The organism is Streptomyces sp. NPDC048383 (genome assembly GCF_040651775.1).
In the GTDB taxonomy this organism is placed as follows: domain Bacteria; phylum Actinomycetota; class Actinomycetes; order Streptomycetales; family Streptomycetaceae; genus Streptomyces.
In genome coordinates, this window is record NZ_JBEZKS010000041.1 from 1 (window position 1) to 56870 (window position 56870).

Annotated in this window: 50 protein-coding genes and 1 riboswitch (1 of these 51 running past the window's edge); of the genes, 23 read left to right on the forward strand and 27 right to left on the reverse strand. The window is 72.7% G+C overall.

Going from position 1 to position 56870, the window contains the following annotated elements:
* Positions 1-118 precede the first annotated feature (118 nt).
* The 7 genes from fxsT to AB0D46_RS25460 all read right to left on the reverse strand — a co-directional run bounded on the left by fxsT (position 119) and on the right by AB0D46_RS25460 (position 14391).
* Positions 119-3121, reverse strand: a complete 3003-nt coding sequence (gene fxsT, locus AB0D46_RS25430) for an FxSxx-COOH system tetratricopeptide repeat protein (protein WP_362880655.1) — start codon at positions 3119-3121, stop codon at positions 119-121.
* 204 nt (positions 3122-3325) lie between these two features.
* Positions 3326-4867 carry an HEXXH motif-containing putative peptide modification protein gene (locus AB0D46_RS25435; RefSeq protein ID WP_362880656.1) on the reverse strand — a complete coding sequence of 514 codons (1542 nt, stop codon included), beginning with the start codon at positions 4865-4867 and terminating at the stop codon, positions 3326-3328.
* Positions 4864-6129: an FxsB family cyclophane-forming radical SAM/SPASM peptide maturase gene (locus tag AB0D46_RS25440; protein WP_362880657.1), complete on the reverse strand. Its 1266-nt coding sequence runs from the start codon at positions 6127-6129 to the stop codon at positions 4864-4866. Before AB0D46_RS25440 ends, AB0D46_RS25435 begins: the two co-directional genes overlap by 4 nt.
* A gap of 98 nt (positions 6130-6227) precedes the next feature.
* Positions 6228-6497, reverse strand: a complete 270-nt coding sequence (gene fxsA / locus AB0D46_RS25445; protein WP_362880658.1) for an FxSxx-COOH cyclophane-containing RiPP peptide — start codon at positions 6495-6497, stop codon at positions 6228-6230.
* Entirely contained in the window at positions 6494-11002 is a 4509-nt protein-coding gene (locus AB0D46_RS25450) for an SAV_2336 N-terminal domain-related protein (protein ID WP_362880659.1), read from the reverse strand. The genes fxsA and AB0D46_RS25450 overlap by 4 nt, the downstream gene beginning before the upstream one ends.
* A gap of 6 nt (positions 11003-11008) precedes the next feature.
* Entirely contained in the window at positions 11009-12133 is a 1125-nt protein-coding gene (locus tag AB0D46_RS25455) for a MoxR family ATPase (RefSeq protein ID WP_362880660.1), read from the reverse strand.
* Positions 12134-12273: 140 nt separating this feature from the next.
* A complete protein-coding gene (locus AB0D46_RS25460) occupies positions 12274-14391 on the reverse strand; it encodes a trypsin-like peptidase domain-containing protein (RefSeq protein ID WP_362880661.1) in 2118 nt (705 codons plus the stop codon).
* A gap of 137 nt (positions 14392-14528) precedes the next feature.
* On the opposite strand from AB0D46_RS25460, the gene AB0D46_RS25465 reads away from it, so the two are divergent.
* Positions 14529-14714 (forward strand): DUF6104 family protein, encoded by a 186-nt coding sequence (locus tag AB0D46_RS25465; RefSeq protein WP_356415216.1) that lies wholly within the window; start codon positions 14529-14531, stop codon positions 14712-14714.
* Positions 14715-14903: 189 nt separating this feature from the next.
* Here AB0D46_RS25465 and sodN read toward each other — a convergent pair whose 3' ends face one another.
* Positions 14904-15299 carry a superoxide dismutase, Ni gene (sodN, locus tag AB0D46_RS25470; protein WP_030709803.1) on the reverse strand — a complete coding sequence of 132 codons (396 nt, stop codon included), beginning with the start codon at positions 15297-15299 and terminating at the stop codon, positions 14904-14906.
* Positions 15300-15472: 173 nt separating this feature from the next.
* On the opposite strand from sodN, the gene sodX reads away from it, so the two are divergent.
* Entirely contained in the window at positions 15473-15892 is a 420-nt protein-coding gene (gene sodX / locus AB0D46_RS25475) for a nickel-type superoxide dismutase maturation protease (RefSeq protein ID WP_362880662.1), read from the forward strand.
* On the opposite strand, the gene AB0D46_RS25480 is transcribed toward sodX, so the two are convergent.
* The 4 genes from AB0D46_RS25480 to AB0D46_RS25495 form a co-directional block, all read right to left on the reverse strand.
* Entirely contained in the window at positions 15796-16425 is a 630-nt protein-coding gene (locus tag AB0D46_RS25480) for a CGNR zinc finger domain-containing protein (RefSeq protein WP_362880663.1), read from the reverse strand. The two genes, sodX and AB0D46_RS25480, sit on opposite strands and share 97 nt — an antisense overlap.
* Before the next feature lie 423 nt (positions 16426-16848).
* Entirely contained in the window at positions 16849-17601 is a 753-nt protein-coding gene (locus AB0D46_RS25485; RefSeq protein WP_362880734.1) for an amino acid ABC transporter ATP-binding protein, read from the reverse strand.
* Between the two features lie 11 nt (positions 17602-17612).
* Positions 17613-18551 (reverse strand): amino acid ABC transporter permease, encoded by a 939-nt coding sequence (locus AB0D46_RS25490; protein WP_362880736.1) that lies wholly within the window; start codon positions 18549-18551, stop codon positions 17613-17615.
* Positions 18552-18598: 47 nt separating this feature from the next.
* Complete coding sequence (locus AB0D46_RS25495) at positions 18599-19549, reverse strand: ABC transporter substrate-binding protein (RefSeq protein WP_356875721.1); 951 nt, start codon at positions 19547-19549, stop codon at positions 18599-18601.
* Positions 19550-20073: 524 nt separating this feature from the next.
* Here AB0D46_RS25495 and AB0D46_RS25500 point away from each other — a divergent pair.
* The 4 genes from AB0D46_RS25500 (at position 20074) to AB0D46_RS25515 (ending at position 23283) form a co-directional block, all read left to right on the forward strand.
* Positions 20074-21276, forward strand: coding sequence for an NADP-dependent malic enzyme (locus AB0D46_RS25500; RefSeq protein WP_362880664.1), 1203 nt, complete (start codon positions 20074-20076; stop codon positions 21274-21276).
* Positions 21277-21459: 183 nt separating this feature from the next.
* Positions 21460-22422, forward strand: coding sequence for a zinc-binding dehydrogenase (locus AB0D46_RS25505; protein ID WP_362880665.1), 963 nt, complete (start codon positions 21460-21462; stop codon positions 22420-22422).
* An 88-nt stretch (positions 22423-22510) separates the two neighbouring features.
* Complete coding sequence (locus tag AB0D46_RS25510) at positions 22511-22720, forward strand: helix-turn-helix domain-containing protein (protein ID WP_243336126.1); 210 nt, start codon at positions 22511-22513, stop codon at positions 22718-22720.
* The gene (locus AB0D46_RS25515; protein ID WP_362880666.1) at positions 22720-23283 is read left to right on the forward strand and encodes a Clp protease N-terminal domain-containing protein; all 564 of its coding nucleotides are present in this window, start codon (positions 22720-22722) and stop codon (positions 23281-23283) included. The genes AB0D46_RS25510 and AB0D46_RS25515 overlap by 1 nt, the downstream gene beginning before the upstream one ends.
* A gap of 24 nt (positions 23284-23307) precedes the next feature.
* Here AB0D46_RS25515 and AB0D46_RS25520 read toward each other — a convergent pair whose 3' ends face one another.
* From AB0D46_RS25520 to AB0D46_RS25530, 3 genes are all read right to left on the reverse strand, one after another.
* Positions 23308-24237 carry a helix-turn-helix transcriptional regulator gene (locus AB0D46_RS25520; protein ID WP_362880668.1) on the reverse strand — a complete coding sequence of 310 codons (930 nt, stop codon included), beginning with the start codon at positions 24235-24237 and terminating at the stop codon, positions 23308-23310.
* A 1-nt stretch (position 24238) separates the two neighbouring features.
* A complete protein-coding gene (locus tag AB0D46_RS25525) occupies positions 24239-25156 on the reverse strand; it encodes a DUF4097 family beta strand repeat-containing protein (RefSeq protein WP_362880670.1) in 918 nt (305 codons plus the stop codon).
* A gap of 161 nt (positions 25157-25317) precedes the next feature.
* Positions 25318-26250, reverse strand: coding sequence for a LysR family transcriptional regulator (locus tag AB0D46_RS25530; protein WP_362880671.1), 933 nt, complete (start codon positions 26248-26250; stop codon positions 25318-25320).
* Positions 26251-26457: 207 nt separating this feature from the next.
* On the opposite strand from AB0D46_RS25530, the gene snpA reads away from it, so the two are divergent.
* On the forward strand, positions 26458-27114 hold the full coding sequence (gene snpA, locus AB0D46_RS25535) for a snapalysin (RefSeq protein ID WP_362880673.1): 657 nt from the start codon (positions 26458-26460) through the stop codon (positions 27112-27114).
* A 210-nt stretch (positions 27115-27324) separates the two neighbouring features.
* Here the strand turns inward: snpA and AB0D46_RS25540 are convergent, their stop codons facing one another.
* The 4 genes from AB0D46_RS25540 to AB0D46_RS25555 form a co-directional block, all read right to left on the reverse strand.
* Positions 27325-27909 (reverse strand): dihydrofolate reductase family protein, encoded by a 585-nt coding sequence (locus tag AB0D46_RS25540; protein ID WP_362880675.1) that lies wholly within the window; start codon positions 27907-27909, stop codon positions 27325-27327.
* Positions 27910-28021: 112 nt separating this feature from the next.
* Positions 28022-28615 carry a GNAT family N-acetyltransferase gene (locus AB0D46_RS25545; RefSeq protein WP_362880677.1) on the reverse strand — a complete coding sequence of 198 codons (594 nt, stop codon included), beginning with the start codon at positions 28613-28615 and terminating at the stop codon, positions 28022-28024.
* A gap of 293 nt (positions 28616-28908) precedes the next feature.
* Positions 28909-29955: a family 2 encapsulin nanocompartment cargo protein polyprenyl transferase gene (locus tag AB0D46_RS25550; protein ID WP_362880678.1), complete on the reverse strand. Its 1047-nt coding sequence runs from the start codon at positions 29953-29955 to the stop codon at positions 28909-28911.
* Positions 29955-31361 (reverse strand): family 2B encapsulin nanocompartment shell protein, encoded by a 1407-nt coding sequence (locus AB0D46_RS25555; RefSeq protein ID WP_362880680.1) that lies wholly within the window; start codon positions 31359-31361, stop codon positions 29955-29957. Before AB0D46_RS25555 ends, AB0D46_RS25550 begins: the two co-directional genes overlap by 1 nt.
* A gap of 243 nt (positions 31362-31604) precedes the next feature.
* On the opposite strand from AB0D46_RS25555, the gene AB0D46_RS25560 reads away from it, so the two are divergent.
* The 4 genes from AB0D46_RS25560 (at position 31605) to AB0D46_RS25575 (ending at position 35099) form a co-directional block, all read left to right on the forward strand.
* A complete protein-coding gene (locus AB0D46_RS25560) occupies positions 31605-32087 on the forward strand; it encodes an Rrf2 family transcriptional regulator (RefSeq protein WP_362880682.1) in 483 nt (160 codons plus the stop codon).
* 166 nt (positions 32088-32253) lie between these two features.
* Positions 32254-33450: a globin domain-containing protein gene (locus tag AB0D46_RS25565; RefSeq protein ID WP_362880683.1), complete on the forward strand. Its 1197-nt coding sequence runs from the start codon at positions 32254-32256 to the stop codon at positions 33448-33450.
* A gap of 125 nt (positions 33451-33575) precedes the next feature.
* Complete coding sequence (locus AB0D46_RS25570) at positions 33576-34166, forward strand: N-acetylmuramoyl-L-alanine amidase (protein ID WP_362880685.1); 591 nt, start codon at positions 33576-33578, stop codon at positions 34164-34166.
* A gap of 39 nt (positions 34167-34205) precedes the next feature.
* Positions 34206-35099: a pyridoxal-phosphate dependent enzyme gene (locus AB0D46_RS25575; protein ID WP_362880687.1), complete on the forward strand. Its 894-nt coding sequence runs from the start codon at positions 34206-34208 to the stop codon at positions 35097-35099.
* 85 nt (positions 35100-35184) lie between these two features.
* Here the strand turns inward: AB0D46_RS25575 and AB0D46_RS25580 are convergent, their stop codons facing one another.
* On the reverse strand, positions 35185-36768 hold the full coding sequence (locus AB0D46_RS25580) for a Na+/H+ antiporter (protein ID WP_362880689.1): 1584 nt from the start codon (positions 36766-36768) through the stop codon (positions 35185-35187).
* A gap of 55 nt (positions 36769-36823) precedes the next feature.
* Here AB0D46_RS25580 and AB0D46_RS25585 point away from each other — a divergent pair, with 55 nt between their 5' ends.
* The 3 genes from AB0D46_RS25585 (at position 36824) to AB0D46_RS25595 (ending at position 38714) form a co-directional block, all read left to right on the forward strand.
* Positions 36824-37084: a UBP-type zinc finger domain-containing protein gene (locus tag AB0D46_RS25585; RefSeq protein WP_362880690.1), complete on the forward strand. Its 261-nt coding sequence runs from the start codon at positions 36824-36826 to the stop codon at positions 37082-37084.
* A gap of 215 nt (positions 37085-37299) precedes the next feature.
* Positions 37300-37713 (forward strand): anti-sigma regulatory factor, encoded by a 414-nt coding sequence (locus AB0D46_RS25590; protein ID WP_281208104.1) that lies wholly within the window; start codon positions 37300-37302, stop codon positions 37711-37713.
* An 11-nt stretch (positions 37714-37724) separates the two neighbouring features.
* Complete coding sequence (locus AB0D46_RS25595) at positions 37725-38714, forward strand: RNA polymerase sigma factor SigF (protein ID WP_362880738.1); 990 nt, start codon at positions 37725-37727, stop codon at positions 38712-38714.
* Between the two features lie 23 nt (positions 38715-38737).
* On the opposite strand, the gene AB0D46_RS25600 is transcribed toward AB0D46_RS25595, so the two are convergent.
* Entirely contained in the window at positions 38738-39199 is a 462-nt protein-coding gene (locus AB0D46_RS25600) for a hypothetical protein (RefSeq protein WP_362880692.1), read from the reverse strand.
* A gap of 84 nt (positions 39200-39283) precedes the next feature.
* Between AB0D46_RS25600 and AB0D46_RS25605 the strand changes: the two genes are divergently transcribed.
* Complete coding sequence (locus AB0D46_RS25605) at positions 39284-40249, forward strand: diacylglycerol kinase family protein (protein WP_362880693.1); 966 nt, start codon at positions 39284-39286, stop codon at positions 40247-40249.
* A gap of 319 nt (positions 40250-40568) precedes the next feature.
* Positions 40569-40826 (forward strand): WhiB family transcriptional regulator, encoded by a 258-nt coding sequence (locus tag AB0D46_RS25610; protein WP_004937597.1) that lies wholly within the window; start codon positions 40569-40571, stop codon positions 40824-40826.
* 193 nt (positions 40827-41019) lie between these two features.
* On the opposite strand, the gene AB0D46_RS25615 is transcribed toward AB0D46_RS25610, so the two are convergent.
* Together AB0D46_RS25615 and AB0D46_RS25620 are read right to left on the reverse strand one after the other, a co-directional pair.
* Complete coding sequence (locus tag AB0D46_RS25615; protein WP_362880740.1) at positions 41020-42489, reverse strand: PAS domain-containing sensor histidine kinase; 1470 nt, start codon at positions 42487-42489, stop codon at positions 41020-41022.
* 421 nt (positions 42490-42910) lie between these two features.
* Positions 42911-43504: a TetR/AcrR family transcriptional regulator gene (locus AB0D46_RS25620; RefSeq protein WP_362880695.1), complete on the reverse strand. Its 594-nt coding sequence runs from the start codon at positions 43502-43504 to the stop codon at positions 42911-42913.
* Between the two features lie 85 nt (positions 43505-43589).
* Between AB0D46_RS25620 and AB0D46_RS25625 the strand changes: the two genes are divergently transcribed.
* Together AB0D46_RS25625 and nagB are read left to right on the forward strand one after the other, a co-directional pair.
* Positions 43590-44351, forward strand: a complete 762-nt coding sequence (locus AB0D46_RS25625) for an SDR family oxidoreductase (protein ID WP_362880697.1) — start codon at positions 43590-43592, stop codon at positions 44349-44351.
* 184 nt (positions 44352-44535) lie between these two features.
* Positions 44536-45321 carry a glucosamine-6-phosphate deaminase gene (nagB, locus tag AB0D46_RS25630; RefSeq protein ID WP_362880698.1) on the forward strand — a complete coding sequence of 262 codons (786 nt, stop codon included), beginning with the start codon at positions 44536-44538 and terminating at the stop codon, positions 45319-45321.
* 112 nt (positions 45322-45433) lie between these two features.
* Here the strand turns inward: nagB and AB0D46_RS25635 are convergent, their stop codons facing one another.
* The 4 genes from AB0D46_RS25635 to AB0D46_RS25650 form a co-directional block, all read right to left on the reverse strand.
* On the reverse strand, positions 45434-46915 hold the full coding sequence (locus tag AB0D46_RS25635; protein WP_362880700.1) for a glycoside hydrolase family 3 protein: 1482 nt from the start codon (positions 46913-46915) through the stop codon (positions 45434-45436).
* 8 nt (positions 46916-46923) lie between these two features.
* Positions 46924-47760 carry a carbohydrate ABC transporter permease gene (locus AB0D46_RS25640; protein ID WP_362880742.1) on the reverse strand — a complete coding sequence of 279 codons (837 nt, stop codon included), beginning with the start codon at positions 47758-47760 and terminating at the stop codon, positions 46924-46926.
* Between the two features lie 68 nt (positions 47761-47828).
* Entirely contained in the window at positions 47829-48848 is a 1020-nt protein-coding gene (locus tag AB0D46_RS25645) for a sugar ABC transporter permease (protein WP_362880702.1), read from the reverse strand.
* Between the two features lie 171 nt (positions 48849-49019).
* Positions 49020-50309 (reverse strand): extracellular solute-binding protein, encoded by a 1290-nt coding sequence (locus tag AB0D46_RS25650; RefSeq protein WP_362880703.1) that lies wholly within the window; start codon positions 50307-50309, stop codon positions 49020-49022.
* A 289-nt stretch (positions 50310-50598) separates the two neighbouring features.
* Here AB0D46_RS25650 and AB0D46_RS25655 point away from each other — a divergent pair, with 289 nt between their 5' ends.
* The 5 genes from AB0D46_RS25655 to AB0D46_RS25675 all read left to right on the forward strand — a co-directional run.
* Positions 50599-51363 carry a GntR family transcriptional regulator gene (locus AB0D46_RS25655; protein WP_362880744.1) on the forward strand — a complete coding sequence of 255 codons (765 nt, stop codon included), beginning with the start codon at positions 50599-50601 and terminating at the stop codon, positions 51361-51363.
* Positions 51364-51493: 130 nt separating this feature from the next.
* Entirely contained in the window at positions 51494-53746 is a 2253-nt protein-coding gene (locus AB0D46_RS25660) for a carbon starvation CstA family protein (RefSeq protein WP_362880746.1), read from the forward strand.
* Positions 53747-53760: 14 nt separating this feature from the next.
* On the forward strand, positions 53761-53958 hold the full coding sequence (locus AB0D46_RS25665) for a YbdD/YjiX family protein (RefSeq protein WP_362880747.1): 198 nt from the start codon (positions 53761-53763) through the stop codon (positions 53956-53958).
* A gap of 90 nt (positions 53959-54048) precedes the next feature.
* Positions 54049-54561, forward strand: a complete 513-nt coding sequence (locus AB0D46_RS25670; RefSeq protein ID WP_362880705.1) for a GNAT family N-acetyltransferase — start codon at positions 54049-54051, stop codon at positions 54559-54561.
* Between the two features lie 44 nt (positions 54562-54605).
* A riboswitch (cobalamin riboswitch) is annotated at positions 54606-54737 on the forward strand.
* 162 nt (positions 54738-54899) lie between these two features.
* A protein-coding gene (locus AB0D46_RS25675) for a ribonucleoside-diphosphate reductase subunit alpha (protein WP_362880706.1) crosses the window boundary here: on the forward strand, positions 54900-56870 show its 5' portion. Its footprint extends 435 nt past the window's final position; only the first 1971 of its 2406 coding nucleotides appear in the window; its start codon is at positions 54900-54902; the stop codon falls past the right edge of the window.

A 56870-nucleotide genomic window follows, 5' to 3' on the forward strand; every position in this document is an offset into this window, starting at 1 on the left:
CAACGACGGGTGCGCGCACAGGAAGTAGAGCCGGAGCGTGTCGTCCGCCGCGACCGCCGGTCCGGGCGCGGGCTCCCCTCGGGGGCCGGGCCTTCCGGCGTTCCCGGCCGTGGGCCGGTTACGGCTGGGGTTCGAAGTCCCAGTAGGGGCGGCTCTGTTGGCGGGCGGACACGGTGTGGACGTGCTGCGGGCCGAGGGTGCGGGTGAGGGCCTTGATGCCGGCGTCCTCGTGCTTGGACGCCTCGGTGTCCTCCCGTACGGCGCGCAGGTCGGCGGCGAGCGCGATCTGGGCGCTGAGCGTCATCGGGTGGTCGGGGCCGAGGACGTGTTCGGCGCCGCGCAGGGTTTCGCGGCTGAGGTCGAGGGCGTCGTCGAGCCGGCCGGTGATGTTGCGGTGCCCGGTGGCGTTGAGGGCGCAGCCCAGGGTCCAGGGGTGCCGGTCGCCGAGGGCGCCGCGCATGCCGACGAGGGCCTGTTCGGCGAGGCTGAGGGCTTCGGCGCGTTCGCCCTGGGCTCGCAGGACCAGCCCGAGGTTGCCGACGGTGCCGATGCTGTACGGGTGGGCGAGGCCGAGTTGTGACTGGTAGCCGCGTACGACGTCCTCGGAGATCCGCCGGGCCTCCTCGATGTCCCCGTACTCGCGCAGGTAGGTCGCGTAGTCGGAGGCGACCATCAGGGTCCAGGGGAACTCGGCGCCGAAGACGCGGGTGGAGCGTTCCAGGACGCTGCGCAGGCGGGTTCCGGCGCCGGGGATGTCGCCGGAGCGGCGCAGGCACTGGCCGAGGTTGTGTTCGGCGCGCAGGGTCTGCGGGTGGTTGGCGCCGAGGACCTGGATGTGGAGTTTGAGGCCCTGTTCCTGGCGGGCCAGGGCTTCGCGGTAGCGGCCCATCAGGCGCAAGCCCATGGCGCAGCCGACGCCGGAGGAGAGGGTGGCGATGTGCCGTACGCGCAGGACGCGTTCGCGGCGGCGCAGGGTGTCCAGGTCGATGTCGTAGGCCTCCTGGTAGCGGCCGAGGAGGCGCAGGGCGACGGCGACGTTGTTCTGGGCGTTGAGGGTGGTGGAGTCGTCCTCGCCGAGGAGTTCGCGGTAGGTCGCGAAGGCGTGCTCCAGCAGGTGGCGGGCCTCGTCGAACTTGGCGGTGCCGAGGAGGACCCCGGCGTAGGTGCTGGTGGCGCGGAGGGTTTCGAGGTCGCGGTCGCCGCGTTCGGCGACGAGCCGGTCGGCGACGGTGCGGGCGAGGGTTTCGGCGCGGCGGAAGTGGCCGAGCATGCGCAGGGCGCCGCCGTAGTGGTAGCTGAGTTCGCGGACCTGGTCGTGGTCGTCGCCGAGCGTCGACCGCCAGATGCGGTCGGTGGTTTCGGCCAGGCGCAGGCAGGTGCGGTACTCCCCCGCGAGGGTCAGGTAGCGCAGGCAGTGCAGCAGGAAGTTCTGGATGCGCGGGTTGGAGCTGGTCAGGACGCCGGCGGGTTCGAGGTGCGGGATGAGTTCGGCGTAGCGGGGCCAGAGCCGCGAGTCGGTGGGCCGGCCGGGGTCGGCGGCGGCGAGGACCTGGCGGACGGAGCGGGACAGCTGCTCGGCCTCGTCCTCGGCGAGGTTCTCGCGGACGATGTTGTGGACCATGCGGTGGAGTTGGACGGTCTCCAGGCCGCCGCCCTCCTCCACGGAGAGGTCGGAGTACTCCAGGCGGACGACGGAGAACTGGACGAGCTTGTTGAGGGCCGCGTTCCAGCGGATCCGGTCGTTGACGATGCCGGCGAGGTGCTCGGGGACGTCGTCGGCGGGGAACTCGCGCAGCAGCCGCAGCGGGACCCGGCCGGGTGCGAAGAACACGAACAGCCGGAGCAGGGCGAGGGCGTCGGGGAAGTTCTCCCGCACGTTGTTGAGGAGTATGGCCAGCGCGGTCGGGAAGGGCAGCGGGTAGTCGTCGGAGAGGGTGACGGCCTCGTGCGAGTCCAGCCGGTGCTGGAGCAGGGTGAGGTACTCGCCGACGCCGATGGGCGAGTCGGCGAGCCAGCCCGCGGTCTGGTCGAGGGCGAGGGGGTAGTCCTCCAGCGCGTCGGCGAGCTGGTCGGCCTCGTCGCCGGTGAGGCGGGCGGCCCGGCGGCGGATGAAGGTGAGGGACTCGGGCCGGGCGTAGAGGGGGACCTCGACGAGGCTGGTGTGGCGGGCGGCCCACTCGCGGTTCCGGGAGGTGATGATCACGTCGCCGGCGCCGGAGGGCAGCAGGTCGGTGAGGTCGTCGGGGTGGTCGCAGCCGTCGAAGACCATCAGCCAGCGGTGGTACGGGGTGCCGCGCCGCAGCGCCTCCAGTACGGCCCGGATCTGCTCGCCGTAGCTGCCCGCCCCGCGCGGCAGGTCCAGGGCGGGCGCCAGGTCGGCCAGGCGTTCGCGCAGGGTGGGCCGGTCCTCGGCGGGCACCCACCAGACGACGTCGTACTCGGAGGCGAAGCGGTAGGCGTACTCGGTGGCGACCTGCGTCTTGCCGACGCCGGACAGGCCCAGCAGCGTCACGGTGGACGCGCCGGGCGGGGCTTCGGTGAGGGCGGCCCGGAGCCGGCCGATGACGTCGTTGCGGCCGGTGAAGCGCGGGTTGCGGCGCGGTACCCGGCCCCAGACCTCGGGCGGGTCGTTGGGGAAGCGGGGGCCGCGGCGGCCGCTCTCGGTGCCGATCCGGTCGGTGGGGAGGTCCAGCCGGCGCAGCACGCGGTACTCGGCCTCGTAGGAGTCCAGGCCCCACAGGTCGGTCTTCTCCAGCGCGGCGACGGCGCTGGGCAGCGGGGAGTCGGTGAGGCTGACGGCGGCGAACCGGTCGGGGTGGGCGGCGGTGACGGTGCGCAGGGCGGCGTTCCACTCCTCGTCGGTGTGGGCGCCGGCGGAGAAGTAGCGCTCGCTGAGGACGACGACGACCTTGCCGCCGGCCCGGGCGAGGTCGTCGAGGGCTTCGGTGAGGCCGGGGCTGCTCTGCGGGTCCCAGCGCTGGAGGGCGACGCGGTGGCCGTGCTCCTCCAGGCGGTGGGCGATCCACACGGCCCAGGGCCGGTTGAAGCCCGCGAAGCTGATGACGAAGCGCTGGGGTGGGGTGGCTCCGTCGCGGTCGTGACGCGTACCGGTACCGGTCATGCGGCCGTCTCCCTGGGATCCGGGCGGTGGACGGGGTGGGGCGGGTACGGGGTGGGGCGAAGGCGGGGCGGGGTGGGGCGAAGGCGGGGCGGGGTGGGGCGGAGGCGGTACGGGATGGTGCGGGACGGTGCGGGGCGGTGCGGGACTGAAAAGGTACCGCAGCGGACGGGGCGTCAGGCCGCTGCGACGCCTCTCGTCCTCCCGTCATCCTCCCGCGAACGCGGCGAGTTCGGGATGGGCCTCGCACCAGCTGCCGCGTTCGCGTTCCAGGGCCCGTCGGGCGGTGGCGTGCTGGTCCCCGGGGGGCGGGAGTTCGTCCATGGCCCGCTCGGCAATGGTCATCCCCTCGACGAACTCGCTTCCGGTGAGGGTCAGTTGGGGATGCGCCCGGAGAGCCGGCAGGACGGCGGCCACCTGGGCGCGGACCCGGGCGTGCTGGGCCCAGGCGCCGCGCGCCCCGTACAGGGCGGCGCGCTGCCAGTACCCGGCCAGGGCCAGATGGGCGTACGCGCCGTGCAACAACCCCTCCAGCGGCCGGGGGTCACTGCGCCAGGGCGCCCAGTGGCGGGGCGTGCGGTCGGCGGTGTGCAGGGTCAGGACGTCGGCCAGGGCGGCCAGCTTCCCGTGCTGGACCTCGTGGACCAGGGTCGCGGCGAGGGCGGGCGGGGCCTGCGCGCGGGCCAGGATCGAGCCGGCGGCGGCGGGGAGCGTGGCGCCGCTGGAGCGGGATCCGCCGGCCAGCGGGACGACGGAGCGCAGCAGCAGGGCGGTCTCCTCGGCGCGGGTGGAGTCGTAGCGCTCCAGCAGCGTGAGGGCGCCGGACCACTGGGTGTCCCAGCGCTTGTGCCCCTTGGGGGTGAGCCGGCGGGCCGGACGCACCCCGCCGGGGCGGCCGTCGGCGGGGGCCGGGGCCCGGTACGGGTCGAGGTCGTCGAGGGCGGTGCCGCCGCCGGGGAGGGCGTGCAGGGGGAGGGTGTCGGCGCCGTCCCAGGAGCGTTCGGTCAGGGCGAGGGGGCCGGGGCGGTCGGGCCGCAACAGTCCGAGGGTCGGCAGGACGAGACGGCCGTGGGCCGGTCGGAGGGTGACCTTGAAGCTGATCCCGGCGCGCAGGGCGGCGGCGACGGCGAGGGCGCCGAGGTGGCCGAGGTCGGGGGCCGGACCTTGCGGCGCGTGCAGCCGGCGCAGGGTCTCCTCCGCCCAGACCCCGGTGGCGGGGTAGTGCAGGACGTCGCGGACGGCGTCCGGGTCCTGCCGTTCGGCCTCCTCCAGCAGCGCCCAGCGCTCGGCGGCCTCCGCGTCGGGGGCGGCGTCGAGGACGGCGCGCAGCAGGACCAGCCGCTTGGAGCGGCGTACGTCGCGCACCAGGCGGGTCCCCTCGGCGGAGGGTTCGGTGGAGGCGAGGGCGCGCAGGGTGTGGGAGCTGACGGCGAAGCGGGCCAGGTCGGTCGGGGCGGGGGGCCGCGCGGGGGCGGGGGCGGCGGGGTCGGTACGGCTCGCGCGGCGGGCGGGGTCGGTGGGATCCGTGCGGCGGGCGGGGTCGGTGCGGTCGGAGTACTGGGCCGGTACGGCCGCTGCGCGGGGCGTCCGCGCGGGCCGGCCGGCCGGGGCGGGATCGGCGGGGTGACCGGCTTCGGCCGGGTGGTCGGCTGCGGCGGGGTGGCCCTCGGCGCGCGGGCCCTCGGCGCGCGGGTCGGCTTCGGTGCGCGGGCCCTCGGCGCGCGGGTCGGCTTCGGTGCGGTGGTTCATGAGGCGGCCCGTCCGGTGGTGGCGGCCGTGTGCAGGGCGCGGGCGACGTGGCGGATGACGGTCTGGAGGTCGGCGCAGTACACGGACGGCTGACGGAAGCCCTCCCGCTCGCGGTAGCGGTGCGGGTAGTGCCCGCCCCCGCACACCTCGACGAGTTCGCAGGCCCGGCAACCCGGAGCGAGGGCTTCCCGGCCGAGCTGGCGTGCGGCGAACCCGGGGTGGTCGAGCAGTTCGTCGAAGCTGTGGCTGTCGAGGGTCATCCCGGTCGCGGCGGCCCCTTCGTAGGCGGACTTGAGGGAATCGGCCTGCTCGATGCTGCCGTCGGTCTCGACGACGGCGGTCGTCACCGGGGCCAGGCCCAGCGTCTCGGTCGCGGCGGGCAGGCCCAGCAGCAGGGCGATGACCTCCTCGAAGATCCTGATCCGGGTGCGCCGCACGCCGTCGTGCCACCAGCGTTCGAAGACGGCCACCAGCCAGTCCCCGTACGGGCCGGCGTGCCGCGTCCAACCGGGCGGCGGATTGCTCCAGTTGGCCAGGGGGAGCAGCAGTCCGATGACGGGCGGCTGGAAGGCCAGCAGGGACTCGTACGTCTCCACCGGGTCCTGGGTCACGTCCACCACGCACAGCACGCCTGCGTAGCTCTCGGGGTGCCGGGCGAGGAGGCGCAGGCCGCGGGCGGCCGCCCCGAAGCCGGGCCGCCCGGCGTGGTCGACGCGGCGGGCGTTGTGCGCGGGCAGTCCGCCGTCGAGGCTGACGCCGACCCGGATCCCGGCGGCGGACAGCGCGGCGAGCCGGCCGCGGGTGAGCAGGGTGCCGTTGGTCTGGACGGCCGCGGTGACCCGGGTGCGGGGCGAGCGGCGGGCCAGCGCCGCCCGGACCGCTTCGACGGGGCCGGCGAGGGCGGCGGGCGGGCCGAGGAGGGGCTCGCCGCCGTGCAGGACGAGGTCGACGCGGGGCAGGTCGTGGGCGGCGGCGTGCTCGGCGATCCGTTCGGCGGCGCGCAGCGCGGTGGCGGGGGTCATGACGGCGGGGCGGGTGCGCCAGCCCTGGTCGGCCATCTCGTAGACGTAGCAGTAGGTGCAGGCCAGGTTGCACCGGCCCTGCGTCTTGAGGACGAACTGCCTGATCGGCTGCGGGCGGTGGCCGGCGGCGCGCAGGGCCGGCACGTCGAGGCGGGTGTGGGGCCAGGGGGCGTGGCGCGCGTGGCGGGACGCGGTGCGCGGGGCGGGCAGCACGAGATCGCTCGTGATCGCATGGCTCATCGCCTGATACCTCCCGCTGCGGACGGTGCATCCCTGCCCTACGGACCGGCCCGGCTAACGGCGGAAAGTGGTCAACTCCCCCTGGGACCGGAGGTACTTCAGGCTACGCCGGAGTCGAAGGCGTTCAGGATCTCGGCCGGGTGCGTGACCCGTTCGACCATGCCCTCGATCACCTCGGCGAGCACCGGATGGTCGATCCCGCGCAGGGCGGCCAGATCGAGTCCCGAGAGGTCCGGCAGCAGCTGGCCGGGGCACGGCCTGGGCACTGCCGGCACGTTCTGACGTCCGGTCACCATGGGTTGCTGGTCCCCCTGTTGTCGGTCGGTCCACTGCCTCTTCCCGTCGCCCTGCGGGCGGAAACGGCTCACAGTCCCTCCTCCAGGCGCCGTATCCGCGCCCGCAGGGCCCGCCGCCGATCACCGGGCCGGTCCGCTTCCCGCCCACCTCCGGAACCGTCTCCGGACCCCTCGCCCGACCCCTCGTGCGGGTGGGCGTGCGGGCCGTCGCGCCCGGGGTCATGCCGGGTCGTGAGCCCATCGCTGCGGGGGCCGTCCCGGCCGTCCCGGCCGCGGGCGCCCGCTCCGGCCCCCGGCACCGCGTCGGGCACGGCCCCGTGTCCGGAGTCCGGTGCGACGCCGGGCCCGGAGTCGTGGGCGGGCCCGCCCGTACGGGCGGAGCCGGGCAGCCCGCCCGGGCCGCCGCCCGAGCCGGAGTCGTACGCGGTGTCCCGACGCCGCCCCGGGCCGGCGTCCGGCGCCGGGTTGCGGACCCGACCCGGCCCGGAGTCGTGGGCGGGATCGTCCGCGCCGCCCCGGTCGGGGGCGGGTACGAGGTCCTGCCCGGAGTTCCGCCCGCCGCCCGGTCCGACGGTGGCGCCCGGAACGCCGTCCCCGGGACCCGGCGCGGCGCCGTGCCGGGCGTCCTGATCCGCGGCCGGCCCCGTGCCCGGTCCCGTACCCGGGCCGAAGTCGGGTACGGCGCCGTGCCCGGCGTCCCGACCCGCACCCCGCGCGCTCTCCCGCCCGAAGCCGGCCTCCCGCCCGCTGTCGGGTACGGTGCCGTGCCCGGCGTCCTGACCGGGAGCCGGCGCGTCGCCGTGATCGGTGGCGTCCGACCCGGGTGCGGGCGGGGTGTCGGAGGGCGCGGCGCCGGGGTGTCGGGCGTCGACGCGTTGCCAGAGTTCCAGCGCCGCGCGGTAGGCGTCGAGGGCGGCTCGGGGGCGGGCCAGCCGTTCCAGTACCTCGCCCCGGAGCTCCTGGGCCCGGGCGGCGAGTCGTAGCGCCGTCCCCGTACGGTCCTCCCGGTCGGCCTCCAGCGCGGCACGCCAGGCCCTGCGGTAGGAGTCGGCGGCCCGGTCGAGCCGGTCGACGGTACGGGTGTGGGCGTGGATCTCCTGCTGGACGTCCCCGTGTTCGCGCCAGGCGCGGGCCCGCTCCAGCGGCCCGTGACCCTGCCGGGCGGCGAGTTCCAGGAGGTGCTCCGCCTCCCGGAGGTCGACGAGGTCCCCCTCGTGGGCGTGCCGCAGGCGCAGCCCGGCGGCCAGCCGCAGCAGCCGGTACGCGGCTCCCGGGTCGGACTGCGGCACCGCGGCGCGGCTCTCGCGGAGCACCCGTACGGCGGCGGAGACGAACCGCCGCCCGTCCGCCGCCCGCGCCCGTTCCAGGAGTACGTCGCCCCATTCGGGCAGCAGCTCCGCGAAGGCCTCGCCGTCCCGGGGGCTCAGCCGCCGGGCCCGTCCGTACGCGTCGGCCGCCTCCTCCAGCGCCGCCGGATCCGCGTCCCGCGCGTACCGGGCCCGGTGCACCCGGGCGAGGCACAGCAGGCCGGCCAGGCGCAGTTCGGTGTCCCCGACGGCCTCGTCCAGGGCCCGCACCAGGTGACGGGCGGCCTCCTCCAGCCGTCCGGGCAGGTACCGCAATGCGGTGGCCAGTTCCACCCGCACCCGGGCCGGCGGGGCGACAGCGTCGGGAACCCCCGTACCGGCCGGGTCGGCGGGGTCCGGATCGGCGGCCCCGGGGAGCGCCGCCAGGACGGCGGTCAGGACCTCCGTCGCCTCCTCGGCGAGCGCGCTACGGGCGGCGGGTTCCGGGGTGCGCGGCAACAGGGCCAACAACACCCGCCCCAACGCCAGCCGCAACCCGGGATCCGGGTCGCCTACCCCGCCGTCGCCTACCCCGGCGTCCCCGACCCCGCCGTCGCCGGAACCGGCGGGCCCGCCCGACGCGCCGTCAGCACCGTACCCCCCGCCCTCTCCGGCCTCCGCAGCGACGGCGCCGTCGCCCCCGGTCGGGCCGGCCTCTTCGGACTCACGGACGGCGCCGCCGCCCCCGGTCGGGCCGGCCTCTTCGGCCTCACCCGCCCCGCGGCCCTCCGCCGGTCCCTCACGCCCGTCGGTCCTGTCGCCCCGCGCATCGGTGCCGGTGCCGGCCCCGGCCGGATCGTCGGATTCGCTGCCCCGGGGAGCGGTTGCGCCCTCGCCGGGACCGCTGATCGCCCCGCCCTCGGCCGAGCCGCCCGCGCGGGCGGCCCCGCCCGGGCCGCGGCCGTTGCCCGTTCCGCTCCGCTCCCCCACCGGGCCACCGCCGGCCCCGCCCGCCCCGCCCGCCCCGCCCGCCCGGTCGTCCCGACCGGCACCGCGGTCGACGCCGGCCCCGCCGGCCCCGCCCCCGGGCGACGTCAGCGCCTCCAGTACCGCGCGCGCCTCCCGCAGGGGGGCCGGGTCGTCGCTGAGGCCGGCCAGGTGGATCAGGGTGCGGGAGCGGCGGATCGCGCAGTCCCGGCGCAGCACGGGATCCGTCGTGCCGGCGCCCGCCGCCGCGAACTCCCGGTCGGCGGCGGCCAGCGTCTCCGCGTCCCCGCCGCCCGCCAGCGCCCGCTCGTACAGCACCCGCCCCAGCAGGGACCGTGCGGTCGGGGTGTGCAGCCCGGTCACCGCGCGCTGCGCCTCGTCCAGCAGCTCGGGGTCCCGTTGCGCCGCCCACAGCACGAGCAGCGCCGCCGTCAGCGCGGTCTCCGCCTCCTCCGGCGGGTCCTGCGGCCCCGGGGGCAGCGCGACGGCCCGCCGGAGCAGGGCGACGGCCTCGTAGGGGGCGCGGGCGTCGGCGTCCGCGAGCCGGGAGCGGGCGGCCCGTACCGACCGGGCCCGGCCGCCCGGTGCGGGCGCGACGGGCGCGCGCCCGCCCGCCGGGGGTTCGTCCTCGGGCGGCTCGGGCGGGCCCGGCAGGTAGCGGCGTACGACCTTCGCGGAGACGTGCGCGAAGGCCTGCGGGAGCGGCCCGCCGGCCGCCCGCGCCGGGCCGGGGTCGGCGGGCGCCGACGCCACCCCGGTCAGCTGCGAGACGGCGAGCGCGGGGAAGTTGCGCACGTCCCGCCCGAAGTGCGCGAGCACGTACTCGGAGCAGTGCTTGAGCACCAGCGCGGCCTCGTCCCGACCGAGCGGGCCCAGCAGCACGTCCTGTACGCCGGGGACGAACTCGTACCACTGGCCCGGTACGTCCCCGGTGCGCCTCAGCAGCCCGCTCAGCAGCACCTCGGCCAGGTCCGAGGGTTCGGAGTCGGGAAGCATCGTGCGCTGCACCAGCCGCATCACGGGCAGGGTCAGGGGCGCCGCCGACAGGTACACCGCGAGCCGTACGGCGCCGGGCGCGGCCGACGCCCGGAAGCGGGCCACCAGTTCGCGCGGCGGCCGGGCGGCCCGGGGCAGCGGGACGGGCGCGGCCGGATGCCGGGCCAGGACCCGCCCCACCTCGGCCGGTACGGGCCCGGTCCCGAGGCCGGCGACGAGCCGGGCCCAGGCGCCGAGGGCGGTCGCGTTCGGCGGGAGCACGGGTACGGTCAGCCCGCCGGAGGGCCGGCCCGGACGCGGGGCCCGGTCCCGGCGGAACCGCAGCCGGCCGTCGCCCGGGCCGCCCGTCCCGTCCTCGGTCCGCTCCAGCACCCCTCGCTCGGTCGGTAGCCAGCTGCGGCTCCACAGGCGTTGCGGCAGCGGCTGGACGACCACGCAGGGGGTGCACTGGGCCCACCGGTACAGCAGTCGCTGCGCCTCGCCCTCGCGCCACAGCGGCCCGGCGCAGTCGGACACCACCATCGTCAGGGCCCGTCCGGTGGGGTCGCGCAGTTGCTCGCCCGAGCGCAGTCCGACGCCGGGCGCGGGGCCCCGGCCGACGGCGGGGGTGCCGTCCGCGAGGCGGTGGAGCCGGTGCACCTGAACGTCCCGGAAGGCGCCCAGTCGCTCGCACACCGCCCGGAGTTCCTCGAACATCTCCTGCCACACCGCCATGGACGGGGAGGCGTCCATGACCAGGCGCACGGTCGCCTCGCGCCGGCTCTCCGGCCGGAAGACGGGGATGACCAGGCCGAGGGCGCGGGCGCCGGCCTCCGCGGTGGCGCCCTCGTCGAGGACGGTACGGGTGGGCGGGCCGGGCGGTCGGTGGCGTTGCAGGGCGCGCAGGGCCCGCTGGATGTCGAGTATCCGGGGCAGCGCGGCCGCCCCGGGCACCCGTACGGGCACGGCGTCGCCGACCGGGACCTCGGCGTCCGGGGCGTCGTCGGAGGGCGCGCCCGGTCCGTCGGCGTACAGCCTGACCGGTTCCTCGACCGCGGGTTCCGGCGGGACCGGCTCCGGGGTCTCCGGCGGCCCGTCCCCGGCCCCGTCCGGCGCTCCCGGCTCCGGCGCTGCTCCGGGGTGCTCGCCGGGCGCCGGGGCGTCGGGGTCGGGGTCGGCGCCGGCGCGTGCGGGGCGGCGGGTCCGCGCGGCCAGCCACAGAGCGTCGGCCAGCTCCTCGGCGGACGGGTCGAGCCCGGCGGCCCGCAGCAGCCCGGCGAGGTCGCGGACCTCGGGGTCGAAGGGGGGTGGCGGCACGGCTGCGGACACGGGCCCTCACCTCGGGCGATCGAGGCGCTGGATGAGCAGGTCGGCGAGGTCCTCCCGGGTGGGCGGGGCCGCGTAGTGGGTGAGGTAGATGGCGTTGAGCAGTTGGTCGGCGGCGACGAGTTCGGTCCGGGAGCGGCTGAGGAACTCGCGGATCAGTTCGGCGCCCAACTGCGCGGCCTCCTCCCCGAGGTGCGCCCTGACCATGGTGGCGAGGCGTTTCTCGCCGGGCTGGCCGAGCTTGAGCTGGATGCAGCGGCGCAGCAGCGCGGCGGGGAAGTCCCGTTCCCCGTTGCTGGTGAGGATGATGAACGGGAAGGCCCGGCAGCGCACGCGGCCGTTCGTCACGGTCACCCGGGCCCCGTCGTCGGTGAGCACCCGCACCTCGGGTTCGGTGTCGGCGACGCGTTCCAGTTCGGGGAGGGTGAACTCGCCTTCCTCCAGGACGTTCAGCAGGTCGTTCGGCAGGTCGATGTCGCTCTTGTCGAGCTCGTCGATGAGCAGCACGCGGGGTTTCTCGGTGGGCAGCAGGGCCGTTCCCAGCGGGCCGAGCCGGATGTACTTGCCGATCCCGTCGACCGAACCGGCCCCGACGACCGAAGCGCTTCCGTCGACCGAACCGCTCCCGGCGACCGAACCGGCCCCGCCGGCCCCTGCCCCCGCGTCGCCCCGGTCGCCCGGGCCGCCGCCGACGCCCGCGGCCCGGCCGGCGCCCGCGGCGAGTTGGACGTCCTGGAGCCGGGCGAGGGCGTCGTAGCGGTAGAGGCCCTCCTGGAGCACGGTCCGCGACACCACCGGCCAGCGCAGCACCCGGCCCAGTTTCAGCTCGTGCGCGACGGCGTGCGCCAGGGTGGACTTCCCGGTTCCGGGATAGCCGGTGACCAGCAGCGGACGGCGCAGGTAGAGGGCCGCGTTGACGGCTTCCAGTTCCTCCGGTTCGGGCCGGTGCAGTTCGGCGGACTGCCGGTGGGCGCCGAGCCGGCGGGCCACGTTGCCGTCCGGGGCGGCCGCCGCTCCGCAGGGCTCCACGACGGGGCCGCCGTCGAAGTTCCGCCAGGGCGGCGGGTCGGGCAACGCGTCGATCCCGTCGTGGGGTTCACCCACGCCCCGGTAGATGAGCCATTCGTCGTTCACGGCCGTCCCCTCCCTCGAAGCCCCACCGACACCGCACCAGGTGCGCGCCCCCGTCCCCCGGGGCCCCGCGCACGCCGCGCCACGTGCGCGGCCCTTCCCCCGGCTCCTCCCGCGTCGCGCCCCGTCCCGTCGCGGCCGGCTCACAGGTCGCCCTGCAGGGGCTCGTCCGCGGGCAGCGCCCGGGCCGGGTCCTCCCAGACGAGCGCCGCGCCGGCCGCCCAGTACGCGTCCGGGTCGGCCCCGTGGGCCCGGGCCCGCAGGGTCTGGAGCCGTAGCGGGAGCACCGCGCCCCGGCCCGCGTCGACCAGTTCCTCGCGCAGCCCGCGGTGGAACGGCGCGCAGGAGGCCCCGGGGTCGCCGGGGGGCCGACGGCACACCGCCAGCCCGTAGCCCGCGTCCCGTACGAGGTGCAGCGCGCCCAGGGTCGGTTCGGTGCCGGGTGCCCGGCACAGCACCGGGACGGTGTTGTCCACCAGGGCGCGCAGCCACTCCGGGGACGGGCTGCGGGGGCGGCCCCGCGCGCAGTCGGCCCGCTGGTCCAGCACGGGGCCCGCCTGGACCCGCGCCCAGCGCCGCTCGGCGGCGTCGGCCCCGACGGCCCCGCCGTCGTCCGGGCCGTCGTCCGGTCCGGCCGGGTGGCGGAGCACGACCGGGCGTTGCACGCCGACGGGGACGCCGCCCGACAGCGTCCACTGGTCCACGGGCAGTCCGAACAGCTCGGGGTCCACCGCCACTTCCAGCAGGGCGGGGGCCTCGTGCGTGTCGCAGCGCCGGAACCCTTCGGCGAGCGGAGCCCGCAGCGCGTCGGGGAGTCCGGCGGGGGTGGTCCGTACGCCGGTGGCCACCGGGGTGACGCGGCCGGGTCGCGCCGGGCCGGCCAGCACCGAGACCCGCCAGTCGTAGACGTCCTCCCAGCCGTGGGCCCACACCTCCAGCAGCACCGAGGGTCCCGCGGGCAGGCCGCCGCGCCTCCGGGCGGGGCCGTGGACGGCTTGGCCGGCGCGGGCCCGGCGGCGGCGTTCGCGGGCGGCCAGGCCGTGCTCGTGGCGTTCCCCCAGCTCGCGGCGCAGCGGGCGCCAGAGCCGCTCGGCGGTGACCCGTACCCAGTCCCAGAGTTCCTCGTCGGCGCCCGGGGAGGGCGGCTCGCGGTGGTCGGCGACGCTCACGTCCGTCGCGTAGCGGAGCATCGCCGCGGCCTCGCCGCCCGGGCCGGGCGGGTCGTGCAGCAGGCCGAGTCCGTCGCGCCAGCTGAGCGGGGCCGGCAGTCCCGTGTCGGGTTCCTCGCCACGGGCCTGCTCGGCGAGTTCCCGGACGGCCTCCGAGGAGCCGGGCGGCGGGAGTTCGGCGAGGAGCCCGCACAGGGTGGTGCGTTCGCCCGGGGTCAGCCGGCCGCGGCCGCCGCGGCGGTCCGCCGCGGCGTCCGGGTCGGGGAGTTCGTCGTGGACGTCGGTCCAGGTGCGGCGGCTGTCGAGATCGCTGAGGTGGCGGTCGTAGTGGTACAGGTCGTGGGCCTGCATGATCCGGCGGTACAGGCCGGTCTGCCCGTTCGCCGGCATCGGCAGGGTGCGTAACTGGGAGACGGACACGGCCAGTCCGCCCCCGCCGGCGGACCGCCGGGCCTTGACGACGCCGACGACCTCCCCGCGGGTGAGGTCGACGACGGGCCCGCCGGACATGCCGGCCTCGATCTCGTCGTCGTCGCCGAGGCGGATCGCGGCGCCGTTCCCGGCGGTGCCGCGCAGCCGGGTGGTGCGGCCGGTGATCTCGCGGATGCCGAGTTCCTCGGTGCAGCCGAAGTAGGCGGCCTCGTCGAGCCGGGGGCCGGCCCGGTCGGTCAGCCAGACGCAGGCGTGCGAGACGGGCGAGAGCACCCGGACCAGGGCCAGGTCGGGCAGGTCCCACAGGGCCCGCCGCCCGGGCCGGTGTTCCTCCAGCCGTTCCGGCAGGACGCGTTCCACCCGGCCGGTGACCGTGCCCGTGGTCCCGGCGGCTCCGGCGGACGCCCCGGAGAAGAAGGTGAGGCCGACCTCACGCCCGGCCAGACGCATCGCAGCACCCCCTTCGCCGACCACGTGCGCGCACGTCAGGACCCAGCCGGGGGCGATGAAGAACCCGCTGCCCCAGGTGGGTCCCGTCCCGTCGTTGCCGGGGTTGTCATACCCGCCCGGGGGCGCGTGGACGCGTACCGTGGCCGCCCGGACGAGGGGCTCCAGGAGCTCGAAGGCGCGCGCGGAGCCGGCCGTGCGCCCATCCGGCATCCGCAGACCCCCGCTCCCCGCTCACCCCACCGAGAACGTCCAGGCTAGCCCCGGGGCGCGGGACGGCGGGAGGTCTCGCCGTAAGGCGGATTATCCTGGCGGGAAACACCCCATCCCGACACGGCACGGAGCCCGACTTGTACTTCACCGATCGCGGCATCGAGGAGCTGGAGAAGCGGCGCGGCGCGGAGGAGGTCACCTTCGAGTGGCTCGCCGAGCAGCTGCGCACCTTCGTCGACCTCAACCCGGACTTCGAGGTCCCGGTGGAACGACTGGCCACGTGGCTGGCCCGGCTCGACGATGAGGACGAGGACGACGAGTAACCACCCGCCGACCCGGCGGCCGCGGGGACGGGACCGCGCGCGCACCCCCGCGCACCTCGTACGCACTCCCCCGCGCACCTCCCGCGCGCCCCTTGCGGGGAAACGCGCCGACGGCCCGACCGCGTGATGCGGTCGGGCCGTCGCCGTTCGCGCCGCCGGGGCGGCGCGGGGATGCGGGGGCGCCTTGGATCAGGCGGCCTTGGTCTCCCAGAAGATGCGGTCGATCTCGGCGATGAGCTCCAGCGCCTTGGCGCCGGTCGCCGGGTCGTTCGACGCCTTGGCGGCCGAGAGGGCCTTCAGGGTGTCGTTGACCAGGGTGTGGAGCTGGGGGTACTTCTCGAAGTGCGGGGGCTTGAAGTAGTCGCTCCACAGCACCGAGACGTGGTGCTTCGCGAGCTCGGCGCGCTGCTCCTTGATGGTGATGGCGCGCGCGCGGAAGTCGGCGTCGTCGTTGGCCTGGTACTTCTCCTGGACGGCCTTGACGGACTCGGCCTCGATACGGGCCTGGGCCGGGTCGTACACGCCGCAGGGCAGGTCACAGTGGGCGGAGACCTTCGCCTTGGGGGCGAAGAGGCGGGAAAGCATGGAGTTTGTCCTCCTCGTGATCGTCTTCTCAAGAGGGGAGGTTACTCGCTGACAAACCGGAATTCGCGGTCGGCCCCATGGGCTTAGGACAAAAGTCCAGGGTCGTACGAGGAGTGGTGAGCGAACGTACGGGGCCGTGCGGCACCATGCGGGCAGGGAAGAGGAGGGCTCGGATGGTGGAGAACAGGCGCTCGCGGGCGCGTTTCGAGTTGGTGGAGGTGACGGGCCCGTCGATGGTGCCGACCCTCGCGCACGGGGACCGGCTGGTGGTGCGGTACGGGGCGCAGGTCCGGCCGGGTGACGTGGTCGTGTTCCGGCATCCGCTGCAACAGGACCTGCTGGTGGTCAAGCGTGCGGCCGAGCGCCGCCCGGGCGGTTGGTGGATGCTCGGCGACAATCCGTTCAACGAGTCCGGGGACAGCACCGACTACGGGGCCGTCCCGGAGGAGCTGGTGCTGGCGACGGCCGTGCTGCGGCTGCGGCCCCGCGCGAGGGATCAGCGGTCGCTGAGGGCCCGGCTGTCCTGGGCGGCGTCGGCGCTGCGCGTGCTGCGGGCGGACTCCTCGGCCTCCAGTCGCTTGCGGGCGCGGTAGGCGGCGACGTTGGCGCGGGTGGCGCAGCGGTCGGAGCAGTAGCGCCGGGAGCGGTTGGTGGAGGTGTCGAGGTAGGCGTTGCGGCAGGGCGGGGCCTGACACAGGCCGAGGCGGTCGGGGCCGTGCTCGGTGAGGTGGAAGGCCAGGCCCATGGAGGCGATGGCGGCGTAGCCGGCGGAGGCGTTCGACGGGTGGTCGGCGAGGTGGATGTGCCAGTCGGGGCGTCCGTCGGGGCCGACGAGCTCGTGGCCGGAGACCTGCGGGCTGACGGGGAACTCCATCAGCAGCGAGTTGAGGAGGTCCACGGCGAGGACGTGGTCCCCGCCGTCGGCGGCCTCGAAGACGGACCGCAGCCGGCCGCGGACGTTGCGGAACCGGGTGACGTCGGTGTCGGTGACCCGGCGGGCCATCTGCACGCCGGTCCCGAAGAGGGCGCGGACGTCGTCCACCGAGAGGAGCGAGTCCTTGTTGCGGGCCGGCTCCTCGGTGTTGACCAGGCGCACGGCATAGTCCGAGTAATGGGCCAGTTCCACTTGTCGTCCTTATGGCTGCGGTGTCGGGTGATCGCGGGCTGCGGTAACGGCTGATATGTCTTCGAGGGTATTACGTGTGCGGGGTTTGCCCATGCCGCGCGCCGCGAACGGCTCGATCGGCACGGGGACCGGATCGCGCACGGTACGGGAAGTATCACGGCCCCGCCGCCCCACCGGTTCCCCCGGACCCCGAGCGGGGGCCGAATCCCGATCCCGCGCACGCCGACGTCCGCCCGGGCCCGGCGGCCCCGTCGGCATCACCGGCAGCACCGGCAGCACCGGCAGCACCGGTCCTAGGTCCGCAGGAGGAACTTCGACCGGGGCGGCGCCCGCGCTGCCCCGCGCACGCCGCAGGGGCGGTACGGGAGACCCGTACCGCCCCTGTGACGTGGCGTGATGTGCGCGCGTGGCGCGCGGTACCGCTTACAGCACCTTGGACAGGAACGCCTTCGTGCGGTCGTGCTGCGGGTTGCCCAGGACGTCGCGCGGGTTGCCGGACTCGACGACCACACCGCCGTCCATGAAGACGAGGTTGTCGCCGACCTCGCGGGCGAAGCCCATCTCGTGGGTCACCACGATCATGGTCATGCCTGATTCGGCCAGGTCCCGCATGACGTCGAGGACGTCACCGACGAGCTCCGGGTCGAGCGCCGAGGTGGGCTCGTCGAAGAGCATCAGCTTCGGCTCCATGGCCAGCGCGCGGGCGATCGCCACGCGCTGCTGCTGGCCGCCGGAGAGCTGGGTGGGGTAGTTCCCGCCCTTGTCGCCGAGGCCGACGCGGTCCAGGAGCTTGACCGCGCGGGCACGGGCCACCGCCTTGGACTCGCCCTTGACCATGACCGGGGCTTCCATGACGTTCTCGATGGCCGTCATGTGCGGGAAGAGGTTGAAGCGCTGGAAGACCATGCCGATGTCCCGGCGCTGGGCCGCGACCTCGCTGTCCTTCAGTTCGTAGAGCTTGTCGCCCTTCTGCCTGTACCCCACCAGCTGCCCGTCGACCGAGAGCCGGCCGGCGTTGACGCGCTCCAGGTGGTTGATGCACCGCAGGAACGTCGACTTGCCGGAGCCGGACGGACCGACCAGGCAGAAGACCTCCCGGGGCGCGACCTCCAGGTCGATGCCGCGGAGGATGTGGGCGGCGCCGTACGACTTGTGGACGCCTTCTGCCTTGACCATCGGCTGGGCGGTCACTTCGCCACCTCCGTACGGCGGAACATGTTCAGGTTGGCCTTCAGCCGCTCGAACGGCGTGGGCGGCAGGCTGCGCAGCGAACCGCGGGCGTAGCGCCGCTCCAGGTAGTACTGCCCGACGCTGAAGACGCTGGTCAGGGCGAGGTACCAGATGGAGGCGACGAAGTACATCTCGATGACCGCGCCGGCCGTGCTGCCGATGTTGGAGCTGGCCCGCAGGAGTTCGGTGTACTGCACCGCCGAGACCAGGGACGAGGTCTTCAGCATGTTGATGAACTCGTTGCCGGTCGGCGGGATGATCACGCGCATCGCCTGGGGCAGCACGACGCGGCGCATGGTCTGCGTCCGGGTCATGCCGAGGGCGTGCGAGGCCTCGCTCTGGCCCTCGTCGACGGACTGGATGCCCGCACGGACGATCTCCGCCATGTAGGCGCCCTCGTTCAGGCCGAGGCCCAGCAGGGCGACCATGAACGGCGTCATGACGTCGACGGTCTCGTTCTTGTAGATCGGACCGAGGTTGATGTACTGGAAGATCAGCGGGAGGCTGAACCACACGAGGAGCTGTACGTAGACCGGGGTGCCGCGGAAGAACCAGATGTAGAGCCAGGACACGAAGCTCGTGACCGGGTTGTTCGAGAGCCGCATCACCGCGAACAGGATGCCGAGCACGAGGCCCAGCGCCATGGCGGAGATGCTGATGATGATGGTGTTGCCGAGACCGGCCAGCACCGCCGGGTCGAACAGCTTGTCGCCGACCGTCGCCCAGATGATCTTGCCCTGGGAGAAGGCGTAGACGAGCCAGGCGAGCAGGACCGCCACGACCACGGCGCTGATCCAGCGGCCGTAGTGGCGGACGGGGATGGCCTTGATGGCCTCGTAGGTGGTGCCCGAGGCGCCGGGTCCGGCCGGCGGGGTCGCGGCCGGACCCTTGTCGATCTTGTCAGTCACAATGACTGCCCTTCAGTGGTGCGCTCGCTCGGGAGTCACTTGCCTGCGTTGATCGTGGCGGACGGCACGGCGCTGTCCTTCACGTTCCACTTCTCCAGGACCTTGGCGTAGGAGCCGTCCTTGATGATGGCGTCGAGCGCTTCCTTGATGGCGTCGCGGAGCTGGGTGTTCTCCTTGGAGACCGCGATGCCGAAGAGGCCGACGTCGGCCTGCTGGCCGGCGACCTCGAAGTCGTTGCCGCCGCCCGAGGTCTTCGCGGTGTACGCGGTGACCGGGAAGTCGTTCAGGTCGGCCACGGCGCCACCGGCCTTGACGCGGGTCTGCGCCTCGGCGTCGGTGTCGAAGGCCTCGATGGTGAGCTTCTTGTCGCCGCACTTCTCGGCCTGCGCCTTGAAGGTGTCCTCGTACGTGGTGCCGCGCTGGACGGCGACCGTCTTGCCGCAGAGGTCGTCGAGCGACTTGATGTTGTCCGGGTTGCCCTTCTTGACCAGCAGCGAGACGCCGGAGGAGAAGTAGTCGACGAAGTCGACGCCCTTACCGATCTTGGCGCCCTTGTCGTCCAGGCCTTCCTGACGCTTCTTGTTGTCGGTGATCGACGACATGGCGACGTCCTGACGGCCCGTCTCCAGCGAGGTGATCAGACCGTCGAAGGTGCCGGAGGTGAACTGGAACTTCACACCGAGCTGCTTGCCCAGCGCATCGGCGATGTCGGGGTCGACACCGACGATCTTGCCGCCGTCGACGAACTCCATCGGGGCGTAGGCGGTGTCGGAACCGACCTTGACGACACCGGCGTCCTGGATCTTCTTCGGCAGCTTCGAGAACAGCGGGGCGCTGTTGTCGGTCTTGGCCGAGGGGGTGGAGGAGCCAGAGTCGGTCTGGTCGCCACAGCCCGTGAGGATCAGGGCACCGGTGACCGCGATCGCGCCGACCGCGGCGATCCGGGACCGGGCGGCGGTCGTACGTCGGGTGGTGCTTGCGGTCATGAGCTGGTTCCTCCGGCAGGTGGAAAAGCATCCGAGAACGGTCGGGGCACGCACCATCGAGTGTCGCGACCTTGTGTGATTACGGCATCTTGCCATTCGGACTGACGCATTCAGGCTGCCCATAAGGTCAAAATCAGATAACGGGCGACCCCGACTCCCCAACAGGACTGCGGACAACGGCCGTCGCGACCGCACAAAAGCCTGTGACCTGCCAGTTTCACCTCAGTTTTTGCGGCGCGTCTCGGTTGCTGGACATCGAGGTTTGGACTTTTAGCCAAAACCGGGACAAGGGGCCTACGATCGTGCGGGAATCGACTCGTCCGGCCGAGCGTTCTTCGGGTAGAACAGATCCTTACACCCCTCATCCGGGGCTCAGGGCGCGCGTGCGGCGCGCCCGCGCGTACGAACCTCCCCTCCGCGGAGACGGTCAACCGTCGCCGCGGAGTACGGACGCGGTGCCCGCCCACCCCTTAACCAGGAGTGGCCACCCTCAACGATTCAAAGGACTTAAGGGGTCACACACAGTGGCAGCGGAGATCGTCAACCCTCGCAGTGACAGTGCGACGGACAACAACCCCGACGCGGTGTTCGCACTGCACCGGGGCGGCAAGATGGCCATTCAGGCCACCGTGCCCGTCCTCAACAAGGACGACCTGTCCCTCGCGTACACCCCCGGCGTGGCGAAGGTGTGCACCGCCATCGCCGAGCAGCCGGACCTCGTCAACGAGTACACCTGGAAGTCCAACGTGGTCGCCGTCGTCACCGACGGTACGGCCGTGCTCGGACTCGGTGACATCGGCCCGGAAGCCTCCCTCCCCGTGATGGAGGGCAAGGCCATCCTCTTCAAGCAGTTCGGTGGTGTGGACGCGGTTCCGATCGCGCTCGCCACCAAGGACACGGACGAGATCATCGAGACGGTCATCCGTCTCGCCCCGTCCTTCGGCGGGGTGAACCTGGAGGACATCTCCGCTCCCCGCTGCTTCGAGATCGAGCGGCGCCTCCAGGAGGCGCTGGACATCCCGATCTTCCACGACGACCAGCACGGCACGGCCATCGTGACGCTGGCCGCCCTGCGCAACGCCGCCAAGCTCACCGGCCGCACCCTCGGCGACCTGCGGGCCGTCATCTCGGGCGCGGGCGCGGCGGGCATCGCCATCGCCAAGATCCTGGTGGACGCGGGCATCGGCGACGTCTGCGTCACCGACCGCAAGGGCGTCGTCTCGGCGGACCGCTCGGACCTGACGGACGTCAAGGCCGAGATCGCGGGCCTGACGAACAGGACGGGTCGGACCGGCACGCTGGAGCAGGCCCTGGCCGGCGCGGACGTCTTCATCGGCGTCTCCGGCGGCACGGTGCCGGAGGAGGCGGTGGCCTCGATGGCGAAGGACGCGTTCGTCTTCGCCATGGCCAACCCGAACCCGGAGGTCCACCCGGACGTCGCGCACAAGTACGCGGCGGTCGTGGCGACGGGCCGTTCGGACTTCCCGAACCAGATCAACAACGTGCTGGCCTTCCCGGGCATCTTCGCGGGCGCCCTCAAGGTCCGCGCGACCCGGATCACCGAAGGCATGAAGATCGCCGCCGCCGACGCCATCGCCGGCGTCGTGGGTGACGAGCTTGCCGCCGACTACGTGATTCCCTCCCCGTTCGACGCGCGCGTCGCCGAGGCCGTCTCGGCCGCGGTCGCCGCCGCGGCGAAGGCCGACGGAGTGGCGCGCCTCGGCTGATCGGCGCGGTGCACAGCTGTACGGGTGGGGCCCGGCCGGAACGTTCCGGCCGGGCCCCACCCTTTTCGACCCCCCGGAGCGGGCGACTCCGTACGGCCCCGCCCCGGTCGGTGCGACGAAGGCCTCACGACCCGGCCGCGACAGCTCTGGAATCCCGACCCTACCGAGCGGTAGCGTCGCGGCATGTTCGCTGCCTACGCCGCCCGAATCGACCGTGACCAGCCGCTGAGCGGCCTCGTACTGGGCGAACGCCCGGCTCCCGAGGCACGCCCGGGCTGGGTGACCGTCAACGTCCGCGCCGCCTCCCTCAACCACCACGACCTGTGGTCGCTGCGCGGGGTGGGGCTCTCCGGGGACAAGCTCCCGATGATCCTCGGCTGCGACGCGGCCGGGACCGACCAGGACGGCAACGAGGTCGTCCTGCACTCCGTGATCGGCCAGAGCGGCCACGGAGTGGGCCCGGACGAGCCGCGCACGATCCTGACCGAGCACTACCAGGGCACCTTCGCCGAGCAGGTGACCGTCCCCGCCTGGAACGTCCTGCGCAAGCCCGCCGAGCTGTCCTTCGCGGAGGCCGCCTGCCTGCCCACGGCCTGGCTGACGGCCTACCGGATGCTCTTCACCAACGCCGGGGTCCGCCCCGGCGACTCCGTACTCGTCCAGGGCGCGGGCGGCGGGGTCGCCACCGCCGCGATCGTGCTGGGCCGGGCGGCCGGCCTGCGGGTCTTCGCGACCAGCCGGGACGCCGCCAAGCGCCGGCGGGCCGTGGAGCTGGGCGCGGCGGAGGCTTTCGAGCCCGGCGCGCGGCTCCCGCAGCGGGTGGACGCGGTCATCGAGACCGTGGGCGCCGCCACCTGGTCGCACTCGATCAAGTGCCTGCGGCCGGGCGGAACCCTGGTCATCTCCGGCGCCACCAGCGGCGACCGGCCCGCGAACGCCGAGCTGACGCGCATCTTCTTCCTGGAGCTGAAGGTCGTCGGCTCGACCATGGGCACCAAGGACGAGTTGGAGGACCTGCTGTCCTTCTGCGCCGCCACCGGGGTGCGGCCCGTCATCGACGAGGTGCTGCCCCTGGACCGGGCGCGCGAGGGCTTCGAGAAGCTGGAGTCGGGCGACCTGTTCGGGAAGGTCGTGCTCACGGTCTGATTCCTCCCGGGCCGCCCCACCACCGCACCCACCCGCCGTCCGTCAATGTGGGTTGACAACCCTCCCTTGTCAACCTACATTGACAGGCATGACGGAAGCCACCGATCTCGCCGAACGAGCCGGAGACCGGGACCCCCGTGTGGGCCTGCGTGCCGTGGCCGCCCTGCGCCGCCTGCTGGAGCAGTTGGAGGCCGTACAGGTACGCGGTGCCCGCGCGCAGGGCTGGTCCTGGCAGGAGATCGCGGCCGAGCTGGGCGTCAGCCGGCAGGCCGTGCACAAGAAACACGGGAGGCTGTGATGTTCGAACGCTTCACCCGGGACGCCCGCGACGCGGTGTCGGGAGCGGTGACCGAGGCCCGGCACGCGGGCGCGTCCACCGTGGCCGAGGAGCACCTGTTGCTCTCGCTGCTGACCCTGGGCGCCCTGGATCCGCTGGGGGTGGACCGCGCGTCGGTGGCGGCGGCCCTGGCCGACGTCCGGCGGCGCGGGGGCATGTCCCGGGCCGACGAGGAGGCCCTGGCCGGGTTGGGCATCGACCTCGGGGAGATCGTCGCCCGGTTCGAGGAGACCCACGGCACGGGCGCCCTGTCCTCACCGGCCCCGCGCCGGCGGACCCTGGGGTCCTCGCTGCGCTCCGCGCTCGGGCGCCCCGACGACCCCGAGCGGCGCCACGTCCCCTTCACCGGGGGCGCCAAGAAGGCGCTGGAGCAGTCGCTGCGGATCGCCCTGGGCCGCAAGGACCGTCACATCGGCACCCTGCACCTGCTGTTGGCCCTGCTCTCACGACCCGGCACGGTCGCCGAGGTCCTCGCGGACCACGGCGTCACGTACGCGACGGCGGAGCGGGGCCTGGCCGCCTGACCGGCGCCCGCCCGCCGGCGGGGCCTACGCCCCCGGGCGCAGCCCCGCCGCGATGCGGCCGGCGGCCGCCGCGAGGTGGGCGCGGGCCTCGGCCAGCTGGGCCGGGGTCACGCCGTGATCCCGGGCCGCGTCGCGCACGTCGTCGCGGAAGCGGTCCAGCAGCCGGTCCAGGTCCCGCGCCGGGTCGGAGCCGGCCGTCAGGTCCTCGGCCCACCCGTGGTCGGGGGTCGTCGCCCCGGCGGCCCGGTCCGCGCCGGCGGCTCCCGTACCGCCGTCGGCGGCCCCGTGACCACCGTTGCCACCGCCGCCCAGCCAGGCTCCGGCCAGGTTGCCCAGGACCCCGCCCGGCTTCATGAACTGCTCCTGGAGCTGCGCCGCGATCCGCTGGACCTCCTCGCGGGCCCGCTCCTGCGCCTCCTTGGCCTGGCGGCGGGCCTGCTGGGCCTCTTCGCGGGCCCGGCGGCTCTCGTCCTTCGCCCGGCGGGCCTGCTCCTTCCACTCGGCCTTGGCCTTGCGGAGCTCCTCCTTGGCCGCCTTCCAGGACTCGTCCTCGACGTGGGTCGCCGTCGCGGAAGCCGCGGCCGCCGCCCGCATCTCGCGGCGCAGGTCACCGGCGGCCCCCCGGACGTCGTCGCGGATCTCGGCGGCGAGCTCGGACACGGAGTCGCGGATCTCCAGCTCCAGGTCGGCCAGTTCGCCGCCCCGGTCGGCGAGTTCGGCGCGGCCCGCCTCGGTGATCGAGTACACCTTGCGCCCGCCCTCGGTCGCGTGGGTGACGAGCCCCTCAACCTCCAGCTTGGCCAGCCGCGGGTACACGGTGCCGGCGGACGGCGCGTACAGGCCCTGGAAGCGCTCCTCCAGCAGCCGGATCACCTCGTACCCGTGGCGCGGGGCCTCGTCGAGCAACTTGAGGAGGTAGAGGCGGAGGCGGCCGTGGGCGAAGACGGGCGGCATGTCAGAGCACCTTCTTGTCGAGCTGGAGGGGGGCGTCGGCCTCGGCCGGCGGGCGGCGCAGGAGCGCGATGGCACCGGAGACCGTGGTGGCCCGCAGGGTGCCCGCGCCCGTGCCCAGGGTGCCGGTGATGCGCTTGGCGCCGAGCTGACCGGAGACCCGGAGGTCCTCGAAGGCGTTGGAGACGCCGCCGGTGGCGGTGTTGGCCTCCACCTTGGCGTCGGCGGGGTGCGGGAGGCGGATGGCGACCTCGCCGGAGACCGAGTTCAGGAAGATCTCCACCGGCTTCGGCGCGGCCGTGTCCGGGGCCAGGTCGATGAGCATGTCCCCGCTGACCGAGTCGGCCCGTACGCTGCCGCCGCAGCCGTCTACCACCGTCAGCCCGCCGGAGACCGAGTGGAAGCCGAGGTCACCGGTGACGGACTGCGCCTCGACGCTGCCCGAGACCGTGTGCGCCTTGACCCGCCCGGAGAGCCCGACGAGCGTCGTGTCGCCCGAGACCCCGTTGACGTCGACCGGACCGGCGATGCCGGAGACGAAGGTCGCGGCGCTGACGGCGGCCACCTGGACGCGGGTGCCGGCGGGCACGGCGACGGTGACGGAGACGCTGCGCTCCCAGGCCTTGCGCCCGTCCTCCGAGGAACCGGACCAGGCCTTCCACGGCTTGCCCTCGAACCACTTCTTGAGGCCCTGCGAGCCGTTCCAGGGGAGGTCCTCGTAGGACAGGGTGAGCGTGCCGCCCTCCTGCACCACGTGCAGCGGCGGGCCCTCGACCTCGGCCACCTCCAGTCGGGCGGAACCCTCGTCCGCGGCGACCACGTTGACCGTGCCGCCGACGACGCGGACCCGCAGCTCCGTCACCGGCTGCTCGAAGGCCAGCTTCTGGGGCGCGGCGACGGACCACGTCATCTGCTCTGTCATGGTGCTGCTCCTCCTCGTGGACGGCACGCAACATATCGCGTCTCCTAGGACACGATATATCGCGGCTCGGGGAAGTCAAGCAGCATGTCGCGATACAACGGAACCCGCCCCGGAGCCCGTGGGTCGGCCGGCAGGGCACGGGGCGCCGCGCGCGGGGCGGCTCAGGCCACCAGCAGCCGGTTCCCGTGGTGCCGCAGCCACGCCCGGTACGGCGGGGTGTCGAGCGCCACCTCCCGGTAGGCGGCGCGCAGGTCCTCGAAGACCTCCGCGTGCGCGCCCGGCCGCGTCGCGAGCAGCAGCCGCACCGCGAGGGGGTCCCCCGACAGCGGCCGGATGGCCATGTCCTGCCGCGGCCCGGACGTGGGCTGGCAGGGCGCCACGGCCTCGCCGGAGATGATCAGCGAAGTCGCCGTGTGGTAGTCGGCGTGCAGGACGGGCGGGTCGAGGCCGGCCCCGGCGAACACCCGCCGCAGCCCGTCCCATTCACCGTCGACGGAGGGGTCGACCGTCCACCGGTCGCGCGCCAGGTCCGCCAGCTTCACGATGGGCGAGCTCGCCGCCGGATGGTCCCGGGACATGGAGACGAACTGCGGCTCGCGCTCCATCAGTACGTGCAGTTGGAGGCCCGCGGGCACCCGCAGCGGACTGCCCTCGACCTCGTGGACGAACGCCACGTCCAGCTGACCGGCGTCCACCATCCGCAGCAGCACGTTGGCCGAGACGTCGACGACCAGCGAGGTCTCGGCGTCGGGGTGTCTTCGGTGGAGCCTGCGCAACCATCCCGGCAGGGCCCGGCTCGCGGTCGAGCCGATCCGCAGCCGCGGTCCGTGCGCGGCGGCCCGCGCCTCGGCGACCAGCGCCGCCATCTCGGCCAATAACGGCCGCGCCCGGCCGAGTACCGTGCGCCCGAAGGGCGTTGGCCGGCATCCGGTCCGCTCGCGCAGGAACAGTTCGCCGTCCAGGGCCCGTTCGATGCGCCGCAGCTGGGTGGTCAGTGAGGGCTGGCTCACGCCGAGCTGCCGCGCGGCCTTGTGCAGACTGCCGGCGTCGGCGATGGCGCACAGCGCGCGCAGGTGCCTCACCTCAAGCTCCATGACCCGAGAGTAGGGCGGCGCCGGTGGACCGCACCAGCCACCGATAGCCCCCCGAATCCCGCCATTCTCACGCCAGTTGGCCTACCGAAAACTTCCCGATAGGCCCGCGTTATCGGGCGCTGACATCATCCGCCGGCCCCTGGTGCTCCCGCAGACTCCGGTACCGAACGACCACCCCCCACACCGGATGAGTAGGAGCTCCCCCACATGCGCCACTCCCGCAAGGCCACGCTGGCCGCCACCGTCGGTCTCGGCGTCGCCGCCGCGCTCGGCGGCATCGTCCCCACCGCCAGCGCCGCCGCCCCCGCCGGCAGCGCCTCCTCCTACGCGGCGTACGAGCGCTCGCAGGAGAACGAGAGCGCCAACCGCGCCTTCTTCGACGCCGTGCAGCGCTCGATCGCCGAGCAGCGCGCGGCGAACCCGGGCGCCCTCGCGGTCACCGTCACCTACAACACCCGCAGCGCGCCCAGCTTCCGCACCCAGATAGCCAACTCCACGCGGATCTGGAACAGCTCGGTGACCAACGTGAAGCTCCAGGAGGTGGCCTCCGGCGGGAACTTCTCGTACCGCGAGGGCAACGACTCCCGGGGCTCGTACGCCAGCACCGACGGGCACGGCCGGGGCTACATCTTCCTCGACTACCGGCAGAACCAGCAGTACAACTCCACCCGGGTGACCTCGCACGAGACCGGCCACGTGCTGGGGCTGCCGGACCACTACTCGGGTCCGTGCAGCGAGCTGATGTCGGGCGGCGGACCGGGGACCTCGTGCCAGAACGCCACCCCGAACAGCACCGAGCGGGCGCGCGTGAACCAGCTCTGGGCGAACGGCCTGGCCGCCTCGGGCCTCGGCTCGAAGGGCTGATCACCGGCGCGCAGGGCTGACCCCTCGCCTCGTGGGGCCGGCCGTCGGCCCCCAGGGCCGGTCGGCCTCCCCGCAGGACCTCCGGAGGCGCCCCAGGGGCCTCCGGGGGTGCCCGGCCGACCCGGCCGACCACCGTCTCGGCGGGCTCCCGCAGCCCGGGCACGTCTGCTGCTCGTGCCCGGCCTGCGGGGCGACCGCCGCCCATGCGGGTCAGCGCTTGACGGTGTAGCTCGTCACCGTCTGGCCGCCGCCGAGGACCGTGCAGCCGGTCAACTCCAGCGGGCGCACGCCGAATCCGGCCCGGGACATCGGCATACCGGTCCCCACGACGACCGGGTAGGTCTTCACCACGTACGCGTCGATCTCGTCGGCGAGCTGCCCCGCGAGGTCGGCGCCGCCGCACAACCAGATGCCGAGCCCGTCACGGGCCTTGAGCTCGCGGACCTTCGCCGCCACGTCGCCGGAGATCACCGTCACCCGCGGGTCGGGCGCCACGCCCAGGGAGCGCGAGACGACGTACTGCTCGCGCAGGTGGCCGTAGGGGCTGGTCATGCCCACCTTCAGGCCGGGCTCGTAGGTGCGGCGGCCCATCAGGACCGCGTCGAACCGCTTCGGGGCGGCGTCCTCGATGCCGAGCTGGGCTCGGCCCCCCGCGGAGATCGTCTCCGGGTACTCGGCCGCCAGATGGCCGACGAACTCGGCGTCGAGGTGGCCGTGGAGGAAATCGGCATCGCCGTCCGGGGCCCCGATGAAGCCGTCGACCGTGGTGGCGATGAAGTACGTGAGCGTGCGCAAGCGATTCTCTTCCCCTGGACAGCGCCACCGCACCGGGGCGCGTCGAACAAAGTACTTCACCTGAAGTACTTTGCCCAGACCCTTTTCCCGGGAGCCCGCGCGCGCAGGTCCGTCAGCCCTGCGGCTTGCGCCACATCGGCCACATCGGCGGCCCCCCGGGCAGCCGCACCGTCCGACCCGTGAACTCCCAACCCAGCCGTTCGTACAGGCGCATGCTGCGCTCGCTGCTCGCCTCCAGGTAGGCGGGCACCCCGTCACGGTCGCAGCGCTCCAGCACCGGGCGGATCAGCTCGGTGCCCAGCCCCTCGCCCTGCCGGTCCGGCGCGACGGCGATCATCAGCAGGTACTCGTGCTCCTCGGCGGTCGGATGGACCTCCCCGGTGAGCCGGCCGACCAGCTCGCAGCGCTCGTTGTCCGGATCGGCCACCGCGCGCATCCGCGCCGGGACCTCGTCCTCGCCCTCCGGCTCGCCCGCCGGCACCCGCAGCCACAGCGCGGCCGCGGCGCCGTCGGCCGTACGGTCGATCCGACCCTCCTCCAAGGCGACGTCGACGAAGACGCCGAGGAACTTCCCGTGGACGGCGGCACGGTGTCGCGGATCGGGGAAGACCCAGCTGCTGACCGGGTCGTCCCGGAAGGCCTCGTCGAGCAGCCGCGCCACCGCGTCCCGCTCGGAATGATCCGCCTGACGTATCTCCAGCACCACAGGTCACACCCTTCACTCACGTGTCAACAACCGCGAATGATCCTAGAGTTGGCGCTCCGACGCGGAAAGGCCCGTTCCGGCACCGTGGTGGTGCCGGAACAGGCCTCGGACCCGTACGTGTTCATCGCGAGGGGCGCGTCACTGCGCGTCCGGCGCGCCACTCCGTCCGAAGGATCACCCCGTCCGAAGGATCACCCCGTCCGAAGGATCACCCCGTCCGGAGGGTCACTCCGTCCGACGCGTCGCTCCACCCGCTGCGTCGTTCCGTCCGCCGCGTCACCTCACCCGCCGCGTCACTTCGTCCGGCGCGTGACGAACTCCGCCAGCGCCAGCAGGCCGCCCGCCGCCGCGAGGTCCGGGACGGCCCGGGACAGCTCCTGCACCGCCCGACCCATCCGGTCGGCCGCGTGGGCCTGCGCCCAGTCGCGGCCGCCCGCCCGGTCCACGGCCCGGGCCGCCCGCCGCACGTCGTCCTCGGTCATCGGCCCCGCGTACAGCGCCGCCAGCTCCAGGCCCGCCTCGGTGCCCGAGGTGAGGGCGGCCACGACCGGGAGGGACTTCTTGCGCGCGACCAGGTCGGCCCCCGCAGGTTTGCCGGTGTGCCCGGGGTCGCCCCAGATGCCGATCAGGTCGTCGATCAGCTGGAAGGCCAGCCCGGCCTCCCGGCCGAAGGCGTCCATCGCGTCGACCTCCTCCGGCCCTGCGCCCGCGTACAGCGCGCCGAGCGCGCACGCGCAGCCGAGCAGGGCGCCGGTCTTGGCCGTCGCCATCGTCAGGCACTCGTCCAGGGAGACGTCCGGCCGGCGCTCGAAGGCGCAGTCCGCCTGCTGTCCCGCGCAGAGCTCGATGACGCAGGCCGCGAGCCGGGCCGAGGCCGCCGACGAGGCCGGGTGGGGGTCCTCGGCGAGCTGCCCCAGCGCGAGCGCCATCATCGCGTCGCCCGTGATGACCGCGTCCGGGATGCCGAACACGGTCCACGCCGTGGCCCGGCCGCGCCGTTGGACGTCCTTGTCGATGACGTCGTCGTGCAGCAGCGTGAAGTTGTGCGCCAACTCCACGGCGACCGCCGCCCGTACGGCGTCCTCGGCGACTCCGGGCGGCCCGCCCACGGCCTGCGCCGAGGCCAGTACGAGTGCCGGCCGGATGGCCTTGCCCGCGTTGCCCGCGGCCGGGCTGCCGTCCGCCTCCTGCCAGCCGAAGTGATACATGGCCACGTCCCGCATGGAGCCCGGCAGGCTCTCGACCGTCCGGCGCAGCCGCGGGTTGACCGTTTCCCTCGTGCGCTGCAGCAGGACCGCCGCTTCCTGCCCCTCGCCCGTGGCGACGGCGTTGGGGGTCATCAGCGCCAGCGGCCGATCTCGACGTTCTCCAGGACACCGAGCGCGTCCGGCACCAGTACCGCGGCGGAGAAGTAGGCGGTGACCAGGTAGGAGATGATCGCCTGCTCGCTGATGCCCATGAAGCGCACCGACAGGCTCGGCTCGATCTCGTCGGGGATCCCGGGCTGGTGCAGGCCGATCACGCCCTGCTCCTCCTCGCCGGTGCGCATGCACAGGATGGAGGTCGTACGGGCGTCACTGATCGGGATCTTGTTGGACGGGAAGATCGGCACTCCGCGCCAGGACGGCACCCGGTTCCCGCCGATGTCGATGGTCTCGGGGTACAGGCCGCGCTTGTTGCACTCGCGGCCGAAGGCGGCGATCGCCTTGGGGTGCGCGAGGAACATCTTGGAGCCGCGTCGCATGCTCAGCAGCTGGTCCATGTCGTCGGGCGTGGGCGCGCCGTCGTGGGGCTGGATGCGCTGGTCGTACTCGGCGTTGTGCAGCAGACCGAACTCGCGGTTGTTGAGCATCTCGTGCTCCTGGCGCTCGCGCAGCGCCTCGACCGTGAGCCGCAACTGCTGCTCGGTCTGGTTCATCGGCTGGTTGTACAGGTCGGCCACGCGGGTGTGCACGCGCAGGACCGTCTGCGCGATGGAGAGCTCGTACTCGCGCGGCGAGCCCTCGTAGTCGACGAAGGTGCCGGGCAGTACGGCCTCGCCCTGGTGGCCGGCGGAGAGGTCGATCGCGGCCTCGCCGTACTTGTTGGTGCGCCGGGCGGGCGCGGTCCGCACGTCCTCGACGTGCTCGCGCAGGGAGTCGACCCGGTCGGCGAGGAGCTGGAAGTCCTGGCGGGAGAGGACGAGGGCGGTACCGGGGGTGGCGGCGCGGGCCGTGTACTCCCAGATGGCCTCGTCGTCGGTGAGGGCGTCCTCCCCGAAGTAGGCGCCGTCGGCGACGGTCCGCAGGACGGCGTCCTCGCCGTAGGGGCCCGGGCCGACGTGGTCGACGCGGCCGTGGGCGAGGAGGAAGACCTTGTCGGAGGCGTTGCCGAAGGAGGTGAGTTCCTGACCGGTCTCGAAGTCGACCTGCTGGCAGCGGGCGGCGAGTTCGGTGAGGACGGCCTCGTCTTCGTAGTCGCGCAGCAAGGGCAGTTCGCCCAGCTCGGCGGGGATGACCTGGACCTGGGTCCCGGTCTTGATGAACTCCACGCGTCCGTCGCCGACCGAGTAGCTCAGCCTGCGGTTGACGCGGTACGTACCGCCCTGCACGGGGACCCACGGGAGCATCTTCAGCAGCCACCGCGAGGTGATCTCCTGCATCTGCGGCGCGGACTTGGTCGTGGTTGCCAAGTTCCGTGCGGCCGAGGTGCCGAGACTGCGCTGCGGTGTCTGGGCTTCGGTTTCGGAACCTGCCTGGACCGACATGTCTATCCCTTTCGATCACTCCATGGGTATGCGGTACGAAAGCCTTCCAGTACGCAACGCAGCCGGACCATTACACAAAAGGGTGGGACTACTCCGTGTGGGTGTGGGCATCCTCAGCGGTCACACCGGTCCGCCCCGCCGGCGACGAACCGCTCTTTTCGGCCATTCAGCGCTCGCCACCCGGGCCCGACGGTCGCGGCCCCCGCTTTAACTTGCATCGGAGCTGCAATTTAAGCTGCGGCCATGCGGCTGACCCGATTCACCGACCTGGCACTGCGCGTGCTCATGCGCCTGGCCGTCCAGGAGGCGGACCTCCCCACGACCCGGGAAGTGGCCGCCGGCATGCAGGTTCCGTACACCCACACCGCCAAGGTGGTCGCCCGACTCCAGCACCTGGGGCTGATCGAGGCGCGCCGGGGCCGGGGCGGCGGGCTCGCGCTCGCCGCCTCCGGACGGGCCGCCTCGATCGGCGGCGTGGTGCGCGAACTGGAGGGCGCCGGCGATGTCGTGGACTGCGACGGCGCCACCCCCTGCCCGCTGCGCGGCGCCTGCGTCCTGCGCGGCGCGCTGCGCCGGGCCCAGGAGGCGTTCTTCGCCGCGCTGGACCCGCTCACGGTGAACGACCTGGTGGCGAGCCCGACGGGCCCGCTGCTGCTGAGCCTCTCGGGCGGATCCGGCGCCGGGACCAGCGGCCCGACCGGGGGGCCGACCCGAGGCCCGACCTGAGGCGGCCGCAGGGCCCGCCGACTCGGGCCGGATGGCTGATTCGGCCCGCCGTTCAGCCCGTCCGGGGTGCGGGCGTAGAGCTGCACGAACAAATGTCCGTACCGTCACGGGCCTTTTTTCCGTCCTTGAATACGCATCACATATACCAATTAAGCGAGGAGCCCCCATGCTGTCCGAGAAGTCGACCGCGACCGTACGTGCCACCCTGCCCGCCGTCAGGGCGGCGATCGGCGACATCACGGACCTCTTCTACCGCGAGCTGTTCGCGGCTCACCCGGAGCTGCTGCGCGACCTGTTCAACCGCGGCAACCAGAACGCCGGGCTCCAGAAGCAGGCCCTCGCCGGCTCCATCGCCGCCTTCGCGACCCACTTGGTCGAGAACCCCGGCACCCGTCCCGACGTGATGCTCGGCCGCATCGCCCACAAGCACGCCTCGCTCGGCGTCACCCGCGAGCAGTACGCGGTCGTCCACACGCACCTGTTCGCCGCGATCGTCGAGATCCTCGGCGAGGCCGTCACCCCCGAGGTCGCCGAGGCCTGGGACGAGGTCTACTGGCTGATGGCCAACGCCCTCGCCGCCATCGAGGAGCGCCTGTACGCCGAGCAGCGGGTCCTCGCCGGGGACGTGTGGCGGGAGTGGACGGTGGCCGCGCGGGTCGAGGAGACGGCGGACTGCACCTCGTTCCACCTGGCCCCGGCCGACGGCGCCCCCGCCCCCGACTTCCGGCCGGGCCAGTACGTCTCCGTCCAGGTCGAACTCGCCGACGGGGCCCGCCAGATCCGCCAGTACAGCCTCTCCCGGGCCCCCGGCTCCCCGATCCGCGCGATCACCGTCAAGCGCGTCCACGGCCCGACCGCCGGCGGCCCCGACGGCGAGGTCTCGAACCACCTGCACGCCCGGGTCCGCACCGGGGACCGGCTGCGCGTCTCCGCCCCGTACGGGGACCTGGTCCTGCGCGGCGGCTCCGCGCCGGTGCTGCTCGCGTCGGCCGGCATCGGCTGCACCCCGATGCTGTCGATGTTGGAACACCTGGCCGAGACCGGGCACGCGGCCCCCGTCACCGTCCTGCACGCCGACCGCTCACCCGCCGACCACGCCCTGCGCGCCGACCACCGCGCCCTCACCCACAAGCTCGCCGACGCCTCGGCCCGCTTCTGGTACGAGGAGTCTGCGGAGCCCGGCGACGCCACCGGCCTGGTCGACCTGACGGACGTCCCGGTCGCCCCCGGCACCACCGCCTACCTGTGCGGACCGCTGCCGTTCATGCGGGCGGTGCGCGCGCAGCTGATCGCCAAGGGGGTGCCGGCGTCGGACATCCACTACGAGGTGTTCGGCCCGGACCTGTGGCTGGCATCGGCCTGACGGCCGGCCGGATCCGCTCGCTCGCCGTACGAACGCCCTAGCCCCGGAAGGGTCGCCTCCACTACACCGGAACGTGACGAGACGCACACGGAGTGTGTCTCCCACGCACCGCAAAGGAGGCGGCCATGGCCGCACCCATGTCCGCGGACCGTTTCATCACAGCACTCCGGAACGAGGGCCTGACCGTGGTCGAGGTCGGGGCCTGGCGCACCCACAACCGCAACCACAAGGGCCCCTGGGGCCCCGTCCACGGCGTGATGATCCACCACACCGTCACCCGCGGCACCCCCTACACCGTCGCCCTCTGCCGCGACGGACACGCGGACCTGCCCGGCCCGCTCTGCCACGGCGTCATCGCCAAGGACGGCCGGGTCCACCTGGTCGGCCACGGCCGGACCAACCACGCCGGCTCCGGCGACTCCGACGTCCTGGCCGCCGTCATCGCCGAGAAGCGCCTGCCCGCCGACCACGAGGCGAACACCGACGGCAACCGCCACTTCTACGGCTTCGAGTGCGAGAACCTCGGCGATGGCAAGGACCCCTGGCCCGCCGTCCAACTCGACGCCATCGCCCGCGCGGCGGCCGCGGTCTGCCGCTTCCACCGCTGGAGCGCCCCGTCGGTCATCGGCCACCTCGAATGGCAACCCGGCAAGGTCGACCCCAGGGGCTTCACGATGGCCTCGATGCGGGCCCGCGTGGCGGAACGCCTCAAGTGACGGGCCGCCCCACCCGCCACCGGGGCCGACAATGAAGCGGTGAGCCACCCCGAACTGCGTCCCCGTCCGCCCTCCCCGTTGGTCGAGGTGGTCGACGAGCGGTTCGCCGCGCGCGGGGTCCGGCTGTTGCTCAAGCGGGACGACCTCGTGCATCCGGAGCTGCCCGGCAACAAGTGGCGCAAGCTCGCGCCCAATCTCCGGGCCGCTCTGGAGGCGGGTCACGGGGAGGTCGTCACCTTCGGCGGGGCCTACTCCAACCACCTGCGGGCCACCGCGGCCGCCGGTCGGCTGCTCGGGCTGCGCACCACCGGCATCGTGCGCGGGGACGAACTCGCCGACCGCCCCCTCAACGACTCCCTCGCCCGGTGCGCGGCGGACGGCATGCGGCTGCGCTTCGTGACCCGCTCCGACTACCGCCGCAAGGCGGAGCCCCGTACGCGCGACCGGCTGCTGGCCGAGGCGGGCGCCGCCGGCGCGTACGTCGTCCCCGAGGGCGGCAGCAACGCCCTCGCCCTGCGGGGCTGCGCCGGGCTCGGCCACGAACTGCGCGGCGCGGCCGACGTGGTCGCGGTGGCCTGCGGCACCGGCGGCACCCTCGCCGGCTTGGCGGCCGGCCTCGACCCCGGCCAGCGGGCGCTCGGCGTCCCGGTCCTCGCGGGCGGCTTCCTGAGGGCGGAGATACGTTCCCTCCAGGAGGCCGCCTTCGGCGGGCCGGCCGGTGACTGGAGCCTGGCCGAGGGCTTCGACCACGGCGGCTACGCCCGCGTCCCGGACGCCCTGGAGGTCTTCGCCGCGGACTTCGGGGCCCGCCACGGCTTCCCCGTCGAGCGGATCTACGTCGCGAAGCTGCTGTGGGCCCTGGTCGCCCTCACCGCGTCGGGGACCTTCCCCGACGGCACCACCCTGGCCGCCGTCGTCACGGGCCGACCGTGATCCGCCGGTGGGCCCGCGCCCCCCACCGACCCGACCGACACCACCGACAGCGCCGACAGCACCGGACCGCACCCGCCGGAGGCGGTCAGGCGGACTCCTCCCGGTAGGCCGCCGCCTCCTCCAGGTCCAGCCGGCGCAGCAGCGCGCGCAACATCTCGTCGTCGATGCGGCGGGCGTCGCGCAGGGCGACGAACACCTCCCGCTCGGCGGCGATCATCTCCCGCGCCAGCCTGCGGTAGACGTCGTCGGCCGACTCCCCCGTCTGCGCGTTGACCTCTCCCAACCGCTCCCACACCGCGTTGCGGCGGCGTTCCAGCACCGTGCGCAGCCGTTCCACCAGCGGCGGCGGCAGCGCGTTGTGCTCCGCGTCCTCCAGCAGTTCCGCCAGCCGGTCCTCGGCCGCCCGCGAGGCCTCGCTCTGCGCCTGCGCCTCGGCGAGCGTCTCGGCCCGCACGTCGCGGGCCGGCAGCTTCAGCAGCTTGATCAGCGGCGGCAGCGTCAGGCCCTGGACGACCAGGGTCCCGATGACGGTCGTGAAGGTGAGGAACAGGATCAGGTTCCGGTGCGGGACCTCCAGCGGTACGGAGAAGGCGATCGCCAGCGATACGACGCCCCGCATGCCGGCCCAGCCGACGATCACCGGGGCCTTCCAGTTGGTCTCCGGTTCCCGGCGCCGGATCCGTTCGGAGAGCCAACGCGGCAGGAACGTCGCGGGGAACACCCACAGGAACCGCGCGGCGACCACCGCGAGGAAGACCAGGACCGCGTACCGGGCCACGGACGAGGGCTCGTACTCCTCCAAACCCTTGAGGACCACCGGCAGCTGGAGTCCGATCAGCGCGAAGACCACCGACTCCAGGACGAACGCGACCACCTTCCACACCGCCTCCTCCTGGAGCCGGGTGGCGAAGTCGACCTGCCAGTTCCGGTGCCCGAGGTACAGGGCGACGACGACGACGGCCAGCACGCCCGAGGCGTGCACCCGTTCGGCCGCCGCGTACGCCACGAACGGGATCAGCAGCGACAGGGTGTTCTGCAGCAGGGGTTCCTTCAGCCGCTTGCGCAGCTGGTGGATCGGCACCATCAGCAGCAGCCCCACGCCGACCCCGCCGACCGAGGCCAGCAGGAACTCCGCGATCCCGCCGGCCCAGCCCGCGCTCACCCCGACGGCCGCGGCGAGCGCCACCTTGTACGCGGTGATGGCCGTGGCGTCGTTGACCAGGGACTCGCCCTGCAGGATGGTCGTGATCCGGTTCGGCAGCCCCAACTTGCGGGCGATCGCGGTCGCCGCGACCGCGTCCGGCGGGGCGATCACCGCGCCGAGCACCAGCGCCACGGGCAGCGACAGACCCGGCACGAGCAGGTACGTCGCGTATCCGACGGCCAGCGTCGCGAAGAGCACGTACCCCACCGACAGCAGCGCGACCGGGCGGATGTTGGCGCGCAGGTCGAGGTACGAACTGTCCACCGCGGCCGTGTGCAGCAACGGCGGCAGCAGCAACGGCAGCACGATGTGCGGGTCCAGGACGTACGACGGCACGCCCGGGACGTACGCCGCGATCAGTCCGACCGCGACGAGCAGCAGTGGCGCGGGCACCGGTGTGCGGCGGGCCGCGCCCGCCACCGCGGCACTCCCCGCCACCAGCGCCACCAGCGGCAATACCTCCATGACGATCCATCCTCATCGCGTCGTGCACCCGCACCCTGGTCGTACGCTGGCCATCATGAGCGAGTGCACCCACGTTGCAGAACTGCCGCGCCCCGAGCCCGTCCCTCATGGGATGACCTGCCCCGAATGTCTGGTGCTCGGGAGCCATCCGGTGCAGTTGCGGATGTGCCTCGGGTGCGGATACGTCGCGTGCTGCGACTCCTCCCCCCACCGGCACGCCACCGCGCACCACCAGGAGACCGGCCATCCGATGATGCGGAGCTTCGAGCCGGGTGAGACCTGGCGATGGTGCTTTGTCGACGGTTCGATCGTCTGAACCGGGGTAGGTCAACCCCCCGCCGGTTCCCCCGAATTGGGCCCGCAGACCTCTAGCCACTGTGCGTACCCATGGGCTTACCATCAGTCACTGGACGCACGGCCGGTCGGCCCGGGCGCCCCCGAAAGGGGCGCTGTGAGGGGTGCCGCGACACGATCACCCGGATCGCGATAGCGTCACCGGCGAACAGAGCTCGTACCACCTTGGAGGTGAGGGTGTCCCAGATCGCAGGCGAGCCCGGGACCCAGGACTTCGTGGAAGTCCGGCTGCCCGCTGCGGGTGCCTACCTGTCCGTGTTGCGAACGGCCACGGCCGGCCTCGCAGCCCGTTTGGACTTCACTCTCGACGAGATCGAGGACCTCCGCATCGCGGTGGACGAGGCCTGCGCGATCCTGCTCCAGCAGGCCGTGCCCGGCTCCGTCCTCAGCTGCGTCTTCCGCTTGGTGGACGATTCGCTGGAGGTGACCGTCTCGGCGCCGACCACCGACGGCCGCGCGCCCGAACGCGACACCTTCGCGTGGACGGTCCTGTCGGCGCTGGCCGGCAAGGTCGAGGCGACGGTCGAGGAGAACCGGACGGTGAGCATCAGTCTCTACAAACAGCGCGGCGCGGGGCCAGGCCCGGTGTGAGCGGCGGGGAGATCCCGGTGCGGGGCGGGGATCGGCCCCGGGTACGGCACGAGGTCGACGGCGGCATTCCGGAACAGCAGCACGCCCGGCCGCACCCGGCTGACGCGGATGCGGAAGACGGCTTTTTGGACTCGGCGGAGCGACGGGCGGGCCCTGTGAGCGAGAACCAGCACGACCAACCACAACCACCGGAGGCCGCTGCCACGGCCCCGGCGGTGCCGGCCGCGCCCGTGGCGCTGCCGGATCCGCGGGACCGCAGCGGTGCGCGGGCCCTGTTCTTCGAGCTGCGCGAGCTGCCCGAGGGCTCACCCGAGCGCGCGGAACTGCGCAACCGGCTGGTCCGGATGCACCTGCCGCTGGTCGAGCACCTGGCACGGCGGTTCCGCAACCGCGGGGAGCCGCTGGACGACCTGACGCAGGTCGCGACGATCGGCCTGATCAAGTCGGTGGACCGGTTCGACCCGGACCGCGGCGTCGAGTTCTCGACGTACGCCACCCCGACCGTGGTCGGCGAGATCAAGCGGCACTTCCGCGACAAGGGCTGGGCGGTACGGGTCCCCCGCCGCCTCCAGGAGCTGCGGCTGTCGCTGACCACGGCCACGGCCGAGCTCTCGCAGCAGCACGGTCGTTCGCCGACGGTGCACGAGCTGGCGGAACGCCTCGGGATCTCCGAGGAGGAGGTCTTGGAGGGGCTGGAGTCGGCCAACGCCTACAGCACGCTGTCCCTGGACGTGCCGGACACGGACGACGAATCCCCGGCCGTCGCGGACACCCTGGGCTCGGAGGACGAGGCACTGGAGGGCGTCGAGTACCGCGAGTCCCTCAAACCGCTGCTGGAGGGACTGCCGCCGCGGGAGAAGCGGATCCTGTTGCTGCGGTTCTTCGGCAACATGACCCAGTCGCAGATCGCGCAGGAGGTCGGCATCTCCCAGATGCACGTGTCCCGGTTGCTGGCCCGCACCCTGGCCCAGCTCCGGGAGAAGCTCCTCGTCGAGGAGTAGCCCGCGGTACGGGAGGAGCGGGGTTATCGGGCCTGTTCGCCGGGCCCGATCCCGAGCGCCTCGGTGGCCGTCGGGTTCACCAGCAGGGCGGCCACGGCGACGGCGGCCAGGGCCAGTGCCACGGCGGCGGCCGTCATCGCGCCGCCGGTGGTCCACAGGGTCCACGCCACCGGCATCGCCATGAGCTGCGTGATCAGTGCCGGGCCGCGGCTCCAGCGGCGGCCCAGCCGCAGCCCCCGCGCGGCGACGAGCGGCAGCGCGGCGAGCGCGAGCAGCGTCACCCCGCCGGTCTCCGCCTGCTGCGGGGAGTCGGGGTCGCCCGCGATGCCGACGAACAGCATGTAGACGCCCAGCCCGGCCAGGGCCAGGCCCTCCAGCGCCGTGAGCACGGCTGCCGCCGTGAGCCGTCGGGGCGGCGCCGCGGGAGCGGTGACCGCGGCGGCGGGGACGTTCGGGGTCTGCTGACGGCTCTGCTTCTTGCTCACCCCAGCAGGGTAGCCGCGCGCCGGCGGCGCGGTACGGGACGGTCGGTAGGCAATGCCCGAGGCGGGGTGGGTACTCTGGCCGTCATGCGTGCACTCCTCGTGGCCAACCCAGCAGCGACGACGACCAGTGCGCGCACGCGCGACGTCCTGACCCACGCGCTGGCCAGCGAGATGAAGCTGGAGGCGGTCACGACGGAGTACCGGGGACACGCCCGTGACCTGGGCCGCAGGGCCGCGCACGAGGGTTTCGACCTGGTGGTGGCCCTCGGCGGCGACGGCACGGTCAACGAGGTGGTCAACGGTCTCCTGCACGACGGGCCCGACCCGGACCGACTGCCGAGGCTGGCGGTGGTCCCCGGCGGATCGACGAACGTCTTCGCCCGGGCGCTCGGCCTGCCGAACGACGCGGTCGAGGCGACCGGGGCCCTCCTGGACGCCCTGCGCGAGGAGCGCGAGCGGACGGTGGGCCTGGGCCTGGCCGCCGGCTCACCCGGCACCGAGGACGAATCGGTCCCGGCGCGCTGGTTCACGTTCTGCGCGGGCTTCGGCTTCGACGCGGGTGTCGTGGGCCGGGTGGAGCAGCAGCGCGAACGCGGCAAGCGTTCGACGCACGCCCTGTACGTGCGGCAGCTCATGCGTCAGTTCTGGGAGGAGCCGAACCGCAGGAACGGCACGGTGACGCTGGAGCGCCCCGGCCATGATCCGGTGACGGACCTGGTGCTCTCGATAGTCTGCAACACGTCCCCCTGGACGTACCTGGGGAACCGGCCCCTCTATGCCTCTCCGGAGGCCTCGTTCGATACCGCGCTTGACGTATTGGCGCTCAATCGTTTGTCAACTCCGGCGGTCGCCCGGTACGCCACGCAGCTCCTGACCTCGACTCCTGAACGCGGTCCGCACGGCAAGCACGCGGTGTCTCTGCACGATCTGACCGACTTCACCTTGCATTCGAAGGTTCCGCTCCCCTTCCAGATGGACGGCGATCACCTCGGACTGCGCACCAGCGTTCGGTTCACAGGCGTACGCCGGGCACTGCGTGTGATTGTGTGAGTGGAAGGGCCAAAAGTCCTTTCACTCGAACGTTTACACGCTGGTCCACCCCTAGGAACTAGGGCTGTGACCTAGTAGACACCGACGAATCCAAAAAAACTTTCCGGAAGGGGTTGTATCCCCGTCCGAGGTTTGCGAATCTCTACATGGCGATCGGGACAGCCCGCAGCACCCGGCACCCACACAGAGCGCCAGAACCCCTCCACGCATCTCGGACCGCACCAGGCAACTGGGCGTCGGCCCTTCCCTCACGGGGGGATTCGTGAAAGCGTTCACATTCACAAGCAACCTGCCCGCAATACAAGGAGATGGAGCAGCCATGGACTGGCGTCACAACGCCGTTTGTCGTGAGGAAGACCCGGAACTCTTCTTCCCCATCGGCAACACCGGTCCTGCGCTGCTGCAGATCGAGGAAGCCAAGGCCGTCTGCCGCCGCTGCCCCGTCATGGAGCAGTGCCTGCAGTGGGCGCTCGAGTCCGGTCAGGACTCCGGCGTCTGGGGCGGTCTCAGCGAGGACGAGCGCCGCGCGATGAAGCGCCGCGCCGCTCGCAATCGGGCGCGCAACGCCACCGCCTGACATCGACTTTCGAGCCTCGAGCCGCAGCGCGTAGTACCCATAGCAGCGCTCAGCAACGTGCTCTTGAGCCCCGTACCGGGACTCCCCCAGCTACCGCTGGTGGGGCCCCGGTACGGGGCTCAGTGCTTTGCCCGAACCCCGCCCGAAGCCGGTACGGCTTCCGGTCCGTCACGGTGAGTGACGGACCGGGGGGCTACTTCTGGGAGCTGGCCGGCACGTCGAGGACCACCTTGGTGCCGCGCGGTTGGGCCCGCAGCATGTCGAAGGTGCCGCCGAGCTCCCCCTCCACGAGGGTCCGGACGATCTGCAGCCCGAGGTTGCCGGCGCGCTGGGGGTCGAAGCCCTCGGGCAGGCCGCAGCCGTCGTCGAGCACGGTGATCAGGAGCCGGCCGTCGGCCCGGCCGCTGCCCGAGCGGATCGCGGCCACCTCGACCGTGCCGCCCTCCCCCTGGGTGAAGGCGTGTTCCAGCGCGTTCTGGAGCACCTCCGTCAGCACCATCGACAGCGGAGTGGCGACCTCCGCGTCCAGGATCCCGAAGCGGCCGGTGCGCCGGCAGGCCACCTTGCCCGGGGAGATCTCGGCGACCATCGCGATGACGCGGTCGGCGATCTCGTCGAACTCCACCCGCTCGTCCAGGTTCTGAGACAGCGTCTCGTGCACGATCGCGATCGAACCGACGCGGCGCACGGCCTCGTTCAGCGCCTCGCGGGCGTTCTCCGAATCCATCCGCCGGGCTTGGAGCCGCAGGAGGGCGGCCACCGTCTGGAGGTTGTTCTTCACCCGGTGGTGGATCTCCCGGATGGTCGCGTCCTTGGTGATCAGTTCGCGTTCGCGACGGCGCAGTTCGGTGACGTCGCGACACAGCACGAGGGAACCGATGCGGGTCCCCTTGGGCTTGAGGGGGATCGCCCGCAACTGGATGACCCCGCTGGTGCCCTCGACCTCGGTCTCCCGGGGGGCCCAGCCGCTGGCCAGCTTCACCAGCGCCTCGTCCACCGGGCCGCGGGACGGGGCCAGTTCGGCGGTGGTGGTCCCCAGGTGCTGGCCCACCAGGTCGGCGGCGAGGCCGAGCCGGTGGTAGGCGGAGAGGGCGTTCGGGGACGCGTACGTCACCACGCCCTCGGCGTCGAGTCGGATGAGGCCGTCCCCGACGCGCGGGGAGGCGTCCATGTCGACCTGCTGGCCCGGGTACGGGAAGGAGCCCGCCGCGATCATCTGGGCCAGGTCGGAGGCGGACTGGAGGTAGGTCAGCTCCAGCCGGCTCGGTGTACGCACAGTGAGCAGGTTGGTGTTGCGGGCGATGACGCCCAGCACCCGGCCCTCGCGGCGCACGGGGATCGACTCGACCCGCACGGGCACCTCCTCGCGCCACTCCGGGTCCCCCTCGCGCACGATCCGGCCCTCGTCGAGGGCGGCGTCCAGGAGCGGGCGGCGACCGCGCGGCACCAGGTGGCCGACCATGTCGTCCTGGTAGGAGGTGGGGCCGGTGTTCGGGCGCATCTGCGCGACCGATACGTACCGGGTGCCGTCGAGGGTGGGCACCCACAGCACGAGGTCGGCGAAGGACAGGTCGGAGAGCAGCTGCCACTCCGAGACCAGCAGATGGAGCCACTCCAGTTCGGCTTCACTGAGAGCGGTGTGCTGGCGTACGAGGTCGTTCATGGAGGGCACCTGGCGAGCGTACCCCGGGTACGGCCATGACTTTCCCCACGCGAATACGCAGGAGTACCCACGAGGGGCCGGGTCCGCGTACTGTTGGAGGAAGTGACGGGATGAAGACGCCCGCCATTGGATGGACAGAGCAGAATGGTCTAGTCCACAATTGAGGCAAGCTTCCGCCCTCCCCGCACAGGAGGACGGATAGAGGTAACCGCGCGCTCTGCCCTGACCGCGCAGGCACCTCCCAACCGGCCGCCGGGAACCGCACACCCGACGGCCGTAAGTACTCCGGGCTACGGTGCCGGGCGGGTCGAGGGTCCCTCCCCGCACCGTGGCCCAGAGGAACTTCCGGGCCGAATTCCGGGCCCCCTTCAGGAATTCCCGCAGTGGATCCTTCCCGGTGGATCTTTCCCGGCGGATCAGGTCACGCCGGCCAGGCCAGCATCGCCCGCGCCGCGACCGCTTCCAGTTCTTCCCTGCTCGCCCCGTCGCGCGACTGCACGGACATTCCCTGGATCACGGCTCCGGCGTAGCGGGCCAGCGCCCCGGCGTCGGTGTCGACGGGGAGCACCCCGGCGGCGACGTCCGCGCGGATCCGGCTCTCGAACATCAGCAGGTTGGCGTTGCGCCGCTGACGCAGGGCCTCCGCCACCTCTTCGCTGGTGGTGTTCACAGCCGCGCTGATCACCATGCAGCCCGGCGGGTGGGCCGGGTCCGTGTAGACCTCGGCGGCCTCGAACAGGATGCGCCGTACGGCGTCCCGGGCGGTGGGCTCCTCGGCCATGGCCACGCTCGCGAAGTCGCCGTAGCGGCCCCCGTACACCACGACGACCTCGTCGAAGAGCTTGCGCTTGTCGCCGAAGGCCGCATAGAGGCTGGGCGCGCTGATGCCCAGGGAGGCGGTCAGGTCGGAGATGGACGTCGCCTCGTACCCGCGCTCCCAGAAGGCGAGCATGGCCTTGTCCAGGGCGGCGTCGCGGTCGAAGGAGCGGGGCCTGCCGCGCTGTCCGGTCACCATGCGCGCATTCTATAGCGGTCGCTAGTGAATCTGGTACGGTCCTTTTCTGTAGCGACCACTAGAGAATGCTGAAGGGGGGCGCGTCATGGGCGTGCTCAAGGGGAAGACGGCACTGGTCACGGGCGGCAGCAGGGGGATCGGACGGGCGGTCGCGCAGCGGCTGGCCCGCGACGGAGCCCTGGTGGCGGTGCACTACGGACACGACGAGGCGGCGGCGGAGGAGACCGTCGCCACGATCGGGGCCGCGGGGGGAACCGCCTTCCCGGTCCGCGCGGAGCTCGGGGTGCCGGGAGACGCGCAGGCGCTCTGGGCGGCGTACGAGGCCCATCCACTGGCCACGGAGCACGTGGACGTACTGGTGAACAACGCCGGCACGGCGACCTTCGCCGGCATCGCGGACACGGACGAGGAGACCTTCCGGCAGGTCCAGGCCCTCAACGCCCAGGCGCCGTTCTTCGTGATCAAGCACGGGCTGGCGCGACTGCGCGACGGGGGCCGGATCGTGAACGTCACCGGCACCCCCCACCTCGCGCTGCCCGCGATCCTCGCCACCGTCATGGCCAAGGGCGCGGTGAACGCCCTGACCGTGTCCCTGGCCGCCGAACTCGCCCCGCGCGGGATCACCGTGAACTCGGTCGGCCCCGGCATCACCGAGACCGACCTGAACGCCGCGCTGCTCTCCGATCCCGGGACCCGGGAACACCTGGCCGCCCGGTCCGTCTTCCGCCGGGTGGGCACCGCCGACGAGGTGGCGGACGTGGTCGCCTTCCTCGCCTCGCCGGACTCCCGCTGGGTCACCGGCCAGCACCTGGACGCCACGGGCGGGCTCCAGCTCTCGCTGCTCTGAGGACGGCCGGGCCGGCGGTCCCCGTCGGCCCGGCCGGGGCGCGGGGGCAGCCGTCCGGGAGGCCCGTGCGGGCGGACGGGATCACCATGGATGGGGGGCGAAGGCCCGCCACGGAGGGTCCTGCTCTGCTAGATTGGTCTATACCACAATCCGACCGCACCCCTCTCAGATCGGCAGGCCCCGCGTGGAAGTTGTCATCGTCCCGGACGCCAAGGCAGGCGGCGAACTCATCGCGGAGGCCATGGCCGCCCTGGTCCGCCGCAAGCCCGACGCCCTGCTCGGCGTGGCGACCGGCTCTACCCCGCTGCCCATCTACGAAGCCCTCGCGGCCAAGGTCAAGGCCGGTCAGGTCGACGCCTCCAAGGCCCGCGTCTGCCAGCTCGACGAGTACGTCGGCCTGCCGGCCGGGCACCCGGAGTCCTACCGCGCCGTCGTGCTGCGCGAGGTCGTGGAGCCCCTCGGCCTGTCCGAGGCCTCCTTCATGGGCCCCGACGGCTCCGCCGAGGACATCGTCGGCGCCTGCGACGCCTACGACCTCGCGCTCGCCGAGGCCGGCGGCGTGGACCTCCAGCTGCTGGGCATCGGGACCGACGGCCACATCGGCTTCAACGAGCCGTGCTCCTCGCTGGCCTCCCGGACCCGGATCAAGACGCTGACGCAGCAGACCCGCGTGGACAACGCGCGCTTCTTCGACAACGACATCGACCAGGTGCCGCACCACGTCATCACGCAGGGCATCGGCACCATCCTCGACGCCCGTCACCTGGTCCTGCTGGCCACCGGCGAGGGCAAGGCCGAGGCTGTCGCGCAGACCGTGGAGGGCCCGCTCTCCGCCCTCGTACCGGCCTCCGCGCTCCAGCTGCACCGGCACGCCACGGTCGTCGTGGACGAGGCCGCGGCCTCGAAGCTGAAGCTGGCCGACTACTTCCGCCAGACCTGGGCCGACAAGCCCGCCTGGCAGGGTCTGTAGCCCCGACGGGGCCCGGACCGGCCACCGTGCACGGCGAAAGGGCCGGGCCCCCCTCCTCGGGGGCCCGGCCCTTTCGCACGTCCGGCTCCGGCCCGCGCGGGGCCGGCGGTTCCTACACGCCCGCGATGATCTCGGCGGCCGCCCGGCCGCAGACGCGGGAGGCGCCGTGCGTGGCGAGGTACAGGGCCCCGCGCGGCGCGGCGAGCGGTACGCCCATCTCGACGACCACGGTGTCCGGGCGGGCCGCCACCAGCGCGTTCAGGACCTCGCTCATCCACGGGTGCCGGTGCGCGTCGCGGACCACGGCGACGACGGTGCGGCCGCCCGCTGCCGCCAGCACGTCCCCGGCGGTGGAGCCCTTCGGGTAGACGCCCGCCTCGGTGTCCGGGACCAGCGCGGCCAGCTCGGCGGCCACCCCCCACGGGGTCTCGTCGCCCACGGCGATGTTCGGGACGGGGCTGAGCGTGGCCACGTACGGGGCGGCGACCGGGGTCGGGGCGCCCGTGACGACCACGGCCCGGCGGGCCGCCGTCAGGCCGATGCCGGACGCGCCGCTCCCCTCCGCCGCCGCGTCCGGCAGGGCCCGACGGGACCATCGCGCGAGGGCGCGCACCCGGGTGGCGGCGTCGGCGAGCCGCTCCTCCGGCAGCGCGCCCTCGCGGACGGCGGCCACGAGCGCGTCGCGCAGGCGCAGCACGGTGGCCTCGTCGGCGAGCCCGCCGCCGACGCAGATGGCATCGGCGCCGGCCGCGATGGCCAGCACCGAGCCGCGTTCGATGCCGTACGTTCCGGCGATGGCGTTCATCTCCATGCCGTCGGTGACGATGAGGCCCTCGTAGCCGAGTTCCTTGCGCAGCAGGCCGGTCAGGATCTGCGGGCTGAGGGTGGCCGGGCGGGTCGGGTCGAGGGCGGGCACGAGGATGTGCGCGCTCATGATCGCCTTGGTGCCGGCCGCGACGGCCGCCTTGAAGGGGACCAGCTCGCGGGCCTGGAGGGTGTCCAGGCCGACGTCGATGCGGGGCAGCGCGTGGTGCGAGTCGACGCTGGTGTCACCGTGGCCCGGGAAGTGCTTGGTGCAGGCGGCCACGCCGGCGGCCTGGAGGCCCTCGACGTACGCGGCGGTGTGCCGGGCGACGAGGGCGGTGTCCGCGCCGAAGGAACGGACCCCGATGACGGGGTTGTTCGGGTCGGAGTTGACGTCGGCGGACGGCGCCCAGTTGAGGTTGACCCCGCACTCGGCGAGCCGGCGGCCCAGCTCGCGGGCCACGTCACGGGTCAGGTCGGTGTCGTCGACGGCGCCCAGCGCGAGGTTGCCGGGAAAGGACGAGCCGTCGCGCACTTCCAGGCGGGTGACGTCGCCGCCCTCCTCGTCGATCGCGACGAGTACGTCGTCGCGCTCGGCGCGCAGCTGCGCGGTGAGGGCGCGGAGCTGCGCGGCGGAGGTGATGTTGCGGCCGAAGAGGCCCACGGCGGTGAGGCCTTCGGCGACCTGGCGCAGCAGCCAGGCGGGGGCGGTGGTGCCCTCGAAGCCGGGCTGGAGGACCGCGAGGGCGTCGCGGGTCACCGTATCCGTGCGGTGCGCAAGGACAGTCATCTCGGCCGTTATCCCTTCACGGCGCCGGCGGTCATGCCGCCGACGGCCTTGCGCTGGAGGAAGATGAAGATCAGCAGGACCGGGACCGCGAACAGCGAGGAAGCGGCCATGGTGGCGCCCCAGTCACTGCCGAAGGCGGTCTGGAACTCGGTCAGCCACAGCGGGAGGGTCTGCGAGGTCTTGTCCTTGTTCAGGATCAGGACCATCGCGAACTCGTTCCAGGCGGTGATGAAGCCGAAGAGCGAGGTGGACATCAGACCGGGGGCCAGCAGCGGGAAGATCACCTTGCGGAAGGCCTGGCCGCGGGTGCAGCCGTCGATCTGGGCCGCCTCCTCCAGGGTCACCGGGACGGCGGCGATGAAGCCGCGCAGGGTCCAGATGGTGAAGGGGAGGACCATCACGAAGTAGATGGCGGTCAGCACGCCGATGCTGTTCAGCATCTCGGCGTCGCGGACGATCATGTACATCGCGATGACCATGACCTCCCAGGGGGCCATCTGGGCCATCATCACGGCGAGCACGAGGCCCTTGCGGCCCTTGAACTTCATGCGGGCGATGGCGAAGCTCGCGGCGAGGGCGACGAGCAGGGCCAGCACCACCGCGCAGATGGTGACGATGAGGCTGTTGGTGACGTACGACCAGAAGTTGTCGACGCCGGTGGCCTTGTCGAAGTTCTTCAGCGTCGGCGTGAAGACGAAGACGGGGTCCTTGCTGAGCATCTCGCTCTGCGGCTTGAGCGCCGAGGAGAACATCCAGTAGACGGGGAAGACGAAGACGAGGGCCAGCAGGAGGGCGCCGACGTTCTTGGCGACGGTGCCGGGGCGCAGCGGCCGGCGGGTGCGCAGTCGCTGGGCGGACTTCGTCGCCGGGGCGGACGGTGCGGCCGGCGCGGGCTTCGGGGCGGTGGTCGTGCTCACTGCTCCTCCTCCTGCTTCAGGATCAGGCGGAAGTAGAAGGACATGACGATGATGAGGATCAGGATCGTCAGGACGGAGATCGCGGCGGCCAGGCCGTAGTGGAACTGGCTCTGGCCCTCGACGTAGGCGAAGACCGGGAGGATCTCGGAGGCGCGGTCGGGGCCGCCCTTGTTCATCGCGTAGACCTGGGTGAAGGCCTTGAAGACCCAGATCACCTCAAGGAAGGTGGTGATCAGGAAGAAGGGCTTCAGCTGGGGGAAGACGACCTTCCAGAAGGTCTGCCAGCCGTTGGCGCCGTCCATCCGCGCGGCCTCGTACAGTTCGGCCCCGACCGTGGTCAGGCCGGCGTACATGTTGAGGGCGACGAAGGGGACCGATCCCCAGACCACCAGGATCGTGATGATCACCAGGGTGGAGAAGCCGGTCTCGAACCAGTTGTGCTGGTCGTACCCGGCGAAGCCGGCGGAGCGCATGACCCAGTTCATGACGCCGAACTGCTCGTCGAAGAGCCACTTGAAGACCTGGACCGAGGCGACGATCGGCATGGCCCAGGCCATCACCAGTGCCATCGACAGGACCAGGCGCATCCACGTGCCGAGGCGGTTCAGCAGGATGCCGATGAGGCAGCCCACGCCCATGATGAGCGCGACGTTGGCGAGGGTGAAGCCGAAGCTGCGCAGGACGACGGTCCAGAAGTCGGAGTCGCCGAGCAGCTGCGTGTAGTTGGCCAGTCCCGCGAACGGGTACTTCCGCTGGATGAACTCGATCTTGTTGATGTCCTGGAAGGACAGGATCACGTTCTTGATCAGCGGATAGAGCAGCAGTGTCGCGAGGCTGAGCACCGCGGGCAGGACGAGCAGATACGGCGCCCACCCCGAGGGGAGCGACCTTCTGCCCCCGCGAGGCGACGGATGGCTGGGGCCGGTACCGGTGCCGGGCACCTTCGGCCGTCCGGCGGACTTCTGTGGTGCGTCCTGTGGAGCGCTGGTGGTCGCTCCCTGGGAGTGCACGGTCATGTCTGGGCTTCCTCGCGGTTGACTGTGGAGTCAAATGCGCGACCGGGGGTGCGGCAGGCGCTGCGGGGCGCCTGCCGCACCCCCCGGTGCGTTCACACTGCTGGTGGCTGCGGGTGTTGCGGTGTGTCAGGTGGTGCAGGCGGTACGGGTGGTGCGGTGCTGCGGGGGGGACTACCGGTTGATGCGGCTCGCGATTTCCTTGTCCGCGTCCGCGCCCGCCTTGGCGGCGTCCTCACCCTTCAGGACCTTGGTCATGAACTCCTTGATGGGGTTCGGCTCGGTCTCGACGTTCGCCCAGCCCGCGGTGACCGGGGTGATCTTGCCGGAGGCGGCGGCCTTGGCCATCGTCTCGGCGAAGGAGCCCGGAGCGGCGGCGAAGTTCGCGGCCGCCTGGTTCGGGAGCAGCGCGCCCTCGGTGACGGTGGCGTACTTGGTCATCTGGTCCTTGCCTGCGGCGAGGGCCAGCCACTCCTTGGCGAGCTCCTTGTTCTTGGAGCGCTCGGCGACGGCGAGGTTCGAGCCACCGAGGAAGACGGAGCCCGGCTTGTCGGCGGTCTTGCCCGGGATCGGGAAGTAACCGAAGTCGCCTTCCTTGCCCGCTTCCTTCAGGGCCTTCAGCGCGCCCTGGGCTTCCCAGCCGAGACCGATCCAGGACGAGACGCCGCCCTTGGGGATGATGTCGGTGGACTGCTGCGGGGTGGCCTCGTCCTTGTCCTTGGGGGCCGTGGAGAAGGACTGGAGCTTCTTGTAGAAGTCCATCGCGGACGCGGCCTGCGGGGTGGCCAGCTGGCCCTTCCACTTGCCGCCGTCCTTGACGGCGAGGTCGCCGCCCTCGTCCCAGACGAAGCCGGCGAGGACGTACCAGCTCTGGCCGGGCAGATAGATCGGCTGCGAGGCCGGGTCCGCCGCCTTCAGCTTCTCCAGGCCGGCCACCCACTCGTCGCGGGTCTTCGGGACGGTGACGCCGGCCTTCTCGTAGGCCTTCTTGTCGTAGACGACGACGCGGTTGGCGGCGTACCACGGGGCGGCGTAGAGCTTGCCGTCGACCTCGGCGGAGGACGTCATGCCCTTCGACCAGGCGTCGGCGCCGAGCTTGGACTTGTCGCCCGACAGGTCGGCGAGGCCACCGGTGACGGCGTAGCCGACGGTCTGGGTGTTGCCGAGCTCAATGACGTCCGGCGGGGTGTTCTCGGAAAGGGCCGTGGTGACCTTCTCCTGGATGCCGGTCCACTTCTGCTCCTCGACCTTGACCGTGACACCGGGGTGCTTGGCCGAGAACTCCTTGTTGACCTCGTCGATCCAGGCCTTCGGTGCGGAACCGTCCATCACCCAGACGGTGATCTCCTTGGCCGCGCCACCCGATGCTTCGGTCTTCGCCTTGTCGTCGGCACCGTCGCCACACGCCGCGAGGCCGATAACCATGCCCGCGACTCCGACCGCCGCGATGAGCTTGCGCTTCACGCCACCCTCCTCAGGGATGCTGCCTGCAACTTCCCTCGCCCACCGCGGTGACGTACCAAGTACTGCCCGTGGGGCCGGGATCCGATCCAGATTGGTTTAGACCAGTAGCTGGAGCTTGGCCTAGACCTTTAGGGGTGTCAAGGGTCTAATGAGCGGGTGCTCGGTCCGTTATCGGACCGACACCTGGGGGAGGGAGGAGGCCTGTCCTCCCTCCCGTGTCACGATGTGACCGCACATATCGGAGGAGCCGGTGACGGCAGCGAAACTGGAGTCGGGAAGGCGGGCGGCGATGGCCACCGAAGGGGCGACCACGGAGCCGGAAGGCGGGGCAGTCACTCGGACGGCACGCGTGCCCAAGTACTACCGGCTCAAGCGGCACTTGCTCGACATGACCGAAACGCTCCCCCCCGGCACGCCGGTCCCGCCGGAGCGCACGCTCGCGGCCGAGTTCGACACCTCCCGGACCACCGTCCGGCAGGCCCTTCAGGAGCTCGTCGTCGAGGGCCGGCTGGAGAGGATCCAGGGCAAGGGCACCTTCGTCGCCAAGCCCAAGGTCTCCCAGCCGCTCCAACTCTCCTCGTACACGGAGGACATGCGGGCCCAGGGCCTGGAGCCGACGTCCCAGCTGCTCGACATCGGGTACGTGACGGCCGACGACACCCTCGCCGGCCTGCTCAAGATCTCCACCGGTGGACGGGTCCTGCGCATCGAGCGGCTGCGGCTCGCGAGCGGCGAGCCCATGGCCATCGAGACCACGCACCTGTCGGCCAAGCGCTTCCCCGCGCTGCGCCGTTCGCTCGTCAAGTACACCTCTCTCTACACGGCCCTCGCCGAGGTGTACGACGTCCGCCTCGCGGAGGCGGAGGAGACCATCGAGACCTCCCTGGCGACCCCTCGGGAGGCCGGACTGCTCGGCACGGACGTCGGACTGCCGATGCTGATGCTCTCGCGGCACTCGCTCGACGCCGACGGGGAACCGGTCGAATGGGTACGTTCGGTATATCGCGGCGACCGTTACAAGTTCGTTGCCCGTCTTCAGAGGCCCGCTTCGTGATCACCGGTTGACTCCCGTTCGATCCTCGGTGGACGCTCGTACCGCTATGCGGACGGGGGCTTACGTCCAGCGGTCAAGCCCCCGTAGATTCCCTGCGCTTCAGCAGATGATCGACGAGGGGACGAGGATCATGCCGGAACCGGACGCAACAGGAACAGACCGGACTCCACCACCGAGGGGTGCGGCGAGCCCGGGCGGCAGGCCCGACTCGCCCTCTCCGTCGGGCCGCCTCTCCCCTCAGCAGATCGCCGTGTGGGCGCTCGTGGCCCTGATCGGAGCCATCGGCTGGGGCGTGCTGGCCCTCTCGCGGGGCGAGGAGATCTCGGCCGCCTGGCTGCTCGCGGCCGCGCTGGGCTCGTACGCCATCGGCTACCGCTTCTACGCGCGCTTCATCTCGCGGCGCGTCCTGAGGGTCGACAAGACCCGGGCCACCCCCGCCGAACGCCTCGACAACGGTGTCGACTTCCATCCCACCGACCGTCGGGTGCTCTTCGGCCACCACTTCGCGGCCGTCGCCGGCGCGGGTCCGCTCGTCGGTCCCGTGCTCGCCGCGCAGATGGGCTACCTGCCGGGCACCATCTGGATCGTCGTCGGCGTCATCTTCGCCGGCGCCGTCCAGGACATGGTGACGCTGTTCTTCTCCACTCGCCGCGACGGCCGTTCGCTCGGCCAGATGGCCCGGGACGAGATAGGGCCGGTGGGCGGAGCCGCCGCCCTGGTCGCCGTGTTCGCCATCATGATCATCCTGCTGGCGGTGCTGGCCCTCGTCATCGTCAACGCCCTGGCGCACTCCCCCTGGGGCGTCTTCTCCATCGGCATGACCATCCCGATCGCCCTCTTCATGGGCGTGTACCTGCGCGTGCTGCGGCCGGGCCGGGTCACCGAGGTCTCCGCCATCGGCGTCGCGCTGCTGCTGCTCGCCATCGTCGCGGGCGGTTGGGTCGCCGAGTCCTCCTGGGCGGACACCTTCACCCTGGAGAAGGAGACGCTGGTCGTCTGGATGATCGCGTACGGCTTCGTCGCCTCGGTGCTGCCGGTGTGGTTGCTGCTCGCGCCCCGCGACTACCTGTCCACCTTCATGAAGGTCGGCACGATCGCGCTGATGGCGCTGGGCGTGGTCATCGCGATGCCGACGCTGCAGATGCCCTCGGTCACCGACTTCGCGGCACGGGGTGACGGACCGGTGTTCGCCGGCTCGATGTTCCCCTTCGTCTTCATCACCATCGCGTGCGGGGCCCTGTCCGGCTTCCACTCCCTGGTCGCCTCCGGCACCACCCCGAAGATGATCCAGAAGGAGACCCAGGTCCGGGTCATCGGCTACGGCGCCATGCTCACCGAGTCGTTCGTCGCCATCATGGCCGTCATCGCCGCCTGCATCATCGAGCCCGGCCTCTTCTTCGCCGTGAACTCGCCCCCCGGCGTCATCGGCACCACGGTCGAGACCGCCTCCGCGGCCGTCTCCAACTTCGGCTTCGCCATCAGCCCGGACGCCCTCGCGCAGGCCGCGAAGGACGTGGAGGAGAGCAGCCTGCTCTCCCGTACGGGTGGCGCGCCGACCTTCGCACTCGGAATGTCGGAGATCTTCTCGGCCGTCATAGGCGGCGCCGGCATGAAGGCGTTCTGGTACCACTTCGCCATCATGTTCGAGGCCCTGTTCATCCTGACCACGGTCGACGCGGGCACCCGCGTGGGCCGGTTCATGCTCCAGGACACCCTCGGCAACGTGAACAAGTCCTTCAAGGACGTCAGCTGGAAGCCGGGCGTGTGGCTCGCGAGCGCCGTCGTCGTCGGCGGCTGGGGCTACTTCCTGTGGGTCGGCGTCAAGGACCCGCTGGGCGGCATCAACCAGCTGTTCCCGCTGTTCGGCATCGCGAACCAGCTGCTCGCGGCGGTCGCGCTGGCCGTCTGCACGACCCTGCTGGTGAAGTCCGGGCGACTGAAGTGGGCCTGGGTCACCGGGGTCCCGCTGGCGTGGGACGTGGCCGTCACCCTCACCGCCAGCTACCAGAAGATCTTCTCCGAGGACGTCAAGGTCGGCTTCTTCGCCCAGCGCGACAAGTACCAGACGGGCATCGACGCCGACAAGGTGCTGCCGCCCGCCAAGACCATGGACGAGATGCACACCGTGGTCACCAACGCCACGGTCGACGGCGTCCTGTCGGTGCTGTTCGCGGTCCTCATCATCATCGTGCTGGTGGACGCGGGCCGGACCTGCTTCAGGGCGATCGCCCACCCCGAGTCGGTCCGCCTCTCCGAGGTCCCGTGGTCCGAGTCGAAGATCGTCGCCCCGGCCGGGCTCATCGCCACGGCCGAGGAGAAGGCCGAACTGGCGGCGGCCGGCCTCGACAGCGGCGGCGGCAAGGTCAAGGAGCCCGTCGCGTGAACACCGCGCGCGCGGTGGGCGGACTGCGGGAGGCGCTGGCGAAGGCCCGGTACTACGTACGGGAGTTCTCCGGCGAGGCGGCGTACGACCGCTACGTCGCCCACGCCCGGGCCCACGACCCGCAGGCCGGGGTCATGACCCGCCGCGCCTTCGAACGGGCCCGCACCGACGCCCGCGAGGCGGACCCCCGCGAGGGCTTCCGCTGCTGCTGAGCACCCCTGGGAAGGGCCCCGCCACCCCCGGCGGGCCCTTCCGCGTGAGCGGGTCGCCCGGGCCCCGCGTCCGTCCCGCACACTCGACGCATGGACATGACGATCAGGGCGGCGCTCCCCGCCGAGTACGAAGAGTTGGGCGACATCACCGCGCTGGCCTACCTCGGGGACGGTCTGCTCGACGGCAACCCCGACGGCTCCTACGAGCGCGCGCTGCGCGACGTCGCCGGCCGCGCCGGGGAGGGCGAGGTGCTCGTCGCCGTGCTCGACGGGCGCCTGCTGGGCGGTGTGACGTTCGCCCCGCCGGGCAGCCCGCTCGCCGACATAGCCGGCCCCGGCGAGGCCGAGTTCCGGATGCTCGCGGTGGCCGCCGCCGGTCGGGGCAAGGGCGCCGGCGAGGCCCTCGTACGGGCCTGCGCCGAGCGGGCCAGGTCCCTTCCCGGAGTGACCCGGCTGGTGCTGTCCACCCAGCCGCAGATGCCGGCCGCGCACCGGCTGTACGGCCGGCTGGGCTTCGTCCGCACCCCCACCCGGGACTGGTCCCCGATGCCCACGGTGCCGCTGATCACCTACGCCCTGGAGCTGTACGCACCCGAGCAGTAGCCACCCCGACACAACATGTGGGGGCTACCGCAACGGGCCGCCCCCACATGTATGCTCATGCCTGCTGTCGCCGCAGGGGAATCCGGTGCGAATCCGGAACTGTCCCGCAACGGTATGAAGTGCACCCATTGGTGCGTCCGCAAGTCCGAGGACCTGCCGACAGCGCGCCCGGCTCGACCGAACCGGGTGCCGACACGTCCGGGCCTCGCGGTTGGGCCGGTGGACGCCACGCGGTGCACGTACCGCCTGCCCTGTCCGGGCCGGTGCGTGGCCTTCCCGCGTGCGCCCGCTCTCCCCGCCCCGTCGAAGACCGGGCCGAGTGAGGGAGAGCTCCCCCCGTGACCATCGCGCCCGCCGCACCGCGCGCCGAGTCCGCCCAGTCCGCCAACGAGGCCGCGCTCGCGCCCGAGGGCCCGGGGACCGCACTGCTGCGCACCCTCACCGAACTCACCGCCGACCTGCCCGACACGGACCCCGGCCGGGTCGCCGCCGCCGCCCTGCGCGGCCGCAGCTCCGTCGCCGACGAGGCCGAACTGCGCGGGCTGGCCACCGAGGCCGCGGCCGGTCTGATCTCCGAGGACCCGGCGTACTCCCGCCTCGCCGCCCGGCTGTTGACCCTCGCCGTCGCCGACGAGGCCGCGGGCCAGGGCTCCTCCTCGTTCGCCGGGTCCGTCGCCGTCGGCCACCGCGAGGGCCTGATCGCCGACCGCACGGCCGCGTTCGTCGCGGCCCACGCCGCCCGGCTGAACTCGCTGGTCGAACACGCCCTCGCCGAAGGCGCCGACGACCGCTTCGGCTTCTTCGGCCTGCGCACCCTGCACAGCCGCTACCTGCTGCGCCACCCGATCACCCGCCAGGTCATCGAGACCCCGCAGTACTTCATGCTGCGCGTCGCCTGCGGCCTCGCCGCGGACGACAGCGTCCAGGCCGTCGAGGAAGTGGCCTCGCTCTACCGGCTGATGAGCCGCCTCGACTACCTGCCGTCCTCCCCCACGCTCTTCAACTCCGGCACCCGGCACCCGCAGATGTCCTCCTGCTACCTGCTGGACTCCCCGCTGGACGAGCTGGACTCGATCTACGACCGCTACCACCAGGTCGCCCGCCTGTCCAAGCACGCCGGCGGCATCGGCCTGTCGTACTCCCGCATCCGCGCCCGCGGTTCCCTGATCCGCGGCACCAACGGCCACTCCAACGGCATCGTCCCGTTCCTGAAGACCCTCGACGCCTCCGTCGCCGCGGTGAACCAGGGCGGCCGGCGCAAGGGCGCCGCCGCCGTCTACCTGGAGACCTGGCACGCGGACATCGAGGAGTTCCTGGAGCTGCGCGACAACACCGGTGAGGACCAGCGCCGCACGCACAACCTGAACCTCGCGCACTGGGTGCCGGACGAGTTCATGCGCCGGGTGAACTCCGACGGCCAGTGGTCGCTGTTCTCCCCCGCCGACGTCCCCGAACTCGTGGACCTGTGGGGCGACGCCTTCGACGCCGCCTACCGCAAGGCCGAGGCGGACGGCCTGGCCCGCAAGACCATGCCCGCCCGCGACCTGTACGGCCGGATGATGCGCACCCTCGCGCAGACCGGCCAGGGCTGGATGACCTTCAAGGACGCCTCCAACCGCACGGCGAACCAGACCGCCGAGCCGGGCTCGGTCGTCCACTCCTCGAACCTGTGCACCGAGATCATCGAGGTCACCGACGACAGCGAGACGGCCGTCTGCAACCTCGGCTCGATCAACATGGGCGCCTTCGTCGTGCGGGGGGCCGACGGCGGGGAGATCGACTGGGAGCGCCTGGACGAGACCGTCCGCACGGCCGTGACCTTCCTCGACCGCGTGGTGGACATCAACTTCTACCCGACCGAGCAGGCCGGGCGCTCCAACGCCCGCTGGCGTCCGGTGGGTCTGGGCGCGATGGGCCTCCAGGACGTCTTCTTCCAGCTGAAGCTGCCCTTCGACTCCCCCGAGGCGAAGGCGCTGTCCACGAAGCTCTCCGAGCGCATCATGCTCGCCGCGTACGAGGCCTCCTGCGACCTCGCCGAGCGCAGCGGCCCGCTCCCGGCCTGGGAGAAGACCCGTACCGCCCGCGGTGTCCTGCACCCGGACCACTACGACGTCGAGCTGAACTGGCCCGAGCGCTGGGACGCCCTGCGCGCCCGCGTCGCGAAGACCGGCATGCGCAACTCGCTGCTCCTGGCCATCGCGCCCACGGCGACGATCGCCTCGATCGCGGGCGTGTACGAATGCATCGAGCCGCAGGTCTCCAACCTGTTCAAGCGCGAGACCCTCAGCGGTGAGTTCCTCCAGGTCAAC

Excerpts from the sequence above, each read along its gene's own strand:
- AB0D46_RS25510 (WP_243336126.1), top strand. The coding sequence starts at position 22,511 with ATGACGGAAGCCACCGATCTCGCCGAACGAGCCGGAGACCGGGACCCC.
- AB0D46_RS25495 (WP_356875721.1), bottom strand. The coding sequence starts at position 19,549 with ATGACCGCAAGCACCACCCGACGTACGACCGCCGCCCGGTCCCGGATC.
- sodX (WP_362880662.1), top strand. The coding sequence starts at position 15,473 with ATGGTGGAGAACAGGCGCTCGCGGGCGCGTTTCGAGTTGGTGGAGGTG.
- snpA (WP_362880673.1), top strand. The coding sequence starts at position 26,458 with ATGCGCCACTCCCGCAAGGCCACGCTGGCCGCCACCGTCGGTCTCGGC.
- AB0D46_RS25565 (WP_362880683.1), top strand. The coding sequence starts at position 32,254 with ATGCTGTCCGAGAAGTCGACCGCGACCGTACGTGCCACCCTGCCCGCC.
- AB0D46_RS25485 (WP_362880734.1), bottom strand. The coding sequence starts at position 17,601 with ATGGTCAAGGCAGAAGGCGTCCACAAGTCGTACGGCGCCGCCCACATC.
- AB0D46_RS25625 (WP_362880697.1), top strand. The coding sequence starts at position 43,590 with ATGGGCGTGCTCAAGGGGAAGACGGCACTGGTCACGGGCGGCAGCAGG.
- AB0D46_RS25670 (WP_362880705.1), top strand. The coding sequence starts at position 54,049 with ATGGACATGACGATCAGGGCGGCGCTCCCCGCCGAGTACGAAGAGTTG.
- AB0D46_RS25580 (WP_362880689.1), bottom strand. The coding sequence starts at position 36,768 with ATGGAGGTATTGCCGCTGGTGGCGCTGGTGGCGGGGAGTGCCGCGGTG.
- AB0D46_RS25440 (WP_362880657.1), bottom strand. The coding sequence starts at position 6,129 with ATGAGCCATGCGATCACGAGCGATCTCGTGCTGCCCGCCCCGCGCACC.
- AB0D46_RS25515 (WP_362880666.1), top strand. The coding sequence starts at position 22,720 with ATGTTCGAACGCTTCACCCGGGACGCCCGCGACGCGGTGTCGGGAGCG.
- AB0D46_RS25460 (WP_362880661.1), bottom strand. The coding sequence starts at position 14,391 with ATGCCGGATGGGCGCACGGCCGGCTCCGCGCGCGCCTTCGAGCTCCTG.
- AB0D46_RS25660 (WP_362880746.1), top strand. The coding sequence starts at position 51,494 with ATGCCGGAACCGGACGCAACAGGAACAGACCGGACTCCACCACCGAGG.
- AB0D46_RS25555 (WP_362880680.1), bottom strand. The coding sequence starts at position 31,361 with ATGTCGGTCCAGGCAGGTTCCGAAACCGAAGCCCAGACACCGCAGCGC.
- AB0D46_RS25655 (WP_362880744.1), top strand. The coding sequence starts at position 50,599 with ATGGCCACCGAAGGGGCGACCACGGAGCCGGAAGGCGGGGCAGTCACT.
- AB0D46_RS25620 (WP_362880695.1), bottom strand. The coding sequence starts at position 43,504 with ATGGTGACCGGACAGCGCGGCAGGCCCCGCTCCTTCGACCGCGACGCC.
- AB0D46_RS25550 (WP_362880678.1), bottom strand. The coding sequence starts at position 29,955 with ATGACCCCCAACGCCGTCGCCACGGGCGAGGGGCAGGAAGCGGCGGTC.
- AB0D46_RS25615 (WP_362880740.1), bottom strand. The coding sequence starts at position 42,489 with ATGAACGACCTCGTACGCCAGCACACCGCTCTCAGTGAAGCCGAACTG.
- AB0D46_RS25585 (WP_362880690.1), top strand. The coding sequence starts at position 36,824 with ATGAGCGAGTGCACCCACGTTGCAGAACTGCCGCGCCCCGAGCCCGTC.
- AB0D46_RS25610 (WP_004937597.1), top strand. The coding sequence starts at position 40,569 with ATGGACTGGCGTCACAACGCCGTTTGTCGTGAGGAAGACCCGGAACTC.
- AB0D46_RS25435 (WP_362880656.1), bottom strand. The coding sequence starts at position 4,867 with ATGAACCACCGCACCGAAGCCGACCCGCGCGCCGAGGGCCCGCGCACC.
- AB0D46_RS25520 (WP_362880668.1), bottom strand. The coding sequence starts at position 24,237 with ATGCCGCCCGTCTTCGCCCACGGCCGCCTCCGCCTCTACCTCCTCAAG.
- AB0D46_RS25645 (WP_362880702.1), bottom strand. The coding sequence starts at position 48,848 with ATGACCGTGCACTCCCAGGGAGCGACCACCAGCGCTCCACAGGACGCA.
- sodN (WP_030709803.1), bottom strand. The coding sequence starts at position 15,299 with ATGCTTTCCCGCCTCTTCGCCCCCAAGGCGAAGGTCTCCGCCCACTGT.
- AB0D46_RS25570 (WP_362880685.1), top strand. The coding sequence starts at position 33,576 with ATGGCCGCACCCATGTCCGCGGACCGTTTCATCACAGCACTCCGGAAC.
- AB0D46_RS25605 (WP_362880693.1), top strand. The coding sequence starts at position 39,284 with ATGCGTGCACTCCTCGTGGCCAACCCAGCAGCGACGACGACCAGTGCG.
- AB0D46_RS25530 (WP_362880671.1), bottom strand. The coding sequence starts at position 26,250 with ATGGAGCTTGAGGTGAGGCACCTGCGCGCGCTGTGCGCCATCGCCGAC.
- AB0D46_RS25525 (WP_362880670.1), bottom strand. The coding sequence starts at position 25,156 with ATGACAGAGCAGATGACGTGGTCCGTCGCCGCGCCCCAGAAGCTGGCC.
- fxsT (WP_362880655.1), bottom strand. The coding sequence starts at position 3,121 with ATGACCGGTACCGGTACGCGTCACGACCGCGACGGAGCCACCCCACCC.
- AB0D46_RS25505 (WP_362880665.1), top strand. The coding sequence starts at position 21,460 with ATGTTCGCTGCCTACGCCGCCCGAATCGACCGTGACCAGCCGCTGAGC.
- AB0D46_RS25560 (WP_362880682.1), top strand. The coding sequence starts at position 31,605 with ATGCGGCTGACCCGATTCACCGACCTGGCACTGCGCGTGCTCATGCGC.
- AB0D46_RS25635 (WP_362880700.1), bottom strand. The coding sequence starts at position 46,915 with ATGACTGTCCTTGCGCACCGCACGGATACGGTGACCCGCGACGCCCTC.